The sequence below is a fragment of the Streptomyces sp. NPDC059909 genome (assembly GCF_042730885.1).
Lineage (GTDB): Bacteria > Actinomycetota > Actinomycetes > Streptomycetales > Streptomycetaceae > Streptomyces.
On record NZ_JBHWKX010000022.1, the window covers coordinates 57,672 to 113,774 of the forward strand.

The 56,103-nt window shown below is 71.9% G+C and carries 52 protein-coding genes, 1 pseudogene and 1 riboswitch (2 of these 54 running past the window's edge); of the genes and pseudogenes, 40 read left to right on the forward strand and 13 right to left on the reverse strand.

Annotated features, from left to right (window positions below):
- The 8 genes from ACFV9O_RS17315 to ACFV9O_RS17350 all read left to right on the forward strand — a co-directional run.
- Positions 1 to 823, forward strand: the 3' portion of a protein-coding gene (locus tag ACFV9O_RS17315) for a quinone-dependent dihydroorotate dehydrogenase (RefSeq protein WP_385418341.1). Its footprint begins 287 nt before the window's first position; 823 of the gene's 1,110 nt are visible here — the last part of the coding sequence; its start codon lies off the left edge, out of view; it ends in the stop codon at positions 821 to 823.
- Positions 824 to 849: 26 nt separating this feature from the next.
- Positions 850 to 1,710 (forward strand): orotidine-5'-phosphate decarboxylase, encoded by an 861-nt coding sequence (gene pyrF, locus ACFV9O_RS17320; protein WP_385418344.1) that lies wholly within the window; start codon positions 850 to 852, stop codon positions 1,708 to 1,710.
- Between the two features lie 361 nt (positions 1,711 to 2,071).
- Entirely contained in the window at positions 2,072 to 2,395 is a 324-nt protein-coding gene (locus tag ACFV9O_RS17325; RefSeq protein ID WP_030493613.1) for an integration host factor, read from the forward strand.
- Positions 2,396 to 2,432: 37 nt separating this feature from the next.
- Positions 2,433 to 2,996, forward strand: a complete 564-nt coding sequence (gmk, locus tag ACFV9O_RS17330) for a guanylate kinase (RefSeq protein WP_385418348.1) — start codon at positions 2,433 to 2,435, stop codon at positions 2,994 to 2,996.
- Between the two features lie 29 nt (positions 2,997 to 3,025).
- On the forward strand, positions 3,026 to 3,298 hold the full coding sequence (rpoZ, locus tag ACFV9O_RS17335; protein WP_005319902.1) for a DNA-directed RNA polymerase subunit omega: 273 nt from the start codon (positions 3,026 to 3,028) through the stop codon (positions 3,296 to 3,298).
- A 57-nt stretch (positions 3,299 to 3,355) separates the two neighbouring features.
- Positions 3,356 to 4,591, forward strand: a complete 1,236-nt coding sequence (gene coaBC / locus ACFV9O_RS17340) for a bifunctional phosphopantothenoylcysteine decarboxylase/phosphopantothenate--cysteine ligase CoaBC (RefSeq protein ID WP_385418352.1) — start codon at positions 3,356 to 3,358, stop codon at positions 4,589 to 4,591.
- A gap of 338 nt (positions 4,592 to 4,929) precedes the next feature.
- Entirely contained in the window at positions 4,930 to 6,138 is a 1,209-nt protein-coding gene (gene metK / locus ACFV9O_RS17345) for a methionine adenosyltransferase (protein ID WP_385418355.1), read from the forward strand.
- A gap of 111 nt (positions 6,139 to 6,249) precedes the next feature.
- Positions 6,250 to 8,394, forward strand: a complete 2,145-nt coding sequence (locus tag ACFV9O_RS17350; protein ID WP_385418358.1) for a primosomal protein N' — start codon at positions 6,250 to 6,252, stop codon at positions 8,392 to 8,394.
- A 203-nt stretch (positions 8,395 to 8,597) separates the two neighbouring features.
- Here the strand turns inward: ACFV9O_RS17350 and ACFV9O_RS17355 are convergent, their stop codons facing one another.
- The gene (locus tag ACFV9O_RS17355) at positions 8,598 to 9,110 is read right to left on the reverse strand and encodes a hypothetical protein (protein WP_385418361.1); all 513 of its coding nucleotides are present in this window, start codon (positions 9,108 to 9,110) and stop codon (positions 8,598 to 8,600) included.
- A 222-nt stretch (positions 9,111 to 9,332) separates the two neighbouring features.
- Here ACFV9O_RS17355 and fmt point away from each other — a divergent pair, with 222 nt between their 5' ends.
- The 4 genes from fmt to ACFV9O_RS17375 all read left to right on the forward strand — a co-directional run bounded on the left by fmt (position 9,333) and on the right by ACFV9O_RS17375 (position 13,699).
- Positions 9,333 to 10,277 (forward strand): methionyl-tRNA formyltransferase, encoded by a 945-nt coding sequence (gene fmt, locus ACFV9O_RS17360; RefSeq protein ID WP_385418364.1) that lies wholly within the window; start codon positions 9,333 to 9,335, stop codon positions 10,275 to 10,277.
- Positions 10,278 to 10,311: 34 nt separating this feature from the next.
- Positions 10,312 to 11,748 (forward strand): RsmB/NOP family class I SAM-dependent RNA methyltransferase, encoded by a 1,437-nt coding sequence (locus ACFV9O_RS17365; RefSeq protein WP_385418367.1) that lies wholly within the window; start codon positions 10,312 to 10,314, stop codon positions 11,746 to 11,748.
- A gap of 145 nt (positions 11,749 to 11,893) precedes the next feature.
- Positions 11,894 to 12,577 (forward strand): ribulose-phosphate 3-epimerase, encoded by a 684-nt coding sequence (gene rpe / locus ACFV9O_RS17370; RefSeq protein WP_385418370.1) that lies wholly within the window; start codon positions 11,894 to 11,896, stop codon positions 12,575 to 12,577.
- Positions 12,578 to 12,652: 75 nt separating this feature from the next.
- Positions 12,653 to 13,699, forward strand: a complete 1,047-nt coding sequence (locus ACFV9O_RS17375) for a sugar-binding transcriptional regulator (protein ID WP_385418373.1) — start codon at positions 12,653 to 12,655, stop codon at positions 13,697 to 13,699.
- A gap of 115 nt (positions 13,700 to 13,814) precedes the next feature.
- On the opposite strand, the gene ACFV9O_RS17380 is transcribed toward ACFV9O_RS17375, so the two are convergent.
- Both ACFV9O_RS17380 and ACFV9O_RS17385 read right to left on the reverse strand, forming a co-directional pair.
- Complete coding sequence (locus tag ACFV9O_RS17380; protein WP_385418376.1) at positions 13,815 to 14,936, reverse strand: amidohydrolase family protein; 1,122 nt, start codon at positions 14,934 to 14,936, stop codon at positions 13,815 to 13,817.
- Positions 14,937 to 16,235 (reverse strand): glutamine synthetase, encoded by a 1,299-nt coding sequence (locus ACFV9O_RS17385; protein WP_385418483.1) that lies wholly within the window; start codon positions 16,233 to 16,235, stop codon positions 14,937 to 14,939. It lies immediately after the preceding gene.
- Positions 16,236 to 16,451: 216 nt separating this feature from the next.
- Here ACFV9O_RS17385 and ACFV9O_RS17390 point away from each other — a divergent pair, with 216 nt between their 5' ends.
- From ACFV9O_RS17390 to ACFV9O_RS17400, 3 genes are all read left to right on the forward strand, one after another.
- On the forward strand, positions 16,452 to 16,856 hold the full coding sequence (locus ACFV9O_RS17390; protein WP_385418379.1) for a ribonuclease domain-containing protein: 405 nt from the start codon (positions 16,452 to 16,454) through the stop codon (positions 16,854 to 16,856).
- Positions 16,853 to 17,200 carry a barstar family protein gene (locus ACFV9O_RS17395; protein WP_385418382.1) on the forward strand — a complete coding sequence of 116 codons (348 nt, stop codon included), beginning with the start codon at positions 16,853 to 16,855 and terminating at the stop codon, positions 17,198 to 17,200. Before ACFV9O_RS17390 ends, ACFV9O_RS17395 begins: the two co-directional genes overlap by 4 nt.
- A 117-nt stretch (positions 17,201 to 17,317) precedes the next feature.
- Entirely contained in the window at positions 17,318 to 18,760 is a 1,443-nt protein-coding gene (locus tag ACFV9O_RS17400; RefSeq protein ID WP_385418385.1) for a GuaB1 family IMP dehydrogenase-related protein, read from the forward strand.
- A gap of 218 nt (positions 18,761 to 18,978) precedes the next feature.
- On the opposite strand, the gene ACFV9O_RS17405 is transcribed toward ACFV9O_RS17400, so the two are convergent.
- Entirely contained in the window at positions 18,979 to 20,022 is a 1,044-nt protein-coding gene (locus ACFV9O_RS17405; RefSeq protein WP_385418387.1) for a GDSL-type esterase/lipase family protein, read from the reverse strand.
- Between the two features lie 272 nt (positions 20,023 to 20,294).
- On the opposite strand from ACFV9O_RS17405, the gene ACFV9O_RS17410 reads away from it, so the two are divergent.
- The 7 genes and pseudogenes from ACFV9O_RS17410 to ACFV9O_RS17440 all read left to right on the forward strand — a co-directional run bounded on the left by ACFV9O_RS17410 (position 20,295) and on the right by ACFV9O_RS17440 (position 28,419).
- Positions 20,295 to 22,628 (forward strand): nitrate- and nitrite sensing domain-containing protein, encoded by a 2,334-nt coding sequence (locus tag ACFV9O_RS17410; RefSeq protein ID WP_385418390.1) that lies wholly within the window; start codon positions 20,295 to 20,297, stop codon positions 22,626 to 22,628.
- On the forward strand, positions 22,618 to 23,124 hold the full coding sequence (locus ACFV9O_RS17415; protein ID WP_385418393.1) for a roadblock/LC7 domain-containing protein: 507 nt from the start codon (positions 22,618 to 22,620) through the stop codon (positions 23,122 to 23,124). Before ACFV9O_RS17410 ends, ACFV9O_RS17415 begins: the two co-directional genes overlap by 11 nt.
- Before the next feature lie 4 nt (positions 23,125 to 23,128).
- Entirely contained in the window at positions 23,129 to 23,503 is a 375-nt protein-coding gene (locus tag ACFV9O_RS17420) for a DUF742 domain-containing protein (protein WP_385418396.1), read from the forward strand.
- Between the two features lie 251 nt (positions 23,504 to 23,754).
- Positions 23,755 to 25,226 (forward strand): annotated as a pseudogene (locus tag ACFV9O_RS17425) (amino acid permease).
- 10 nt (positions 25,227 to 25,236) lie between these two features.
- Positions 25,237 to 25,692: an Lrp/AsnC family transcriptional regulator gene (locus tag ACFV9O_RS17430; protein ID WP_385418399.1), complete on the forward strand. Its 456-nt coding sequence runs from the start codon at positions 25,237 to 25,239 to the stop codon at positions 25,690 to 25,692.
- Positions 25,693 to 25,864: 172 nt separating this feature from the next.
- Positions 25,865 to 26,677: a carbon-nitrogen hydrolase family protein gene (locus tag ACFV9O_RS17435; RefSeq protein ID WP_385418402.1), complete on the forward strand. Its 813-nt coding sequence runs from the start codon at positions 25,865 to 25,867 to the stop codon at positions 26,675 to 26,677.
- 35 nt (positions 26,678 to 26,712) lie between these two features.
- Entirely contained in the window at positions 26,713 to 28,419 is a 1,707-nt protein-coding gene (locus ACFV9O_RS17440) for a flavin monoamine oxidase family protein (RefSeq protein ID WP_385418405.1), read from the forward strand.
- Positions 28,420 to 28,601: 182 nt separating this feature from the next.
- Here ACFV9O_RS17440 and ACFV9O_RS17445 read toward each other — a convergent pair whose 3' ends face one another.
- Together ACFV9O_RS17445 and ACFV9O_RS17450 are read right to left on the reverse strand one after the other, a co-directional pair.
- A complete protein-coding gene (locus tag ACFV9O_RS17445) occupies positions 28,602 to 29,531 on the reverse strand; it encodes an LLM class F420-dependent oxidoreductase (RefSeq protein ID WP_385418408.1) in 930 nt (309 codons plus the stop codon).
- A 15-nt stretch (positions 29,532 to 29,546) separates the two neighbouring features.
- Positions 29,547 to 30,263 carry a DUF5995 family protein gene (locus tag ACFV9O_RS17450; RefSeq protein ID WP_385418411.1) on the reverse strand — a complete coding sequence of 239 codons (717 nt, stop codon included), beginning with the start codon at positions 30,261 to 30,263 and terminating at the stop codon, positions 29,547 to 29,549.
- A 146-nt stretch (positions 30,264 to 30,409) separates the two neighbouring features.
- On the opposite strand from ACFV9O_RS17450, the gene ACFV9O_RS17455 reads away from it, so the two are divergent.
- Positions 30,410 to 31,591 carry a glycoside hydrolase family 6 protein gene (locus ACFV9O_RS17455; protein WP_385418414.1) on the forward strand — a complete coding sequence of 394 codons (1,182 nt, stop codon included), beginning with the start codon at positions 30,410 to 30,412 and terminating at the stop codon, positions 31,589 to 31,591.
- On the opposite strand, the gene ACFV9O_RS17460 is transcribed toward ACFV9O_RS17455, so the two are convergent.
- Complete coding sequence (locus ACFV9O_RS17460) at positions 31,570 to 32,976, reverse strand: uracil-xanthine permease family protein (protein ID WP_385418417.1); 1,407 nt, start codon at positions 32,974 to 32,976, stop codon at positions 31,570 to 31,572. The two genes, ACFV9O_RS17455 and ACFV9O_RS17460, sit on opposite strands and share 22 nt — an antisense overlap.
- Before the next feature lie 302 nt (positions 32,977 to 33,278).
- On the opposite strand from ACFV9O_RS17460, the gene ACFV9O_RS17465 reads away from it, so the two are divergent.
- Entirely contained in the window at positions 33,279 to 33,854 is a 576-nt protein-coding gene (locus tag ACFV9O_RS17465; protein WP_385418420.1) for a GNAT family N-acetyltransferase, read from the forward strand.
- A 150-nt stretch (positions 33,855 to 34,004) separates the two neighbouring features.
- Here the strand turns inward: ACFV9O_RS17465 and ACFV9O_RS17470 are convergent, their stop codons facing one another.
- Positions 34,005 to 34,847, reverse strand: a complete 843-nt coding sequence (locus ACFV9O_RS17470; RefSeq protein WP_385418423.1) for a phosphotransferase — start codon at positions 34,845 to 34,847, stop codon at positions 34,005 to 34,007.
- A gap of 347 nt (positions 34,848 to 35,194) precedes the next feature.
- Positions 35,195 to 35,734 (reverse strand): hypothetical protein, encoded by a 540-nt coding sequence (locus tag ACFV9O_RS17475; protein ID WP_385418426.1) that lies wholly within the window; start codon positions 35,732 to 35,734, stop codon positions 35,195 to 35,197.
- 316 nt (positions 35,735 to 36,050) lie between these two features.
- Here ACFV9O_RS17475 and ACFV9O_RS17480 point away from each other — a divergent pair, with 316 nt between their 5' ends.
- Both ACFV9O_RS17480 and ACFV9O_RS17485 read left to right on the forward strand, forming a co-directional pair.
- Positions 36,051 to 36,674, forward strand: coding sequence for a DUF6000 family protein (locus tag ACFV9O_RS17480; RefSeq protein ID WP_385418429.1), 624 nt, complete (start codon positions 36,051 to 36,053; stop codon positions 36,672 to 36,674).
- 918 nt (positions 36,675 to 37,592) lie between these two features.
- Positions 37,593 to 37,739: a hypothetical protein gene (locus ACFV9O_RS17485; protein ID WP_385418432.1), complete on the forward strand. Its 147-nt coding sequence runs from the start codon at positions 37,593 to 37,595 to the stop codon at positions 37,737 to 37,739.
- Positions 37,740 to 37,890: 151 nt separating this feature from the next.
- On the opposite strand, the gene ACFV9O_RS17490 is transcribed toward ACFV9O_RS17485, so the two are convergent.
- Positions 37,891 to 39,114: an MFS transporter gene (locus ACFV9O_RS17490; RefSeq protein ID WP_385418435.1), complete on the reverse strand. Its 1,224-nt coding sequence runs from the start codon at positions 39,112 to 39,114 to the stop codon at positions 37,891 to 37,893.
- 69 nt (positions 39,115 to 39,183) lie between these two features.
- Here ACFV9O_RS17490 and ACFV9O_RS17495 point away from each other — a divergent pair, with 69 nt between their 5' ends.
- Positions 39,184 to 40,374 carry an ROK family transcriptional regulator gene (locus ACFV9O_RS17495; protein ID WP_385418438.1) on the forward strand — a complete coding sequence of 397 codons (1,191 nt, stop codon included), beginning with the start codon at positions 39,184 to 39,186 and terminating at the stop codon, positions 40,372 to 40,374.
- Here the strand turns inward: ACFV9O_RS17495 and ACFV9O_RS17500 are convergent.
- Entirely contained in the window at positions 40,371 to 41,135 is a 765-nt protein-coding gene (locus ACFV9O_RS17500) for an SDR family oxidoreductase (protein WP_385418440.1), read from the reverse strand. The genes ACFV9O_RS17495 and ACFV9O_RS17500 overlap by 4 nt on opposite strands.
- Positions 41,136 to 41,519: 384 nt before the next feature.
- Between ACFV9O_RS17500 and ACFV9O_RS17505 the strand changes: the two genes are divergently transcribed.
- From ACFV9O_RS17505 to ACFV9O_RS17555, 11 genes are all read left to right on the forward strand, one after another.
- Positions 41,520 to 42,110, forward strand: coding sequence for a GNAT family N-acetyltransferase (locus tag ACFV9O_RS17505; protein ID WP_385418443.1), 591 nt, complete (start codon positions 41,520 to 41,522; stop codon positions 42,108 to 42,110).
- Positions 42,111 to 42,221: 111 nt separating this feature from the next.
- Positions 42,222 to 42,352: riboswitch (FMN riboswitch) on the forward strand.
- 165 nt (positions 42,353 to 42,517) lie between these two features.
- Positions 42,518 to 43,603 (forward strand): bifunctional diaminohydroxyphosphoribosylaminopyrimidine deaminase/5-amino-6-(5-phosphoribosylamino)uracil reductase RibD, encoded by a 1,086-nt coding sequence (ribD, locus tag ACFV9O_RS17510; protein WP_385418446.1) that lies wholly within the window; start codon positions 42,518 to 42,520, stop codon positions 43,601 to 43,603.
- The gene (locus ACFV9O_RS17515) at positions 43,604 to 44,212 is read left to right on the forward strand and encodes a riboflavin synthase (protein ID WP_385418449.1); all 609 of its coding nucleotides are present in this window, start codon (positions 43,604 to 43,606) and stop codon (positions 44,210 to 44,212) included.
- A 5-nt stretch (positions 44,213 to 44,217) separates the two neighbouring features.
- Complete coding sequence (locus tag ACFV9O_RS17520; RefSeq protein ID WP_385418486.1) at positions 44,218 to 44,859, forward strand: nicotinamide riboside transporter PnuC; 642 nt, start codon at positions 44,218 to 44,220, stop codon at positions 44,857 to 44,859.
- Positions 44,856 to 46,154: a bifunctional 3,4-dihydroxy-2-butanone-4-phosphate synthase/GTP cyclohydrolase II gene (locus ACFV9O_RS17525; protein ID WP_385418452.1), complete on the forward strand. Its 1,299-nt coding sequence runs from the start codon at positions 44,856 to 44,858 to the stop codon at positions 46,152 to 46,154. The genes ACFV9O_RS17520 and ACFV9O_RS17525 overlap by 4 nt, the downstream gene beginning before the upstream one ends.
- 83 nt (positions 46,155 to 46,237) lie before the next feature.
- The gene (ribH, locus tag ACFV9O_RS17530; protein WP_385418455.1) at positions 46,238 to 46,723 is read left to right on the forward strand and encodes a 6,7-dimethyl-8-ribityllumazine synthase; all 486 of its coding nucleotides are present in this window, start codon (positions 46,238 to 46,240) and stop codon (positions 46,721 to 46,723) included.
- A gap of 33 nt (positions 46,724 to 46,756) precedes the next feature.
- Positions 46,757 to 47,029, forward strand: coding sequence for a phosphoribosyl-ATP diphosphatase (locus ACFV9O_RS17535; RefSeq protein ID WP_093658196.1), 273 nt, complete (start codon positions 46,757 to 46,759; stop codon positions 47,027 to 47,029).
- Between the two features lie 78 nt (positions 47,030 to 47,107).
- Complete coding sequence (gene hisG / locus ACFV9O_RS17540) at positions 47,108 to 47,956, forward strand: ATP phosphoribosyltransferase (RefSeq protein WP_385418458.1); 849 nt, start codon at positions 47,108 to 47,110, stop codon at positions 47,954 to 47,956.
- 14 nt (positions 47,957 to 47,970) lie between these two features.
- On the forward strand, positions 47,971 to 48,435 hold the full coding sequence (locus tag ACFV9O_RS17545) for a PH domain-containing protein (RefSeq protein WP_385418461.1): 465 nt from the start codon (positions 47,971 to 47,973) through the stop codon (positions 48,433 to 48,435).
- Positions 48,436 to 48,619: 184 nt separating this feature from the next.
- Positions 48,620 to 49,960: a hemolysin family protein gene (locus ACFV9O_RS17550; RefSeq protein ID WP_385418464.1), complete on the forward strand. Its 1,341-nt coding sequence runs from the start codon at positions 48,620 to 48,622 to the stop codon at positions 49,958 to 49,960.
- Positions 49,957 to 51,045 (forward strand): hemolysin family protein, encoded by a 1,089-nt coding sequence (locus ACFV9O_RS17555; RefSeq protein ID WP_385418467.1) that lies wholly within the window; start codon positions 49,957 to 49,959, stop codon positions 51,043 to 51,045. The genes ACFV9O_RS17550 and ACFV9O_RS17555 overlap by 4 nt, the downstream gene beginning before the upstream one ends.
- A gap of 303 nt (positions 51,046 to 51,348) precedes the next feature.
- Here ACFV9O_RS17555 and ACFV9O_RS17560 read toward each other — a convergent pair whose 3' ends face one another.
- Both ACFV9O_RS17560 and ACFV9O_RS17565 read right to left on the reverse strand, forming a co-directional pair.
- Complete coding sequence (locus tag ACFV9O_RS17560) at positions 51,349 to 53,241, reverse strand: AAA family ATPase (RefSeq protein ID WP_385418470.1); 1,893 nt, start codon at positions 53,239 to 53,241, stop codon at positions 51,349 to 51,351.
- A gap of 358 nt (positions 53,242 to 53,599) precedes the next feature.
- Positions 53,600 to 54,244 carry a uridine kinase gene (locus ACFV9O_RS17565; protein WP_385418472.1) on the reverse strand — a complete coding sequence of 215 codons (645 nt, stop codon included), beginning with the start codon at positions 54,242 to 54,244 and terminating at the stop codon, positions 53,600 to 53,602.
- Between the two features lie 243 nt (positions 54,245 to 54,487).
- Here ACFV9O_RS17565 and ACFV9O_RS17570 point away from each other — a divergent pair, with 243 nt between their 5' ends.
- Both ACFV9O_RS17570 and ACFV9O_RS17575 read left to right on the forward strand, forming a co-directional pair.
- Positions 54,488 to 55,861 carry a C39 family peptidase gene (locus ACFV9O_RS17570; RefSeq protein ID WP_385418475.1) on the forward strand — a complete coding sequence of 458 codons (1,374 nt, stop codon included), beginning with the start codon at positions 54,488 to 54,490 and terminating at the stop codon, positions 55,859 to 55,861.
- Positions 55,862 to 55,956: 95 nt separating this feature from the next.
- Positions 55,957 to 56,103, forward strand: the 5' portion of a protein-coding gene (locus ACFV9O_RS17575) for an SCO1431 family membrane protein (protein ID WP_385418478.1). 24 nt of this gene lie beyond the right edge of the window; 147 of the gene's 171 nt are visible here — the first part of the coding sequence; its start codon is at positions 55,957 to 55,959; its stop codon lies off the right edge, out of view.

Consider the following 56,103-nt stretch of genomic DNA (forward strand, 5'->3'; position numbering starts at 1 on the left):
ACAGCCCGGCAACCCCAAGAAGCGGCTCTTCCGCCTCGTACCGGACCGTGCGCTGATCAACCGCATGGGGTTCAACAACGAGGGCTCCGCCGCGGTCGCCGCCCGCCTCGCGGCCCGCCGCGAGATCTTCAGGACGGTCGTCGGCGTCAACATCGGCAAGACCAAGGTCGTGCCGGAGGAGGAGGCCGTCGGCGACTACGTGACGTCGACCGAGCGGCTCGCCCACCACGCCGACTACCTCGTCGTCAACGTCTCCTCGCCCAACACGCCCGGGCTGCGGAACCTCCAGGCCACGGAGGCGCTGCGGCCGCTGCTGAGCGCCGTGCGCGAGGCCGCGGACCGCAGCGTGTCCGGCCGCCGCGTCCCGCTCCTCGTCAAGATCGCCCCCGATCTGGCCGACGAGGACGTCGACGCCGTCGCCGACCTGGCCGTCGAGCTCGGCCTGGACGGCATCATCGCCACCAACACCACCATCGCCCGCGACGGCCTCGGCCTGAGGTCGGAGCCCGGCCTGGTGAAGGAGACCGGCGGACTCTCCGGAGCCCCCCTCAAGGAGCGCTCCCTGGAGGTGCTGCGCCGCCTGTACGCACGCGTCGGCGACCGCATCACCCTCGTCGGCGTCGGCGGCATCGAGAACGCCGACGACGCCTGGCGGCGCATCCTCGCCGGCGCCACGCTCGTCCAGGGCTACAGCGCCTTCATCTACGAGGGCCCGTTCTACGCCCGCGCGATCCACAAGGGCCTGGCCGCACGCCTGGCCGCCAGTCCGTACGCCACCCTCGCCGAGGCCGTCGGGGCCGAGGCCGCGAAGTCCCAGGCATGAGCGCGAACACCCACGGAGGAACCCCGATGAGCGACACTCCCGAGCCCTTCGGCGCACGGCTGCGCCACGCCATGAACACGCGCGGGCCGCTCTGCGTCGGCATCGACCCGCACGCGTCGCTGCTCACCGCGTGGGGCCTGGACGACGACGTCGCGGGCCTGGAGCGCTTCACGCGCACGGTCGTCGAGGCGCTCGCCGACCGTGTCGCCGTCCTCAAGCCGCAGTCGGCGTTCTTCGAGCGCTTCGGATCGCGCGGCATCGTGGTCCTGGAGAAGGCCGTCGAGGAGGCGCGGTCCGCCGGTGCCCTGGTGCTGATGGACGCCAAGCGCGGCGACATCGGCTCGACCATGGGCGCGTACGCCGCGGCCTACCTCGACCCGCGCAGCCCGCTGTTCTCCGACGCCGTCACCGTCAGCCCCTACCTGGGCTTCGGCTCGCTGCGGCCCGCCCTGGACGCGGCCGTGCTGGGCGGCTGCGGGGTGTTCGTGCTGGCGCTCACCTCCAACCCCGAGGGCGCCGAGGTCCAGCGGGCGACCGCGGCCGGCGGTGTCTCGCTCGCCCAGCTCATGCTGAACCACATGGCCGACGAGAACGCGGGTGCCTCGCCGCTGGGCTCGGTCGGTGCCGTGGTCGGGGCGACGCTCGGCGACGCGGGCGTCGACCTCGACATCAATGGTCCCCTCCTCGCCCCGGGCATCGGCGCCCAGGGCGCGACCCCGGCGGACCTGCCGGGCGTCTTCGGCTCGGCGGTCGGGAACGTCGTACCGAGTGTGAGCCGTGGCGTGCTGCGGCACGGCCCGGACGTCGCGGCGCTGCGGGAGGCCGCGACGCGCTTCGCCGACGAGGTACGGGTGGCGGTAGCGGGCGTCCAGGGCGTGTCGGGCTGATCGTCCGGAGGGGCCCGGTTCCTCCCGGTCCGACCGATCGGAGGCGGTCCGGGCCCCTGAGACCGATCGTCCGAAGGGGGTCCGGGGCTCTGCTCGGCGGCTCCGGCGGGGCACTGCCTGCGCCTCTCACGGACTTCTTCTTGACAGAAACCCGGTCGGTATGTCTGGAATATCCAGGTCGGCTGATGCTGACCAGGACTTTTCCGCTGTTCTCGCTGACTGGAGCGGTCTCGGCCGCTAGTCTCCGTCGAGAGTCAGCGATGCAACGGCCACTGCGTTGCGTCGTTGCTCGCCTGGTGTGGGGCGACTAGGTTCCTCACCGGTCCGTATCCGACAGTTCGACATCCGAGGTGACGTAGGCGTGGCTCTTCCGCCCCTTACCCCTGAACAGCGCGCAGCCGCGCTCGAAAAGGCCGCCGCGGCTCGCCGGGAGCGGGCCGAGGTCAAGAATCGACTCAAGCACTCCGGCGCCTCCCTCCACGAGGTCATCAAGCAGGGCCAGGAGAACGACGTCATCGGCAAGATGAAGGTCTCCGCCCTGCTCGAGTCCCTCCCCGGCGTCGGCAAGGTCCGCGCCAAGCAAATCATGGAGCGGCTCGGCATCTCCGAGAGCCGCCGCGTGCGAGGGCTCGGCTCCAACCAGATCGCCTCCCTCGAGCGCGAGTTCGGCGGCGCCGGCGCCTGAGTCCGGGGCACTGCCGGGAAACTGGAATAATCGCTGCATGGCAGCAGAGGTACGTCCGCGGCTGACCGTGCTCTCCGGCCCCTCCGGGGTGGGCAAGAGCACGGTCGTCGCCCATATGCGCAAGGTCCACCCCGAGGTCTGGCTCTCGGTGTCGGCCACCACCCGAAAGCCGCGCCCCGGCGAGCGTCACGGCGTCCAGTATTTCTTCGTCACCGACGAAGAATTCGACAAGCTGATCGCCAACGGTGAGCTCCTGGAATGGGCAGAATTCGCGGGCAATCGCTACGGCACGCCACGCCGTGCGGTCCTGGAGCGACTCGAGGCAGGCGAGCCGGTGCTCCTCGAGATCGACCTCCAGGGCGCCCGCCAGGTCAAGGAGTCCATGCCGGACTCCCAGCTGGTCTTCCTGGCGCCTCCCAGCTGGGAGGAACTGGTCCGTCGGCTCACCGGCCGCGGCACCGAGGCGCCCGATGTCATCGAGCGCCGGCTCGAAGCCGCAAAAATCGAACTCGCCGCCGAGTCGGAGTTCGATACGACCCTGGTCAACACCTCCGTCGAGGACGTGGCGCGTGAGCTGCTAGCCTTGATGGCAGTTGTTTGATCTTTTTCCCACCTTTCGGAAGGTAGAGCGTGTCCTCTTCCATCACCGCGCCCGAGGGCATCATCAACCCGCCGATCGACGAGCTGCTCGAGGCCACGGACTCGAAGTACAGCCTCGTGATCTACGCGGCCAAGCGCGCGCGTCAGATCAACGCGTACTACTCGCAGCTCGGCGAGGGTCTGCTCGAGTACGTCGGTCCGCTCGTTGACACCCACGTCCACGAGAAGCCGCTCTCGATCGCCCTGCGCGAGATCAACGCGGGTCTGCTGACCTCCGAGGCCATCGAGGGCCCGGCGCAGTAGGCGCCACAGCACGTTTGCACAGGCCCGGCGGAGCGTCCGCCGGGCCTGTGGTGTGTCATGGATACCGAGTCGAGAGTGCGGGGAGAGGCTGTGGACAAGCCGAAGGTCGTTCTGGGGGTCACCGGCGGCATCGCCGCGTACAAGGCGTGCGAGCTGCTGCGACGGCTGACCGAGTCGGGCCATGACGTGCGTGTCGTGCCCACCGCTTCCGCGCTGCAGTTCGTCGGCGCCCCCACCTGGTCGGCGCTGTCCGGGCACCCGGTCGCCACCGAGGTCTGGTCGGACGTCCACGAGGTCCCGCACGTACGGATCGGGCAGGGCGCCGACCTCGTCGTCGTCGCCCCCGCCACCGCCGACATGCTCGCCAAGGCCGCACACGGCCTCGCCGACGACCTCCTCACCAACACGCTGCTCACCGCCCGCTGCCCCGTGGTCTTCGCGCCCGCGATGCACACCGAGATGTGGGAGCACCCGGCCACCCAGGAGAACGTCGCCACGCTGCGCCGGCGCGGCGCCGTCGTCATCGAGCCCGCCGTCGGCCGGCTCACCGGCGTCGACACCGGCAAGGGGCGGCTGCCCGACCCGGGGGAGATCTTCGAGGTGTGCCGCCGGGTCTTGGCGCGCGGCGCCGCCGTGCCCGACCTGGCCGGCCGCCATGTCGTGATCAGCGCGGGGGGCACCCGTGAGCCGCTCGACCCGGTCCGCTACCTGGGCAACCGCTCCTCCGGCAAGCAGGGGTACGCCCTGGCGCGCACGGCCGCGGCCCGCGGCGCCCGGGTCACGCTCATCGAGGCCAACACCGGCATGGCCGACCCGGCCGGGGTCGACGTGGTCCGCGTCGGCACCGCCGTACAGCTGCGGGAGGCCGTGCTCAAGGCCGCCTCCGACGCCGACGCCGTGGTGATGGCCGCGGCCGTCGCGGACTTCCGGCCGGCGACGTACGCCGAAGGCAAGATCAAGAAGAAGGAGGGCCAGGAGCCCGCGCCGATCACCCTGGTGCGCAACCCGGACATCCTCGCCGAGATCTCCGCCGACCGGGCCCGTCCGGGGCAGGTGATCGTCGGCTTCGCCGCCGAGACCGACGACGTCCTCGCCAACGGCCGCGACAAGCTCCGCCGCAAGGGCTGTGACCTGCTCGTCGTCAACGAGGTGGGGGAGCGCAAGACCTTCGGCTCGGAGGAGAACGAGGCCGTGGTCCTCGGGGCGGACGGCAGCGAGACGCCCGTGCCGTACGGTCCCAAGGAAGCCCTCGCGGACACCGTGTGGGACCTGGTCGCCCCGCGTCTGGCCTGACCGCCGGCGTCGGGCGTGATGTCGGGTGTGCCACTGCGCGTGTGCCGCTGTACGCGCCCGTGGCGCGACGGGTGTTCGGGTGAAACCGGGATGAATTTCTCATCCGCTGCGGCTTTGCAGCCAAAAACCGCGGAATACCGGCCTTCCGGCCGCGTGCGAGCGGCGATGGGCGGTACAGTCGCACGCTGTTTCCGGACCCGCATCACTCCCACGGAGCGAGACGCGTGGTCCGACGGACGAAAGCGCCCGATAAACTGTCCTCGGAACGACGCGGGGCGCAGCCCCCCGGCCGGTCCGCCAATGATCAGCCAGCAGCCGCTGCAACCCCAGGGAGCGTTGTGTCCCGTCGCCTGTTCACCTCGGAGTCCGTGACCGAGGGTCACCCCGACAAGATTGCTGACCAGATCAGCGACACCATTCTCGACGCACTGCTGCGCGAGGACCCCGCGTCCCGCGTCGCCGTGGAGACCCTGATCACCACCGGCCTCGTGCACGTGGCCGGCGAGGTCACCACCAAGGCCTGGGCCGACATCCCCACCCTGGTGCGCAACAAGATCCTCGAGATCGGTTACGACTCCTCGAAGAAGGGCTTCGACGGCGCCTCCTGCGGCGTCTCGGTGTCCATCGGCTCCCAGTCGCCCGACATCGCCCAGGGCGTCGACACGGCGTACGAGTCGCGGGTCGAGGGCGATGACGACGAGCTCGACAAGCAGGGCGCCGGCGACCAGGGCCTGATGTTCGGGTACGCGTGCGACGAGACGCCCGAGCTGATGCCGCTGCCGATCTACCTGGCGCACCGGCTCTCCCGCCGCCTCTCCGAGGTCCGCAAGAACGGGACCATCCCGTACCTGCGCCCGGACGGAAAGACCCAGGTCACCATCGAGTACGACGGCGACAAGGCCGTCCGCCTCGACACGGTCGTGGTCTCCTCGCAGCACGCCTCCGACATCGACCTGGACTCGCTGCTCGCGCCCGACATCCGTGAGTTCGTCGTCGAGCACGTGCTCAAGCAGCTCGTCGAGGACGGCATCAAGCTGGACACCGAGGGCTACCGCCTGCTGGTCAACCCGACCGGACGCTTCGAGATCGGCGGCCCGATGGGCGACGCCGGCCTCACCGGCCGCAAGATCATCATCGACACCTACGGCGGCATGGCCCGCCACGGTGGCGGCGCCTTCTCCGGCAAGGACCCGTCCAAGGTCGACCGCTCCGCCGCCTACGCCATGCGCTGGGTCGCCAAGAACGTCGTGGCCGCCGGCCTCGCCTCGCGCTGCGAGGTCCAGGTCGCGTACGCGATCGGCAAGGCCGAGCCCGTCGGTCTCTTCGTCGAGACCTTCGGCACCGCGGCGGTCGACACCGAGAAGATCGAGAACGCCATCGCCGAGGTCTTCGACCTCCGCCCGGCCGCGATCATCCGCGACCTCGACCTGCTGCGCCCGATCTACGCCCAGACCGCGGCGTACGGCCACTTCGGCCGCGCCCTCCCCGACTTCACCTGGGAGCGCACGGACCGCGTCGACGCGCTGCGCGCGGCGGCGGGCCTGTAGGCCCACGCCGGCCCACATCGCTGTTCCACGGCCCCGGACCGCAACGGTCCGGGGCCGTGTGCTGTCCCGGGCCACCGCCGCTGTCGGTGGCCTCTGGTAGGAATGTTGGCTGTGAGCAGCGACAACGAACGTTCCGACCGGACCGGGGACGGTCCGCCGGAGCAGCTTGCGCTCATCCGCGAGACCGTGCGGAAAGCCAGGGTGCCGCGGGCCAAGCCGCGCACGTGGCGAGGCGCTGCGCTGGCCAAGGAGCTGCCGGTCGCCCGGGTCGTCGTGAACAAGGGGGTCCTGCACCTCGACCAGTTCTTCGACTACGCCGTGCCGGAGGAGCTCGACGCCGCCGCGCAGCCGGGGGTGCGGGTGCGGGTGCGCTTCGGCGCAGGCGCCCACCAGGTCCGCGACGGGCGGCGCGAGGGCGGGCGGCTGATCGATGGGTTCATCGTCGAGCGACGGGCCGAGTCGGACTACTCGGGGCCGCTGGCGGCCCTCGCCGACGTCGTCTCGCCCGAGCCCGTGCTCAGCGCCGAGCTGCTCGCACTGGCGCGGGCGGTCGCCGACCGGTACGCGGGAAGCCTGGCCGACGTGCTGCAGCTGGCGGTGCCGCCGCGCAGCGCACGGGCCGAGGCGAAACCCTCGCCGGAGCCGCTGCCGCCGCCCGCGGCGCCGGACGCGGGAACGTGGGAGCGGTACGGGCGGGGGCCCGGCTTCCTCCAGGCGCTGGCCGACGGGGGCGCGCCGCGGGCCGTCTGGACCGCACTGCCCGGGCCGCACTGGGCGGACGAGCTGGCCAGGGCCGTCGCGGCGACCCTGGCGTCCGGGCGGGGCGCGCTCGTCGTCGTTCCGGACGGAAGAGCCGTGTCGCGGGTCGACGCCGCACTCACCGGGCTCCTCGGCGAGGGGCGCCATGCGGTGCTGACCGCCGAGGCGGGGCCCGAGAAGCGGTACCGGCAGTGGCTGGCCGTTCGGCGCGGGTCCGTGCGGGCAGTGGTCGGCACGAGGGCGGCGATGTTCGCCCCCGTACGGGACCTCGGGCTCGTCGCGATATGGGACGACGGCGACGCCAGCCACAGCGAGCCGCACGCGCCGCTGCCGCACGCGCGCGAGGTGCTGCTGCTGCGCGCCGCCCACGACAGGTGCGGGTTCCTGCTGGGCGCGACGAGCTGCACCGTGGAGGCGGCACAGCTCGTCGCGAGCGGCTGGGCGCTGCCGCTGGCCGCGGACCGGGGACAGGTGCGGAGCGCCGCGCCACTGGTCCGCACCGTCGGTGACGGCGAGCTCGCCCGCGACGAGGCCGCGCGGGCCGCCAGGTTGCCGTCACTGGCCTGGCAGACCGTCCGGGACGGGCTGAAGTCCGGCCCCGTGCTCGTCCAGGTGCCCCGGCGGGGCTACGTACCGAGGCTGGCCTGCGAGCGGTGCCGTACGCCCGCGCGCTGCAGGCACTGCGCCGGGCCGCTGGAGGCTCCGGGCGAGCGCGACCTGCGGTGCGGATGGTGCGGGCAGGACGCCGCGGGGTGGCACTGCGCGGAGTGCGGCAGCGTCCGGCTGCGGGCCCAGGTGGTGGGTGCGCGACGCACCGCGGAGGAGCTGGGGAGGGCGTTCCCGGCGGTGCCGGTGCGCACGTCGGGGCGGGACCATGTGCTGGACACCGTGCCCGGCCGGCCCGCGCTGGTCGTGAGCACACCGGGCGCGGAACCGGTCGCCGAAGGCGGATACGCGGCGGCGCTGCTCCTCGACGGCTGGGCGATGCTCGGCCGGCCCGACCTGCGGGCGGGCGAGGAGGCACTGCGCCGCTGGATCGACGCGGCCTCGCTGGTGCGGGGCCAGGAGGACGGTGGCACGGTCGTGATCGTCGCCGAGCCCACACTGCGCCCGGTGCAGGCGCTCGTCCGTTGGGATCCCGTGGGCCACGCGCAGCGCGAGCTGGCGGAGCGGGCGGAGCTGGGCTTTCCGCCCGTGTCCCGGATGGCCTCGGTGACGGGGCCGGGCGATGCGGTCACCGCGTTCCTTGCGGCGGCGGAGCTGCCGGACGACGCGGAGGTCCTGGGCCCGGTGCCGCTGCCACCGGTCGCTCCGGGCAGCCCCCGGCGCCCCGGCGACCCCCCGGCGGGGGAGCGGTGGGAGCGGGCGCTCCTGCGGGTGCCCCCGGGGAGCGGCGCGGCGCTGGCGGCGGCCCTCAAGGCGGCCCAGGCCGCGCGGCTGGCGCGAGGCGTGACCGTGCCGGTCCGGGTCCGGGTGGACCCGCCGGACATCGGCTGACGTGGGTTTCCGGGGGTGAGTCCCCGGACCTCCGCGGCTGCGCGCGGGGTGGGCTGGGGTGCGGGGGTGCCCGGTGCCTTGGGGGTGGCCGGTGTGTCCGTCCTCAAGCGCCGGGCGGGCTTGGAGCGTGCCCGGCCCACCGCACGGTACCGGGCGCATGCACCCCAAACCCCGCCGGAGCCCCCGCCCCGCCGGAGGCACCGTCAGCCGTTGCGCGGGCCGGGGAAGGCGCTCGGGCGGATCTCCTCGCGGAGGGAGTGGGCGGCGGCCGCCGTCGGCTGGGGCGGCATCGAGCGCGCCGCGGGCACCGCGGGCACCGCAGGCACCGGGGGCGCGGCGACCGCCTCGGTCGCCGCCGGCTGCGGCGTCGCCCGCCGCGACCCGTAACGGCGGTGCACGGCCTGCTTCGTCACGCCCAGCGCCGAGCCCACCGCATCCCACGAGAAGCCCAGCGAACGGTCGAAGTCCACAGCCGCCGTCACCAATGTCTCGACACTGTCGCGCAGTTCCTGCGCGAGGCGGACGGTCGGGGCCGGAGCCCTGCCGTAGACGACGAAGCCCGTGGACGGGCCGGAGCGACGCGGACGGTAGACGTTGCCCAACTGGGCCGTGAGCGTGCGCAGTGCGTCCACCTGCCGGCGGACACGCTCGATGTCCCGCACCAACAGATGCAGGCTCGCCCGGGCTTGGGCGTCGTGGGTTGCGTGGTCGGCCATGAACAAGCCTCTCGAACCGGCGTTGAAAAGGGTCGGGCCGCACCGGGCGGCCCGCTTCGGTCAATCTCTCTTGACCAACGCTCCACCGGGCGTTGTGGTCACGGTGCGCGGGTGCAAGGGCATATGCGCGGGGCGCACGTGCGTCCGTGCGCCCCCTGTCGGTCCGGCCAAATAGACTGGTGCGTCGCGCGACCACCCGGCACACAGAGCGAGGTATCCCCAGTGAAACTTGTCTTCGCAGGCACCCCAGAGGTCGCCGTACCCGCCCTGGACGCGCTGATCGCCTCCGACCGGCACGAGGTCGCGGCCGTCGTCACCCGCCCGGACGCCCCCGCGGGCCGCGGCAGGCGGCTCGTCGCCAGCCCCGTCGCCCAGCGTGCGGAGGAGGCCGGGATCGAGGTCCTCAGGCCCGTCAGGCCGCGCGACGAGGACTTCCTCGCGCGGCTGCGCGAGATCGCCCCGGACTGCTGCCCGGTCGTCGCGTACGGCGCGCTCCTGCCCAAGGCCGCGCTGGACATCCCCGCCCACGGCTGGGTCAACCTGCACTTCTCGCTGCTGCCCGCGTGGCGCGGCGCCGCGCCCGTGCAGCACGCCATCCTCGCCGGGGACGAGATGACCGGCGCGTCGACGTTCCAGATCGAGGAAGGGCTCGACTCCGGCCCGGTCTACGGTGTGATCACCGAGCACGTGCGCACCACCGACACCAGCGGTGACCTGCTCACACGCCTCGCCTTCGCGGGCGCGGGACTGCTCTCCGCGACGATGGACGGCATCGAGGACGGCACGCTCAAGGCCGTACCGCAGCCCGCCGAGGGCGTCACGCTCGCCCCGAAGCTCACCGTCGAGGACGCGCGGGTGGACTGGCACGTGCCCGCGCTCCGGGTCGACCGCGTGGTGCGCGGCTGCACGCCCGCGCCCGGTGCGTGGACCGTCTTCCGCGGCGAGCGGCTGAAGCTGGTCAACGTCCAGCTCCACCCGGACCGCACGGAGCTCGCGCCCGGAGAGCTGATGGTCGGGAAGAACAACGTGTACGCGGGCACCGGTTCGCACGCCGTCGAGCTGCTCTGGGTACAGCCGCAGGGCAAGAAGCCCATGCGCGCCGCGGACTGGGCGCGCGGCGTGCGGATCGCCCCCGGTGAGAGGCTGGGCGCCGCCGACGTAGGCTGAAGGGGATCGACCAGTCCCAGACGCGGAGCACCTTTTGAGTGAGCAGAGCGGCCGTCGCCGTCCCCACAAGCCGTACCGTCGCCCGAAGAAGGACCCCGTGCGGATCCTCGCCTTCGATGCGCTGCGCGCGGTGGACGAGCGGGACGCGTACGCCAATCTCGTGCTGCCGCCGCTGCTGAAGAAGGCCCGTGAGCAGGGTGAGTTCGACAGCCGGGACGCGGCGCTCGCGACCGAGCTGGTGTACGGCACGCTGCGGCGGCAGGGGACGTACGACGCGATCATCGCCGCGTGCGTCGACCGGCCGCTGCGCGAGGTCGACCCGCCGGTGCTGGACGTGCTCTCGCTCGGCGCCCATCAGTTGCTCGGCACGCGCATCCCGACGCACGCGGCCGTCTCGGCGAGCGTGGAGCTGGCCCGGGTGGTGCTCGGTGACGGGCGTGCGAAGTTCGTCAACGCGGTGCTGCGCAAGATCTCGCAGCACGATCTCGACGGGTGGCTGGACCGGGTGGCGCCGCCGTACGACGAGGACGCCGAGGACCACCTGGCCGTGGTCCACTCCCATCCGCGGTGGGTCGTCTCGGCGCTGTGGGACGCGCTGGGCGGCGGCCGCGCCGGGATCGAGGACCTGCTGGAGGCCGACAACGAGCGGCCCGAGGTGACGCTGGTCGCCCGGCCGGGGCGGTCCACGACGGACGAGCTGCTCGACCTGCTCGGCGAGGAGGCCGGGCTGCCGGGGCGCTGGTCGCCCTACGCGGTACGGCTCGCCGAGGGCGGCGAGCCGGGCGCGCTCGACCCCGTGCGCGAAGGACGCGCGGGCGTCCAGGATGAGGGCAGCCAGCTCGTCGCGATAGCCCTCGCCAACGCACCGCTCGACGGCGCCGACGAGCGGTGGCTCGACGGCTGCGCGGGCCCCGGCGGCAAGGCGGCCCTGCTGGGCGCGCTCGCCGCCGGACGCGGCGCCTCGCTGCTGGCCTCCGAGAAGCAGCCGCACCGCGCCCGTCTCGTCGAGCGCGCGCTGGCCGGCAACCCCGGCCCGTACCAGGTCATCGCCGCGGACGGCACCCGCCCGCCATGGCGCCCCGGCTCCTTCGACCGGGTCCTCGTCGACGTGCCCTGCTCGGGCCTCGGCGCCCTGCGCCGCCGCCCCGAGGCCCGCTGGCGCCGCCGCCCCGAGGACCTCGAAAGCTTCGCCCCGCTGCAGCGCACCCTGCTGCGCGAAGCGCTGGCCGCGGTCCGCGTCGGCGGCGTCGTCGGGTACGCGACGTGCTCGCCGCACCTCGCAGAGACCCGCGTGGTCGTCGAGGACGTCCTCAAGGGCCGCGGCGGGGCCCCGGTGTCCGCCGAGTGGATCGACGCCCGCCCCCTGATGCCGGGCGTACCGGCACTGGGCGACGGCCCGGACGTCCAGCTGTGGCCGCACCTGCACGGCACCGACGCGATGTATCTGGCGCTGCTGCGGCGCACGGCGTAACCGTCCTTGCCGGCCGGCCGGAGACGTCGGGGCGGAAGGGTGGAGGGCGGTGCCGGCAACGTGTGGACCCTCGGATCCCGGTCGTCGGTATGCCGTTCCCGGTCCTCCCGCGCAAGCCGGTGCCACAGCATGGCAGTCTTGGCACATGGCCCAGATCAACCCCAGCATCCTGTCCGCCGACTTCGCCCGTCTCGCCGAGGAGGCGAAGGCCGTCGAAAGCGCCGACTGGCTCCACGTAGATGTCATGGACAACCACTTCGTGCCCAATCTGACGCTCGGCGTACCGGTGGTGGAGTCGCTCAGCCGTGCGACCGACATCCCGCTGGACTGCCATCTGATGATCGAGGACCCGGACCGCTGGGCCCCTCAGTACGTCGAGGCCGGTGCCGGTTCCGTCACGTTCCACGTGGAGGCCGCGGCGGCGCCCGTGCGGCTCGCGCGTGAGATCCGGGCCAAGGGGGCGCGTGCCTCGATGGCGCTCAAGCCGGCCACGCCCATCGAGCCGTACGAGGACCTGCTGCCCGAGCTCGACATGCTGCTGATCATGACCGTGGAGCCGGGCTTCGGGGGCCAGGGGTTCCTCGACATCATGCTCCCGAAGATCCGCCGCACCCGGGAGCTGATCACCAAGCACGGACTCGAGCTGTGGCTGCAGGTGGACGGAGGTGTCTCGGAGGCGACGATCGAACAGTGTGCGGAGGCGGGCGCCGATGTCTTCGTCGCCGGCTCCGCGGTGTACGGGGCGGAGGACCCGGCCGAGGCCGTGCGCTCGCTGCGCGACCTGGCGTCCCGGACCATTGCCTCGGCACCCTGGGCATGCGACCACTGAGCCACGCTTACATGAACGGGGCCCGACCGGGCTGATCGACAACCCCGGGATCTGACAGGATGACGGTTCCGGAGTGTGAACAGCAGTGAGGAGAGCGCGGTGTCTGCAATGTCGGCGGGACGACCAGCCCTGCGGATGGGACCCGCGGAGCTGGTGCAGGCGGCGGCCATGGCCCGCCGCTTCTACCTCGAGGGCAAATCCAAGATCCAGATCGCCGAGGAGTTCGGCGTCAGCCGCTTCAAGGTGGCGCGAGTCCTGGAGACCGCGCTCGAACGCGATCTCGTACGGATCGAGATCCGCGTCCCCGCCGAGCTGGACGCGGAGCGCTCCGACGCCCTGCGCGCCCGCTACGGCCTGCGGCACGCGGTGGTCGTCGAGTCCCCGTCGGAGGGCGAGGACGAGTCCCCCGACCCGGAGAACCTCGGTGAGGTCGCCGCGGACCTCCTCGGGGAGCTGGTGGCCGAGGGCGATGTGCTCGGCCTGGCGTGGGGCCGCTCGACGATCCACATGGCGGCCGCGCTGGACCGGCTGCCGCCGTGCACGGTCGTGCAGCTGACGGGTGTGTACGACGCCGGTACCGCCGAGCGCGGCTCGGTCGAGGCGGTGCGGCGCGCCGCGCAGGTCTCGGGCGGAGAGGCGCACCCGATCTACGCGCCGATGCTGCTGCCGGACCCGGCGACCGCAGCGGCGCTGCGGAACCAGACGGGCATCGCGCGTGCCTTCGAGTACTTCGACAAGGTGACCGTCGCGTGCGTGTCGATCGGCTCCTGGGAGCCGGGCATCTCGACGGTCCACGACATGCTCACGGACGAGGAGCGGGCGCACTACGCCTCGCTCGGCGTCGCCGCGGAGATGTCGGCCCACCTCTTCGACGCGGACGGCCGTCGCGTCGGTCGTGATCTCGGCGAGCGCTGCATCACGGTCGAGGCGGACCGGCTGCGCCGGATCCCCGAGGTCGTCGCGATCGCGGGCGGCCAGCGCAAGGCGGCGGCGATCGGCGCGGTGCTGCGGTCGGGGCTCGTCACCAGCCTCGTGACGGACACCGCGGCGGCGGACTACCTCCTGACGGAGTCCCAGCCGGGCCCGCGGCCGGCACTGGAGCGCGCGGACCCCGACGACTGACACCCCCCGGCTCCGGCCCCATCCCCACAGCCCGTCCCGGCTTCCGCCGGGCCGGGCTGCGTGCGTTTCGCGCCCGCCGACGCCCGCCGACTCCTCCGGAGTCGAGCCTCCGGCGTCACGAAGGATCGGGCCCGAGGCCGTACAGGCGCCGCGCGTTTCCCGCTGCCAGCAGGTGGGCCACACGTTCGCCGTCCGGCCCCGACCAGGCGCCGGACGCCGTCCAGGCGTCCAGGAGGCGGGTCAGCGCCTCCTCGAAGACGCGGGCGCCGACGACGTAGAGCTCCGGGAGCCCGAAGGCGTCGCTCGAGTACAGCAGCTTGCCGAACGGGGTCAGTTCCAGTGCCTCGGCGAGCACGGCCTCGGCGCGCGCGCCCGTATGGGACAGGGCCAGGCCGACGTCCGCGTACACATGTGTGAACACGTTGGCGAGATAGGCGGCATGCCGGTGGTACGGGTAGCCGTGCAGGAGGACCAGCGGGCAGCCGTACGGGGCGACGGCCCGGACGAAGTCCGTCAGGAGCAGCGGATCGCAGCGGTCGAGGCGCAGATCGGGATCGCCGAAGCCCGTGTGGAGCTGGAGCGGCAGTCCGGTGCGGACCGCCGACCAGAGGAGATGGCGCAGCAGGACGGGGTCGGTGAGCCGCTCGCCAGGCGTGCGGCCGTCCAGCCAGCGCGCGGCCGCGGCGTGCACCTCGGCCGCGGTCGGCGGCTCGGGGTCCAGTCCGAGGCCGTAGCGGTACGCGGCGATGGACTTGAACCCGGCCGCCGTGCGGGTGGCGGCCGCGACGGCGTGGTCGAGCACCTCGACGAACGCCTCCGGGCCGTGGCTCGCGTCCGCCGTCCGTTCGGCCAGCGACTCCAGCCGTACGATCGCGTGCGCCTCGCCGCCGCCGAGCTCCGCGAGTTCGGCGGGGCCCGTCAGGTCGCCCGGCAGCCCGGTGTCGACGAGATACGTGCCCGTGCCGCTCGCCCGCAGCAGCCTCCGCGTCGCCTCGTCCGCGCCCAGTTCCCGGCGGCGCTCCAGATACCGCTCGGGAGGGCAGTGGGGGTCCAGACCGAGCAGCGGCGGGCACCAGCGGCGCACCGCGAAGCCGAGCTGCGTGTCGAAGAAACTCGTGCCGGGTGCGGCCGGGGCGTCCGACTCGGTCAGGTGCGAGGTGAATGTGTCCGCGTCCGGGCTCCGGCGCAGCACACCGTGGCAGTGATGGTCGACGAGCGGCGGCAGCGCGAGCGTCATTCAGTACCGCCCGCGCGTCGCGTCGGCGATCTCCTGCGGGCTGCTTCCTGCGAACAGCTCGGTCTCGGCCCGGCGTACGGCGACGATCGCCTCGAACAGCGCATCGCCGAGCGCCTCGCGCAGCACGTCCGACCGGCCGAAGTGGTCCAGCGCCTCGGGCAGCGACCGCGGCAGCCGGGCGGGGCCGCCGCCCGGCGCGGGCTCCGGCCCCGCCGCCGGGTCCCCCTGCACCGGAGGCGGAAGGGCCGCCTTCGCGGCGATCCCCGCGAGACCGGCCGCGATCACCGCGCCCGTCACCAGGTACGGATTGGCCGCCGCGTCGAAGCACTTCACCTCGGCGTTCGCGCCCTCCGGGTCGTCCGGCGCGCCCGTGATGAACCGGAGTGCGGCCTCGCGGTTCTCCAGGCCCCAGCACTGGAAGACGCCCGCCCAGCGGGACGGTTCGAGGCGGAGGTAGCTCGCGGGGGAGGGGGCGCCGATCGCGAGGAGGGCCGGGAGGGCGTCCAGGACGCCCGCCAGGAACGCCTCGCTGTCGGGGGTCATCCCGAAGGGGCCCGGACCGCCCCGGCACAGGTTCTGCCCGTCCCGCCAAAGGCTGAGGTGGAGGTGGCCGCCGTTGCCGACGCCGCCCGCCTCCACCACCGGGCCGAACAACGCGGTGAGCCCGTGCCGCAGGGACACCGCCCGCACCGTCTCGCGCACCAGCACCGCGAGGTCCGCCGCTCCCACCGGGTCGGACGGGGCCACCGACACCTCGAACTGTCCCTCGGCGTACTCGGGGTGGATCTGGAGCACCTCGACGCCCTGCGCGACCAGCGCGCGCAGCACCTCCTCGACGTAGTCGGAGAGCTCCACCACCCGGGCCATCCCGTACGCGGGCCCGGTGCAGGCGGGCACGCCGTCCCGCTGCACGACCCACTCGGTCTCGAAGCCCATCCGCAGCTCGATGCCGTGCTCCGCGGCACGCCGGACCATCCGCCGGGCGAAGAGCCGCTGGCACGCGGCGTACGGCCCTCCCTGCTGGTCGTAGCGGTCGACGGGCGCCCAGGCCCAGCCGGGCTGTCCGGCGAGCACCGTGAGCCGATCGAGGTCGGGGACGAGTCTCAGGTCACCGTCCGGGCCCCCGACATGGCGGCTCGTGGTGATGGAGTCGTCCACCAGGTAGACGTCGAAGACGGGCGACATGCCCACGCCGCGCGCCGCTGCCTGGGCCAGACGGCCGACGGGCACGGCCTTCACCCGCGTGAGACCCGCGTTGTCCACCCAGGTCAGGGCCGCCCCGTGGACGCCCTCCGCCAGGAGGCGCGCGGTCTCCGGACGCGCGAGCTGCCGGGCCTCCTGACGCGCCTGCTCACGCTCCTGCCGCGGGGCCCGCTGATGCCGCTCCTGATGCCAGGCCTGATGCCGGTCCTGATGCCGGTCCTGATTCCGGTCGCTGTGCTGCACGGGGCATTCCCTACCCGCCCGGCCCCACCTTCACCGCCTCCACCACGCGACCGTGGCAGCATCGGCGTCATGCCGCACCGGTCGCCCCTCCGCCTCGCCCTGGCGCTGTCGGCCCTCCTGGGGCTGCTGCTGACCGGCTGCTCGTCCGGCGTCCAGGCGCCGGACGCGGCGCCCACCGGAACCGCCACCCGGGCCGCCCTGGCGACCGTCCGCCCGGCCGACCTGCCTCCCGAGGCCCGCGAGACCCTGCGGCTGATCGACGAGGGCGGGCCGTTCCCGTACGAGAAGGACGGCGCCGCCTTCGGTAACTTCGAGGGGATCCTGCCGAAGCAGCACCGCGGCTACTACCGCGAGTACACCGTGCGCACGCCCGGCGAGCGCGACCGCGGGGCCCGCCGCATTGTCACCGGGCGCGGCGGTGAGATCTACTACACCGACGATCACTACGAGACGTTCAGGGAGGTGCTCCGATGAGGAACGGCCCCCTCGCGGCACTGTTCAGTGCCGCCGCCGGCCGGAACATCGTCGTGCTCGACCTCCACGGGGTGACGGACAAGGCCGCGTTCATGGAGCGCTGCGCGAGCGACCTGGAGCTTCCCGCCTGGTTCGGCCGGAACTGGGACGCGCTCGCCGACTGCCTGACCGACCTGCCGGGGGACGAGGGCACGCTCGTCCTCGTCCGCCGCTGGCAGGAGTACGCCGCGGCCCGGCATGGTGAGTGGGAGACCGCCCAGGACGTCTTCGCGCAGGCGGTCGACAGCATGCCGGGGCGGCTCGCCGTGCTCGTCGCCCTTGGAGGTTCCGACCAGAGGGCATAGCCCGTCCTGGATGATCAGCCCGGGCGGTTCATTCCCCGGGTCATGGGACAATGAAGTACGTGCGTTTTCTCCCGGAGGAACTTCCGGGACCCTCCGATCGACTGGGATGTTCAGCACGTGCGTTTCCTCAATGACATCAAGCCGCCGTACGACCTGACGTACGACGATGTGTTCATGGTGCCGAGCCGCTCGGCCGTGGGCTCCCGTCAGGGGGTCGACCTCGCCTCTCACGACGGCACGGGTACCACCATCCCGCTGGTCGTCGCCAACATGACCGCGATCGCCGGCCGCCGGATGGCCGAGACCATGGCCCGCCGCGGCGGACTGGTCGTCATCCCGCAGGACATCCCGATCGAGGTCGTCACCGACGTCATCTCCTGGGTGAAGACGCGCCACCTCGTACTCGACACCCCGATCGTGCTGACCCCGCACCAGACCGTCGCCGACGCGCTGTCCCTGCTGCCCAAGCGGGCGCACGGCGCCGGTGTCGTCGTCGACGAGGAGCAGCGCCCCGTCGGCGTCGTCACCGAGCACGACCTGACCGGCGTGGACCGCTTCACGCAGCTCTCCGAGGTCATGTCCAAGGATCTGCTGCTCATCGACGCGGACATCGACCCGCGCGAGGCGTTCACGACCCTCGACAACGCCAACCGCAAGATCGCGCCCGCGGTCGACCGCGACGGCAGGCTCGTGGGCGTCCTCACCCGCAAGGGCGCGCTGCGCGCGACCCTGTACACCCCGGCCACCGATGCCGGCGGCAAGCTGCGCATCGCGGCCGCCGTCGGCGTCAACGGCGACTTCGTGGCCAAGGCCAAGCAGCTGCTCGACGCGGGCGTGGACACGCTCGTCATCGACACGGCCCACGGCCACCAGGAGTCGATGATCTCCGCGATCAAGGCCGTGCGCGGCCTGGACCCGCAGGTTCCGATCGTCGCGGGCAACATCGTCGCCGCCGAGGGCGTCCGGGACCTCATCGAGGCCGGCGCGGACATCATCAAGGTCGGCGTCGGCCCCGGCGCCATGTGCACCACGCGCATGATGACCGGCGTGGGCCGCCCGCAGTTCTCCGCCGTCATGGAGTGCGCCGCCGAGGCGAAGAAGTACGGCAAGCACGTGTGGGCGGACGGCGGTGTCCGGCACCCGCGCGACGTCGCCATGGCACTCGCCGCCGGCGCGTCCAACGTCATGATCGGTTCCTGGTTCGCGGGTACGTACGAGTCCCCGGGCGACCTCCAGCACACCGCCGACGGGCGTCCCTACAAGGAGTCGTTCGGCATGGCCTCCGCGCGTGCGGTGCAGAACCGTACGAGCGAGGAGTCGGCGTACGACCGTGCCCGCAAGGCGCTCTTCGAGGAGGGCATCTCCACCTCGCGGATGTTCCTCGACCCGGCCCGCCCGGGCGTCGAGGACCTGATCGACTCGATCATCGCGGGCGTCCGGTCCTCCTGCACCTACGCGGGCGCGGGCTCGCTCGAGGAGTTCGCCGAGAAGGCGATCGTCGGCATCCAGAGCGCCGCCGGTTACGCCGAGGGCAAGCCGCTGCACGCCAGCTGGAGCTAGCCACGGCGGGGCACGGCCGCACACGGCCGGCCTCGGCAGTGCGCCGGCAACGGCCCCCGGGATCACTCCGGGGGCCGTTGCCTTTCCCGTGAACGGTCGGAGCGGCGGCGCTGTACGCCCGTCCCGGGTACGAGCCCACCGTGTCGTACACCGACCGCTGGGCGTTCCTCGACGAGGCGGGCCGGCGGCACGTATGCGCCGACCCGTGCACCTCCTCGTCAAGCGCCTCGGCCGACGAACCCGGCGCCGCGCAGGGCGTCCGCGACCGCAGAGGCCATCAGGGCATGCCCCGCGTCGTTCGGATGGAGCCCGTCCGCCAGGTGGTCCGCCGTCAGCAGACCGCGGCCGGGGAGCAGCGCCAGCCGCCCGTCGCCCGCCGAGGCGAGGTCCAGGGCCGCGGACTCCATCGCCGTGCGCAGCTCGGCGAGCGTGGCGCCGCAGGCGTTGGGCGTCGACTCGGCCTCGGGGTGCAGGACCGGGGAGAGAACGAGCAGGGGCGTGTCCGGATGACCCTGGCGTACGAGGGCGACGAAGGCGCGCACCGTCTCGTACAGCAGGGGAGCGGTGTACGGGATCCGGGACCAGCAGTTGGTGCCGAACGCGAGGGTCAGGACCTCGGCGGGGAGCGCCGCGAGCTGCTGCGCGACGGGGAGTTCGCCGCGGGCCGCGCCCGCGTACCCGAGGTTGACGGTGTCCAGGCCGAGGGCCCGGCCCGCGGCCGCGGGCCAGGAGCGGGCGGGGCGGGTCGACCACCAGCCCTCCGTGATCGAGTCGCCGTGCACGACCCAGCGCGGGCGCCCCGGCGCGGGGAGCAGCGTGCCGCCCATGCCGCGCAGACCGAGGATCACGGGCGACTGGGACTCGGGCGGATGGAGGGTGAAGGGCCCCTCGCCGGAGGGGAGTTCGATGGTGACCGTCGCCTCCTCGGTGGGCCCGGCGAACGAGTCGTGCACCCAGTGGTCGCCCCGCCAGAGCGAGAAGCAGTGGGCGAGGTCGCGCAGCGGCTCCGTCGCGCCGGGCACCCGCGCGCGATACCGCACCTGGACCGCGCGCGCCCCGTCCGGCACGGTGAACTCCAGCCGTACGCCGATGGGGAGCGCGGCCCGCTCGCGGGTGTCCCACGGCAGCCGGTCCAGATCGCCGGGATCGGCCCGCACCACCCGCTCACCGTCGCGCCAGGCCACACCGCGCAGGAAAGGGCCGGGATCGAGCCAGGCCGGGTCCTGTGTACCGGGCGTCGTGCCGGCTGTCGTCTCGCGCATCAAGTCGGGCCTCCGGTTGTCGGATACGGGAGCGGACACACGTTCAACGGGCCGGACACCCAAAGGGCACACGACCGCCATCGACCGTGTGCCCGGACCGGGGGGAGTCACCGTGCAGCGGACCTGACGAAGTGTCAATGACAAGGAGTCGTCCCGGCGACCACTGTTACCGCAGGGAGCGTTGCGCCCTGTGTGCCGGATCGCGTAGCTTGACTGCCCCTACCGGTGGGTAACCACTGCTGGTCCGTCGTCCCGAACGTCCTGGGGAGTCCATGCGCCGGCGACTGCGCCGTCCCACGATCCGCGGCCGGATCGTCGCCCTCACCGTGCTGCCGGTCATCGCGTTGATGACGCTGTGGAGCTTCGCCATGGTGTCCGTGACCGGCGATCTGCGCGCCCTGATCCGGCTCCAGGGCGTCTACGAGAGCTTCGGCACTCCCGTCGACACGGCGGTCGGGCAGATGCAGATCGAGCGCAGGCTCGCCGCCGCGTATCTGGGGGCGGGGGAGCGCGGCGACGCCGGTCCGGGCGACGCCACCGCGTATCTGGAGCAGCAGCGCTCGACCGACCGGGCCGTCCAGGCGATGCGCGACGCCCTCGGTGACGAGCACCGGCGCGAGGACCTCTCGGCGCGCCAGCGCCAGTCGCTGGACGCGATGGCCGACGCGGCCGCACGGCTGGAGGCCCTGCGGAAGCAGGTCGTCGACCGGAAGCTCTCCTGGAGCGGGGCAGTCGACGCGTACACCGCGCTCGTCGAGCCGACCTTCGACGTACAGTCCACGCTCACGGCGCTCCAGGCCGGACAGCTGGCGCGCGAGGCGCAGGTCGTGGTGGAGCTCGTACGGGTGCGGGAGTTCGTGTCCCGTGAGGACGCGCTGGTCGCCGGTGCGCGGGCGGCGGGCAGCCTCAGCGACCGCCAGTACGACGCGCTCACGGCCACGATCGAGGACCGGCGGGTCTTCCACCGTACGTACGTCGCCGATCTGCCCGGGGACTCGCGGAAGCTGTTCACGGACTTCGAGCAGGGCACCGAGTACCGGGCGCTGGTCTCGGGCGAGGACGCGCTGCTGCGGGCCGGGGCGTCCGGCGCGGGCGAGGCGATCGCCGCCGACTCCTGGCGGACGACGACGGACCGGGCCGTCAAGCGGTACATGCTGCTGTGCACCGAGTCCGCACTCAACGCGGCGGACCGTGGGCGGGCCTTCGCCTACCGCGAGATGGTCAAGGCCGCGGTGGTCGGCGCCGTCGGCCTCGTCGCCGTCGTGCTCTCCATCTGGCTGTCGGTGTCGGCGGGGCGGCGCATCGCCCGGCGGCTGGAGGAGCTGCGGGACGCGGCGGGCCTGCTGGCGACGCGGCAGCTGCCCGACGTCATGGAGCGGCTCTCGGCGGGCGAGGACGTGGACGCGGCCGCCGTCGCCCCGCCGCTCGACTTCGGCGACGACGAACGCGGGGCCGACGAGATCGCGCAGGTCGGTCGGGCCCTCAACGCGGCGCGGCGGGCGGCCGTCGAGGCGGCCGTCAAGCAGGCGACGCTGCGGCGCGGGATGTTCGCGGTGCTGCTGAACATCGCACGGCGCAACCAGGCGCTGGTGCACCGGCAGTCGAAGCTGGTCGACACCCTGGAACGCCGTACGAGCGACCCGGACACGCTGGAGGACCTCTTCCGCATCGACCACCTGACGACGCGGATGAGGCGCCACGCGGAGGGCCTGATCATCCTCTCCGGGGCGACGCCGGGGCGGAGATGGCGCAAGCCGGTGCCGTTGGTCGACGTCGTCGCCGCGGCGGTCGGGGAGATCGAGGACTACACCCGGGTCGTCGTACCACCGATGCCGGCCGTCGGGATCGGCGCCGACGCGGTGGCGGACGTGGTGCACCTCGTTGCCGAGCTCGTCGAGAACGCGGCGGTCTTCTCCCCGCCGCACACCCAGGTGACGATGCGCACGGGCGCCGCCCGCAACGGCTTCGTCCTGGAGATCGACGACCGCGGCCTCGGCATGGACCGCGACGAACTCGCCCAGGCCCACCGGACCCTGGCCCGCCCCGGCGACTTCGACCCGGTCGAGGACGAGCGCCTCGGCCTCTACATCGTCGGCCGCCTCGCCGGCCGCCACGGCATCACGGTCACCCTCACCCGGTCGCCGTACGGCGGCACGACCGCGGTCGTCCTGCTCCCGAACACCATCACGACGCCGGTGGACCCCGAGCCCGCCCCGGCACCTTCTTCTGCCGCACCCGAGCCGGTGCCCCCGTCCCACGACCGCACCCCGGAGCCCGCCGCGGGCGCCGTCGTCCGAGCCCTGCCCATGCGCGTGCGGCAGACCACACGCGCGGAGCCCGGGCCGGATCCGGCGCCCACCGTTGCCGACGCCGGCGAGCCCGGGCCGGGCCCGCTGCCCAAGCGCGTACGCCAGGCGTCCATCGCCGCGCCCCTGCGGGATGGGCCCGGCGACGCGGAGCCGGAGGAGCCCACCCAGGAAGTCGGCGCGGAGGAGATGCGGGCGATCTTCGGGGCGTTTCAGCGAGGGCTCGACCGGGGGCGCAAGGGCGAACCGGCCGGGCCGGAGAGAACGAGCGACGAAGGGCGGGGCCACGATGGTGGATGACCCGAGCAACCGTGACGATCGCGAGAAGGCCGAACAGGCGGAGCCCACCGCGCGGACCGGGCAGGGGGACCCGACCGGGCAGAGCGAGCAGACCACCGCGGGCGATCTCGGGTGGCTGCTCGACGAGCTGGTGGCCAGGACCGACCACGTCCGGCAGGCCGTGCTGCTGACCGCCGACGGGCTCGTCACCTGCGCGTCCCGCGGTATGCCCGCGGCCGACATCGAGCACCTGTCCGCCGTGTGCGCCGGGTTCCACAGCCTCGCCAAGGAGACCGGGTCCCGATTCGAGGCCGGGAAGGTGCGGCAGACCATGGTCATGCTCGACCGGGCGTACCTCTTCATCACCCCCGCCGGCGACGGCAGCCGCCTCGCCGTGCTGTCCGACATCGAGACCGACGTCGGACAGCTCGCGCACGAGATGACCCTGCTGGTCAGGCGCGTCGGCCGGCACATGGCCGTACCCGCGCGCACGCTCCCCGAGGCCCCCGGCGCCTGAGCCCGTGAGCGAGCACTGGTACGAGGACGAAACCGGGTCCATGGTGCGGCCGTACACCGTGACCCGGGGCCGTACCCGTCCTGCCGCCGAGCACCCCGTCGACCTGATGTCGCGGGTCACGGCCGTGGCAGGGGAGGGGGACAGGACCGGGCCGCGGCTCGACCACGCCCGCAGCTCACTGCTGGAGCTCGTGCGCCGCGGGGCGCGCCCCGTCGCCGAGATCGCCGCCGACGCGGATCTGCCGCTCACGGTCGTCCGCGTCCTGCTGGTCGACCTCGTCGAGGCGGGACTCGTTCGCGTCTCCGCCCCGCCCGCCGACCAGGGGTCGCACGACCCCACGCTGCTCCGGGAAATAGCCGACCGGCTGCGTGAGATCTGAACGCTTTTGCACGGCTGTGCAATGTTCCTGCGTTGCGGCCGCAACCACGCAACGATCTTGCACGGTTGCGCAAGGCTCATGCATTTCGGGTTGGTGGGCCCATCTCGTAAGGTCCTCGCTGTACGTGGAGTGGCGGGGACCGTCTGCTCGGCGATTCCCCCGCTCCGGGCTGACCCGTCACGCCCGCAATGCCCTCTGGGGATCCGCCGCGGTCGCCGCCTCCCGATAGGCAGCGATAAGGAGCCTCCTCAGTGTTGGATCACGGCGCAGCGCCACCCGTCACTCCCCAGCCGGGCCCCGTGGGCCCGCAGAGCGGCCTCGGCAGCCGTCTCATGCGCCGCAAGCCCGTCGAGACCCTCGTCGCCGAGGGGGGCCAGGGTGAGGGCGGCACGCTCCGGCGTTCGCTCTCCATGTGGCAGCTGACCATGATCAGCATCGGTGCGACGCTCGGCACCGGCATCTTCGTCGTGCTCGGCGAGGCCACCCCGCTGGCCGGCCCCGCCGTCGCGTCTCGTTCGTCGTCGCGGGCCTCACCGCCCTGTTCTCGGCGCTGTCGTACGCCGAGCTCGCCGGATCCATCCCGGTGTCCGGCTCCTCGTACTCGTACTCGTACGCGACCATGGGCGAGCTCGTCGCCTGGGTCTGCGGCTGGTGCCTCGTCCTGGAGTACGGCGTCTCGGTCGCGGCCGTCGCGGTCGGCTGGGGCGAGTACCTCAACGAGCTGCTCGACGGCACGATCGGCGTCACCATCCCCGCCTCGGTCTCGGCACCGCTCGGCGAGGGCGGCTACATCAACCTGCCGGCCCTCGTCGTCGTGCTCCTCGCCATGGTCTTCCTGATGGGCGGCGCCAAGGAGAGTGCCCGCGTCAACACGATCATGGTCGCGGTGAAGATCGTCACGCTGGTGCTCTTCATCGGCATCGGCTTCATGGGCATCAAGGCCGGCAACTACGCTCCGCTCGCGCCGCTCGGCGTCACCGGGATCAGCGCCGCCGCGGCCACGCTCTTCTTCTCGTACATCGGCTTCGACGCCGCCTCCACCGCCGGTGAAGAGGCCAAGAACCCGAAGAAGGACCTGCCGCGCGCGATCATGCTGTCGCTGCTCATCGTCACGGTGCTCTACTGCCTGGTCGCGCTGGTCGCCGTCGGCGCCATGCCGTGGCAGGACTTCGAGGGCACCGAGGCCGCGCTCGCCCAGATCATGAAGGACGTCACCGGCCAGAGCTTCTGGGGCGTGGTCCTCGCCGCGGGCGCGGTCGTCGCCATCGCGTCGGTCGTCTTCGCCGTGCTGTACGGCCAGACCCGCATCCTGTTCGCGATGTCCCGCGACGGCCTCGTGCCGAAGGTGTTCGCCAAGGTCGACCCGCGCACCGGCGCCCCGCGCGCCAACACCGTGATCGTCTCGCTCTTCTGCGGCGCCCTCGCTGCCTTCATTCCGCTGGGCGAGCTGGCCAACGCCACCAGCATCGGCACGCTCTTCGCGTTCGCCCTGGTCAACGTGGCCGTGATCATCCTGCGCCACAAGCGCCCCGAGATGAACCGCACCTTCAAGGTGATGCTCTTCCCGGTCACGCCGATCCTGGGCTTCGCCTTCTGCGCGTACATGATGTTCAGCCTGCCGTTCGCCACCTGGATGGTCTTCGGTGGCTGGATGGTCGCCGGGCTCGTGTTCTACTTCCTGTACGGCCTGCGCCGTTCCCGGTTGGCAACTGCAGAGAAGTGATCCACCCCCTGTGCGACTGAACGATCTCGACGAACGCATCGTCCACGCCCTCGCCGAGGACGCCCGTCGTTCCTACGCCGACATCGGCTCGCTCGTCGGCCTGTCCGCGCCCGCCGTGAAGCGGCGCGTGGACAGGCTGCGGGCGGAGGGAGCCATCACCGGCTTCACGGTCCGCGTCGACCCGGCCGCCCTCGGCTGGGAGACCGAGGGCTTCATCGAGATCTACGCACGCAGCAACACCTCGCCCGAGACCATCAAGCGCGGCCTCGAGCGGTACCCGGAAGTCGCGTCCGCCTCCACCGTCACCGGTGAGGCGGACGCGATCGTCCAGGTCTTCGCCTCCGACATGCGTCACTTCGAGCGCGTGCTGGAGCGGATCGCGGGCGAGCCGTTCGTCGAGCGCACCAAGTCCGTGCTGGTGCTGTCCCCGCTGCTCAGGCGCTTCTCGTCGGGATCGCCCGGCTAGCGTGCCGGGGCACCTGGGGCCCGCGCGCAACGAATCGCCGCCCGCCCCGGCAATCGCGCAACGGATCGACACTCGGTCCGCAACGGACGCGCCTTGTCCGGGCAGAGCGCCGGAACGTACCTTTTTGACGTCGCCCTGACGCCCTCGCCCACCCCCTCCCCGAGGTAGGTCCATGCCGCCGCTGCGCACCGCCCTGCTCCAGAGCTCCGGGACCCCCGGCGACATCGTGAAGAACCTCGAGATCCTCGACGCGCACGCCGCCCGCGCCGCGGCCGCCGGCGCCGGGCTGCTGATCTGCCCCGAGATGTTCCTCACCGGGTACGCGATCGGCGACGCCGTCCCCCGGCTCGCCGAGACCGCCGACGGAGCCTCCGCACAGGCCGTCGCCGAGATCGCCGCACGCCACGGCATCGCCGTCCTCTACGGCTACCCCGAGCGCGGCACCGGTGCCGACGCCGAGCGCGTGTACAACGCCGCGCAGCTCGTCGGCGCCGACGGCACGCGCCTCGCGAACTACCGCAAGACCCACCTCTTCGGCTGCTTCGAGCAGGAGCGGTTCACGCCCGGCGACGAGCCCGTCGTGCAGGCCGAGCTCGGCGGCCTCCGCATCGGCCTCCTGATCTGCTACGACGTCGAGTTCCCCGAGAACGTGCGCGCCCACGCCCTCGCCGGGACCGATCTGCTGGTGGTGCCGACCGCACAGATGCACCCCTTCCAGTTCGTCGCGGAGAAGCTCGTCCCCGTGCGCGCCTTCGAGAGCCAGATGTACGTCGCGTACGTCAACAGGACCGGCCCGGAGGGCGAGTTCGACTTCGTCGGCCTGAGCTGCCTGGCGGGCCCCGACGGCATCGCCCGGGCCCGCGCGGGACACGGCGAGGAGCTGGTCATCGGCGACGCCGACCCCGACTTCCTGGCCGCCTCGCGCGCCGCCAACCCGTATCTGCGCGACCGCCGCCCCGGCCTGTACGCGTCGCTCGCCCGCTAAGACCTCTCGCCCCGCCAGACCAGGAGCAACACCCGATGACGTCCACGGTGCCCACCGCCGTCCCGCACACCGACGCGCAGCCGCCCATCACCATGTTCGGGCCGGACTTCCCGTACGCGTACGACGACTTCCTCGCCCACCCGGCGGGCCTCGGCCAGATACCCGCGACCGAGCACGGCACCGAGGTCGCCGTGATCGGCGGCGGACTCTCCGGCATCATCGCCGCGTACGAGCTGATGAAGATGGGCCTCAAGCCCGTCGTCTACGAGGCGGACCAGATCGGCGGCCGACTGCGCACGGTGGGCTTCGACGGCTGCGACCCCTCGCTGACCGCCGAGATGGGCGCCATGCGCTTCCCGCCGTCGTCGACGGCGCTGCAGTACTACATCGACCTGGTGGGCCTGGAGACCCAGCCCTTCCCCAACCCGCTGGCCGAGTCCACCCCGTCGACCGTGGTCGACCTGAAGGGCGAGTCGCACTACGCGGAGACCATCGACGACCTCCCGCAGGTCTACCGCGACGTCATGAACGCGTGGAACGCCTGCCTGGAGGAGGGCGCGGACTTCTCCGACATGAACCGTGCCATGCGTGAGCGCGACGTCCCGCGCATCCGCGAGATCTGGGCGAAGCTCGTCGAGAAGCTCGACAACCAGACCTTCTACGGCTTCCTCTGCGACTCCGAGGCCTTCAAGTCCTTCCGGCACCGGGAGATCTTCGGCCAGGTCGGCTTCGGTACCGGCGGCTGGGACACCGACTTCCCCAACTCCATCCTGGAGATCCTCCGCGTCGTCTACACCGAGGCCGACGACCACCACCGCGGCATCGTCGGCGGCTCGCAGCAGCTGCCGCTGCTGCTGTGGGAGCGCGAGCCCGAGAAGATCGTGCACTGGGCGCAGGGCACGTCCCTGAAGTCGCTGCACGACGGCGAGCCGCGCCCGGCCGTGACCCGGCTGCACCGCACCGCCGGCAACCGGATCACGGTCACGGACGCGTCCGGCGACATCCGCACGTACCAGGCGGCGATCTTCACGGCGCAGTCCTGGATGCTGCTCTCCAAGATCGCCTGTGACGACTCCCTCTTCCCCATCGACCACTGGACGGCGATGGAGCGGACCCACTACATGGAGTCCAGCAAGCTCTTCGTCCCGGTCGACCGGCCCTTCTGGCTGGACAAGGCCGTCGACGACAGGGGAAATCCGACCGGCCGAGACGTCATGTCGATGACGCTGACGGACCGGATGACGCGCGGCACCTACCTCCTGGACGACGGTCCCGACAAGCCGGCCGTCATCTGCCTCTCGTACACGTGGTGCGACGACAGCCTCAAGTGGCTGCCGCTGTCCGCGAACGAGCGGATGGAGGTCATGCTCAAGTCGCTCGGCGAGATCTACCCGAAGGTCGACATCCGCAAGCACATCATCGGCAACCCGGTGACCGTGTCCTGGGAGAACGAGCCCTACTTCATGGGCGCGTTCAAGGCCAACCTGCCGGGTCACTACCGCTACCAGCGGCGCCTGTTCACGCACTTCATGCAGGACCGGCTGCCCGCCGACAAGCGTGGCATCTTCCTCGCGGGCGACGACATCTCGTGGACGGCGGGCTGGGCCGAGGGTGCGGTGCAGACCGCGCTCAACGCGGTGTGGGGCGTGATGCACCACCTCGGCGGCGCCACCGACGCGAGCAACCCCGGCCCGGGCGACGTGTTCGACGAGATCGCCCCGGTGGAGCTCCCCGAAGACTGAGCAGTCTCCTCGAGGAGCCCGAACGGACCCCGTGATCGCGGGTCCCCGTGAACGAACCCCCGCCGCCGACCGCAATCCGGTCGGCCCCGGGTGGTCGCATCAGCCGCCGTCGGCCGGAAACCCCGGCCGGCGGCGGCTCCGTCTCGTCCGTCGGATCCGCGTGCAGCCGGATCCGCGGTCGGTCAGATCCCCGCGGCCCGTACGCCCTCGTACACCGCCGCCGCGACGTCCTTCAGCTCCTCCGCATCACGGGTGGTGGCCTGAAGGTCGATGTGGAACTCGTCGAGGCCGGGGGCGACATGGGCCGCCAGGTCCTCGACGATCTGGTCCACACTGCCGTGGAACGGCTTCCGGTCGCCGTCGTCCAGCGGCTTCGCGCGGTACCTCGCGTTGGCGCGGACCGAGACCTGGAGCGGCCGGTCGCGGCCGCGCTCGGCGGCCAGCTCCTGGAGCCCGCGCCAGTCGTCCGCCAGCTTCTGCGGGCCCATCGCGACCGGCAGCCAGCCGTCCGCCCGGTCCACGACCCGGCGCGCGGCCTTCGGGCTGTTCGCGGGCAGCAGGACGGGGATCGGCCGGGCCGGTTTGGGCCCGACGACGGACGGCGCGACGGTCGTCAGCCCGCCCTCGTACGCGACCGGGTCCGGCCCCCACACCGCCCGGCACACGTCCAGCAGCTCGTCGAGGACCGCGCCGCGCTTCTCGAACGGGGCGACGGCCGCCGCGGCGTACTCGTCGAGGGACCAGCCGGTGCCGAAGCCGGCGACGACCCGCCCGCCGCTCGCCGCGTCGAGCGTGGCGAGCGTGCGCGCCAGCTGGAAGGGGATGTGCAGCGGCGCGATCAGCACACTCGTGCCCAGCCTGGCCCGGCTGGTCACGGCGGCGGCCAGGGCCAGCGACACCGTCGGTTCGGCGACATTGCGGTACTGGTCGGGCCATGGGAGGCCCGGGATCCCGTACAGCCCCTGGGTCGCGGGCTCGGGGAAGATCACCCGCTCGAACACCCACAGACTGTCGTAACCGGTCCGCTCGGCGGCCGCGGCGACCGCGGGGATGTCGCGGCCGATCTCGTACTGCCTCATCTGCGGGAGCCCGAGTCCGAGCCGGATCGTCATGTGTACTCCTTCGCGTCAGGGCCAGGGGGTGAGCAGGCAGCGCCCGACGAGCCCGACACCCGTGTCCAGCCTCTCGGTGAACTCATCGGCCAGTCCGGGGATCTCCTGGATGCGCCAGAGCAGCCGCGCCGCCGACCAGGCGCCGTCCCGGGCCCGCTCCAGGCTCCATGAGCCCAGCAGATGGGTGAGCGGATCGGCGACCTCCAGCAGATCGGGCCCCGGCATCAGATCCTCGCGGATGCGCTCCTCCAGCATCGTGAGGATGTCACCCACGCGGTCGAACTCCCCTTCCAGCTCCGGGGGTTCGCAGCCGAGCGTACGACAGGTGTCCACGACCGCCAGCGCCAGATCGTGCCCGATGTGCGCATTGATCCCGGCCATCGCGAACTGCAGCGGGCGTACGCCGGGATGGCGGCGGTACTGGAACAGCGGCCGCCAGCAGGCGGGCGGCCGGCCACCCGCGGCCACCGTGCCGACGGCGGAGAGATAGCGCTCGGCGAAGAGAACGCCCAGCGTGACGGCCGCCCGCCGGTCGGGGAACTGACCGCGGTCGATGCGCCGGCCGACCTCCTCCGTGACCGCCAGGTAGACCCTGTTGAAGACCGCGACGCCGTCCTTCTCCGGCCAGTCCGAGCGGAGCGCCCGCATGCGCGCCACCACCGAGCCGACCGAAGCACTGCCGGAGTCGGTCCGGGCCACCGAGTCTGCTGTGAAATGGTCGGTCTTCGCCATGGGGGCAGCGTCCCAGTCATAGGCTCGGGCAGGTGCCGCCCGGCCCGGACCTTCCCCAGAACGGGGGAAGCAGCGGACTCCGGGCGGCCACCAGGAGAGGCTCGGGGGGCTCGGGGGGAGCCTCGGTGCGAGGGGGGAACGGAACGGTGCCAGGCGTACGCACACAGCGCCGGACGGAACGGATCGAACGGCGCCGCGCAGCGCGCCACGGCGTCATGGCCGCCGCGGCCTCGGCCGTGGTGGCCGTGGGCACGGTCACCGGGCTGGTGTCCGCGGCGGGCGGCGAGGACGCCAACGACGCGGCACGACCGGAGGCGATCAGTTCACCGCTGACCGTTCCCCTGCCCGCCCGTCCGAGCCCGTCGCCCTCCCCGTCCACGGCTCCGCCGTCCTCGCCCGCCGCATCGCCGAAGGCTTCCGCGAAGTCCGCGCCCCGCAGGTCCGCGCGCGCGGAGACTTCGGCCGTGGGCGCCCGGCTGTACCGCCATCCGCAGTCGCAGGTCCTCGACTGGGTACGGGCCAACCCGGATGATCCGCGCAGACCGCTGATCGAGTCACGGATCGCCGCCCAGCCTGCCGCGGTCTGGTTCGCCGCCCACAACCCGGGCCAGATCGCCGGCGAGGTGCGCGCGGTGACGGCGGGCGCGGCGGCGGCGGGCCGTGTCCCGGTCCTCGTGCCGTACGCGATCCCCGACCGGGACTGCGGCGGCGCGTCCCAGGGCGGGGCGCCCGGCCTCGCCGCCTACGACCGCTGGATACGTGAGTTCGCAGGGGGACTCGGCGGGGCACCGGTCATCGTCATCCTCGAACCCGACTCGATCGCCCTCGCCGACTGCCTCTCCGACAGCGAACGGGCCGCGCGGTACGCCTCGCTCGCCCGCGCCGGACGCACCCTCAAGGCCGCGAACCCGCGGGCGAAGGTCTACTTCGACGCCGGCCACTCCGGCTGGCACTCCGCCCCGAAGCAGGCCGCCCAGCTGCGCGCGGCGGGCGTTGCCGACAGTGGCGACGGCATCTTCACCAACGTCTCCAACTTCCACCGCACCGCCGACGAGGTGCGGTACGCGCGCGCCGTGCTCGCTGCGCTCGGCGGCCCGGCCCGCCTGGGCGCCCTCATCGACACCAGCCGCAACGGCAACGGCACGCCGGGGCCGGGGGCCTGGTGCGACCCGGAGGGCAGGGCGCTCGGGCGGACGCCGACGACCGCGACCGGCGAGCCCCGGATCGACGCCTACCTGTGGATCAAGCTTCCGGGGGAGTCGGACGGCTGCAAGGGCGCGGCGGGCACCTTCACGCCCGACTACGCCTACGACTTGGCGACCGGCTGACCGCCACCGTCCTCGCCCTCGTCGTACGCGGACGTGCCCGCGTCCAGCAGGGGCTCCTGCGGCTTCATGTGCGCGGGCGCGAAGGCGCGGAGGAAGTGGTAGCCGGTGATGACGACGATCGTGCCGAGGGCGATCCCGCCGAGCTCGAAGTTGTCGGTGAACTTCAGGCTGACGCCGCCGACGCCGATGATGATGCCCGCAGCGGCCGGCACCAGATTCAGCGGATTGCGCAGGTCCACCTTGGCGTTGATCCAGATCTGCGCGCCGAGCAGGCCGATCATTCCGTACAGGATCACGGTGATGCCGCCCAGCACCCCGCCGGGGATCGCGGCGACGACGGCGCCGAACTTGGGGCAGAGCCCGAAGAGGAGCGCGAAGCCCGCAGCGGCCCAGTACGCGGCCGTCGAGTACACGCGGGTGGCGGCCATGACGCCGATGTTCTCGGAGTACGTCGTGTTCGGCGGGCCGCCCACGGCGGTCGACAGCATCGACGCGGCGCCGTCGGCGGCGATGGCCGTGCCGAGCTCGTCGTCGAGCGGGTCGCCGGTCATCTCGCCGACGGCCTTGACGTGGCCCGCGTTCTCGGCGATCAGGGCGATGACGACGGGCAGGGCGACCAGGATCGCCGACCACTCGAAGCTCGGGGCGTGGAAGCTCGGCAGACCGAGCCAGTCGGCCTTGGCGACGCCGGAGAGGTCGAGCCGCCAGTGGTCGACGGCCTCGCCGCCGCCCGTCGTCGAGTGGATCTTGCCGAAGATCCGGTCGAAGACCCAGGAGACCGCGTAGCCGAAGATCAGCCCGAGGAAGATCGCGATACGTGACCAGAAGCCGCGCAGACACACCACGGCCAGCCCGGTGAACAGCATCACGAGCAGTGCGGTCCACTGGTCCTGCGGCCAGTACGTCGAGGCCGTGACGGGCGCCAGATTGAAGCCGATCAGCATGACCACGGCCCCGGTCACGATGGGCGGCATCGCCGCGTGGATGATTCGCGCACCGAAACGCTGGACGGCGAGGCCCGCGAGGAAGAGTGCCAGACCGACGACGAGGACCGCGCCCGTGACCGTGGCGCTGTCGCCGCCGGTGGCACGGATCGTCGCGGCCACACCGACGAAGGAGAGCGAGCAGCCGAGGTAGCTCGGGATCCGGCCGCGCGTCGCGAGCAGGAAGATCATGGTCGCGATGCCGGACATCATGATCGCGAGGTTCGGATCCAGGCCCATGAGCACCGGCGCCACGAACGACGCGCCGAACATGGCGACGACGTGCTGGGCGCCGAGACCGGCCGTACGCGGCCAGGAGAGGCGTTCGTCGGGGCGTACGACGGCTCCGGGTGCGGGTGTTCGTCCGTCGCCGTGCAGGCTCCAGCGCACGCCGAGGTTCATACGGGCTCCACTTCCGAGGGTTCCTGGATCCCCGCAATGGTACGGGGAACCCGGTATTCCGGTTGCCTTCGTGAACGGTGCGCGACCGGGCGCCGGGCAGGGTTGTGCGGGTGGGCGTCTCGGTTGCGTACAGGTGCGATTGCACCATGATCACAGCCGGGGCGAGGGGGCCGTTCGCCGATCTTCGGCGTGGGCGCGGGACGTAGGTTTGAGCAGCACACAACTTCTCTGCACCATGTCAAGGCGTCCGCAAGGCCTTCCCTTTCGGATCACTCTCACGGGCCTGCGATAGGTTGCCCGCCATGACCGGACTCGCACCCGTCGCCTGGCCACCTGCCCCGATACGGACCGAACGGCTCGTGCTCCGCGAGTCCGAGGCCCGGGACCGTGCGGCGTTCATCGAGCTGTTCGCATCGCCAGAGGTGGGCACCTACCTCGGTGGCCCTCGACCGTGTGATGAGCTCGAACGCGCGATGCCTGAGGCGCCCGGGCGGCGCCCTGGCCTTTTCGTGATCGATCTCGGCGGAGCGATGATCGGCATGATCACGCTCGATCGGCGCGATGCAGAGCGTCCGGGTCATGTCCGTCCGGATGCCGGGGAGGCCGAGCTCGGTTACATGTTCCTGCCGGAGGCGTGGGGATGCGGGTACGCCGCCGAGGCGTGCGCAGCGGTACTCGACTGGTTCGCCGACGTACTCCCCAGCGAGCCGGTGGTGCTCTGCACCCAGACCGCCAACGACCGCGCGATGCGCCTCGCTGCGAAGCTGGGGTTCACCGAGGTGGAGCGGTTCGAGGAGTACGGCGCCGAGCAGTGGTTCGGCATCTGGTCCTCGGTCACGCGTCCGGTTGAGCTAGGACTTGTCCAGCCGATCATGTGACTAATCCGTGTCCGGGTCGTTGCTGTGGGCACGGGGGCGAGGGGATGAGATGTCCTCTCAAGCCGGCCGAGTTCGACCGCTGCACTGTGTCGGGATGCCGCACACGGCGCAGCGGATCGGGACCGGCCCAGCAGCCCCTCTGTCTCGAGTTCAGCCCAGTCCGCAGCGATCAAGCGCGGCACGAACCTGGTTGAGCCCCTCCACTCTCCAGTGGTCCCGGTCAGGCATACGGTCGTCTCGGCGCCAGCGCCAGGCCGAGAACATCGCCCAGTTCAGGGCGCGGCACCGGTGAATCAGATCGTGGTCAGCTCCCGCATAGTGCTTTCCCACTTCTTCGGGCGCATGGGCGAGGTCAAACTCGATCGGCCCACGGCAGCACGTGGCGAGGTCTACGAAAAGCGGCCCCCTCCTTGTGTTCAGGAGGTTGCCCGGATGCGGCTCGCCGTGCAACAGCTGGTCGCCGGCTTTGTCGATGCTGATCGCGGCGCTCAGACCACTGAGTGTGTCGCTGAGGAGTTCCCGGTCAGAATCGGGCAGCTCAGGGGACTGCTCCCGGTCGTTCACCTCTCTCAGCGCCACGGCGACTCGATCGGTGAAATGCGGTGCGTCCAGATCGATCTGACGCAGGGCGGCATGGTGCCGTATGAACGCGCCTGCGTAGTCGGCCGGCGCGATCTCTGATCCCACAGGTTCGTAGTAGGTCCAGAGCGAGATGGCGAAGGCATCACGCACATAGACTCGGGGGGCGACCCGAGGTTCGAGCTCAGCCACCGGAGCGTCGACGTCGGCGAGACGGCGAGCGACCTCTACTTCGAACTCGGAATCAGCCAGATGCCCCGAAGGTGCGACCCGAGCCAGAACACCGCAAGGGACCAAGCGCAGCGCGACGCGGTCCGAGTTGTGGATAACGACCACGTCCTCGACCTGCAGCCCCAGCTCCGAAGCGGTCGCCCGTCCTGCCTCAACTGCGCGGCGGAGTTCCAATGGCTCCATACCGTCCTCCCTCATTGTTGAGTACACATACAAATCTGGGGGCAACTGAGCGGTTTGGGCACGGTTCTCCTAGTGACGTGGCCGTGGGATTCCCAGGTCGACGGGGACCCGGCGTGTGAGTCCTGCGGCATCCGCCTGCTTCGTCCGGAGGAAAGGTGAGTGTCATGTCGATTCCTTCGATTCCGCCGAGCCACTGCTCCTCCTGGGCCCTCTTGCGCCTCAGCAAGAGATCCTTCTCCAACTCGGCGAGCCTGGGCAGCATCTTTGGGCTGACCTGGAGCATGGGGCATCGAATGCAGGCTTCTCTGAACCTGCTCCTGTTCGGCGGCCTCGGGACTTGATGCGTCTCAGATTCGCTTGTGGATCAGACGGCAGCGTGGGCCAAGGCGATCGCCGAGCTCGAGGATGAAGGTGTCGCTGAGCGGCGGCCAGTTGTGGAAGCGCACTGCGAGGTTGGCGACGTGAATGGCCCATGGGCCGGTCCAGTCGCCCAGGAGCGTGGCGGTGGCGCAGTTCTCGCAGGTCACGAGGGGTTCGGTCCGGTCGAGCCAGGTCTTGATCAGCGTGATGTGAGCGTCCTCGTCGAACGGGGTGGTGCAGTTCGGGCACGTCGGCGGGGTGTAGTTGCCGCCGGGGTCGTGGACTTGACGGTGGTCGAGGATGTCGATGCCGTCGCCGATGAGGCCCGTGTTGTGGCGGAGGTCGCGAACTGCTGCCGCGGCGGCGGGGCCGGGGATGTACTGACTTGGCCACCACAGCGGGTCAGGCTGGTCATTGGGTTGAATGATCCGCTGGTCGAGAAGCCAGTCGGCGACAGCCGCCGCCCGCGCGGGGGCTTCTTCGGCCGAGGTGGTCAGCTCCGCGACGATGATCGCACTGTCGCTCATGGCCGTGATCGTAGCGATGGGATGCCCAGGTCGGTCATCGTGCGGGGCTGTGGCCGCCGGTCGATCTGAGCGAGTTTCTCCGCGGCACCAGCGAGGCTGACCCGCAGTCCCTCGACTTCGCCGAGCCAGCCTTCCCGTTCGGCCTCGGCGATGCGGGCGATCAGGTTGTCGCGGATGTCGGCCAGCCGTGCCCTCTGGGCCGGATCCGGTCGAAGGAGTGAGCATCTGACACAAGCTTCTCTGAACTAGCGATCGCTACTCGGGGCCCTTGGGTAAACCGCTGGCAGCTGGGTCCTCGCCGGGCAAAGATGCAGCCATGCGCTATGCCAACACCGACCCCGAGCTGATGGACCTGGTCCGACGATTCGTCACGCCCGGCCGGCGGTACTTTCGGCTGGGTGGAAGCTCGCTGCGGTTGAGCGGGCCTGAGCGCGAGCTGTTCGTGAGGGAGCTGGTCCAGGCTGCCGGGGAGATCACTCCCGCCGAGCTCGGCATCCTTTTCGAAGGCGGTTGGCGAGAGCGTAAGACTGCCTCCTGGCTGGTTGTTGTAGCCGGCAGGACCGAGTTCCGCAGCCGCATCGGCGAACTCCTGCTGGCCAGCGGAGGCCCCTACGGCGGGGCCTACTGCATCACTCTTGCCACTTTCGGCACCAGCGCGGACGCCGATCTGGTCTGCAGATACCTTGATCGCTACTTGCCTCAACCCGACCTCGTCTACGACCAGACCTTTGCTCTCAGCACACTGCTTCACCTCGATGCCGTCCTTGGGACCGAGCGAGCATCCCCATACCTTGCCGCCGGTGGCCTGTGGCAGCAGTGGATCGATGCCACGCCGAACATGGTGCGGGATCCGCAGGAGTACCGGCAGGTCGTGGACCAGCTCTGTTCCTTCGCCAGCGAGTGCGCTGAACTCTTCGCCAGAATGGAAACCAGGCGCTGATCCTCCCGACCTGACCGCTGGACGCCGACTGCTTCGGACCCCTCGGTAGAGTCTGGGCAGTAACAGGAAACCAGGGCCGCTGGTCAAAGATCGACCAGGATGGTGGCATCGAGGACGTAACGCTCCTCATTCTGGAATGGCTGGGTGAGCAGGGCGTGAACGCCATGATCAGGGTGGACGCCGAGAGGGTGGCCGACAACGCGCCGGCGTGGACGTTCGCCGCCAGTGGGGGTCCCTTGGAGCATGGTCGCGGTTTGACCGTCAGCTGAATCCAGCAGCTGAAGTCCCGAGCGTCCACGCGCGTCGCTCGATCCCACGGCACCTCGACTGCATGCAGGAACCGCCACCACCGCAGCAGGTCCATACCGTAGGAGCGGAGGGTCGCCGCCGCCTTCCCGGCTGCGAGCAGCTCCGGGAAGAACACCGCGACCGTGCCACGGCCACACCGTCGGCGTCGACTAGCCGGTACGGCTCGTACCGGTCGCAGGTCTCCACCAGCCGACCCCACCGAGGAACGGCCAATCTCGACAGATCCCGCTCGGGCACACGATCGTTCATCACGACCGCAGACCGTACTGGGCGACAACCTAACCTGTGCCCTGAACTGCACAATCAACGTGGTTCGTTCAGTCAACGGGGCGTGCTCGTGCTGGCAGGGTGATCCGTAGGGACGAGCGCAGTTGCCGAGCTCGACCTTCCGCTTGTCGAAGTGCTCCTCGAATTCTGCCCACTCCTCAGCCGTGACGTCGACGTTCTCACCCTCGGGACACGGCGGACGCGTTCGCGGCCATCAAGAAGGCGGGAGCGGACTGCGCCGCCGGCTTCGCCCTGGTCGCCGGCACCGAGAAGACGAACTTCACCAAGGTCGAGCACGCCGCCTACACGGCCGGGGACGAGGCCGTCGCCCTCACCATCACCGTGGACCTGGAGGGCGAGACCGGTGTGACGCATCTCGTCGCGGTCCGCAAGGGCGGAACCCTCGCGACCTTCCACGCACAGAGCCTCGCCGGCAAGGCGGAGCAGCCGAAGACCGTCATCGACGCCCAGGTGAAGAAGCTGGGCTGACGAGCACGCTCCACAGTGGCCCGGCGACCGGGCCCGTGCCGCCGCGTGGGCCCGATCGCGCAGTCCTCAGGGAGTGCGCAGCGGACGCACCGAGTCCCCGGCCCTTCGGAGGCCGGGCGACGGCGCGGCCCGGCCCGGCGCGGGTCGGGCGTCAGGCCCGGATCTCGGGCGCCGCCGCCTTCGCTGTCACCCCGGACGTGGCGGGATCCGCCGCCCGCGCGCTGCCCCGCAGCACCCCCGCCCCCAGCACCAGCCCGAACGCCAGCACGGTCACCAGCCCGAACGACACCACCAGCGACGTGAGATCCGCGATCCCGCCGATCGCGGACGGCGCGATCAGACCCGAGGTGTACGTGATCGTCGCGACACCCGCGATCGACTGGCTCGGGTTCGTCCCGCTGCGCCCCGCCGCGGCGAAGGCCAGCGGCACGACGACCGCGATGCCGAGCCCGATGCACCCGAACCCCGCCATCGCCACCACCGGTTGCGGCGCCAGGACGACCAGGACTCCGCCGGCTGTCGCCAGGACGCCGCCGACGCGCACCGTACGGACCGGGCCGAAGCGGTCCACCACCCGGTCGCCGAGCAGCCGGGCCACCGCCATCGTCAGCGCGAACGCGGTGGTGGACGCCGCCGCGAGCCCCGCCGAAGTACCGAGCTCGTCCCGCAGGTACACCGCCGACCAGTCCAGGCTCGCCCCCTCCGCGAACACCCCGCAGAACCCGATCGCGCCGATGACCACCGCGGAGCGCGGCGGCAGCGCGAAGCGCGGCGGCGGCTCCTCGTCCGGGGCGCTGCGCAGGTCCAGGACGCCCTGACAGGCCAGCAGGCCCAGGGCGGTGAGCACGGCGGCAGCGGCGATGTGGTGGAGCCGGGCGTCGCTGCCGAGGTGCGCGGCGAGCGTGCCGGCCGCCGAGCCGATCAGGGCGCCCACGCTCCACATGCCGTGCAGGCTGGACATGATCGAGCGGTCCAGGCGGTTCTCGACCTCGACACCGAGGGCGTTCATGGCGACGTCGGACATGCCGGCGGTCGCGCCGAAGACGAAGAGCGCTGCACAGAGCCCGTACACATTGGGGGCGAGCGCCGGGAGGGCGAGCGCCAGCGTCCACAGCGCGAGCAGCCCGCGCAGCGCGGTGCGCGCACCGAAGCGGTGACTGATCGCCCCGGCGAGCGGCATGGCGACGGACGCGCCGATCGCCGGGAACGCGAGCGCCAGGCCGAGCTGGCCCGCCCCGACCCCGGCGTGGTCCTGGATCCAGGGGATGCGGGTGGCGAAGCTGCCGGTCACGGCGCCGTGCACACAGAAGACGGCGGCCACGGCGTAGCGCGCCCGCCGGAGCCGCTGGGCGCTGTACGCGGGTTCGGTCGACATGGGACGTAAACTATCAGGGACCCTGCCTGATAAATAGAGTGGCAGTGCGGATCTGGAAGGATTCCCGGCATGCCCGCATCCCCGAGCACCGCACGGGCCATCAACGACCGGCTCGCCCTGCGACTGCTGCAGGACAAGGGCCCGTTGACGGCAGGTCAGCTCAAGACCCTGACCGGACTCTCCCGCCCGACCGTCGCCGACCTCGTGGAACGGCTGCAGGGGTCGGGGCTGGTCCACGTCGTGGGAGAGGTCGGCGAGCAGCGCCGCGGCCCGAACGCCAGGCTGTACGGGATCGTCGCCGACCGGGCGCATCTCGCGGCCCTCGATGTGCGCACCCAGGGCGTCTCGGTCGTGGTCGCCGATCTGCTCGGTGCCACGCTCGCCGATGCGACCCTCCCGATCGGCACCGACACCGGCACCGAACCCGCGGTCGAGCGGGCCGTCGCGTTGCTGGAGCGCACGGCGCGCGAGGCGGGCGTGGCCAGGCTGCACAGCGTCGGTGTCGGGGCACCGGGGCTGATCGACCCCGTGACCGGCGAGCTGCGGGACTCCACCGGCCTGCCCGCCTGGCACCGCAGGCTCGTCGCCGCCCTGCAGGAACGGCTTCCCGCCACCGTGCTCGTCGAGAACGAGACCAACCTTGCCGCCGTCGCCGAACAGCGCCTCGGTGCCGCCCGCGACCGCGACACCTTCATCCTCCTCTGGCTCGGCCAGGGCATCGGCGCCGCCCTCTTCCTCGACGGCCGCCTCCGCCGCGGCACCTCGGGCGGCGCGGGCGAGATCGGCTTCCTCCCGGTCCCGGGCACGGGCGGCCTCCCCAGCGCCGACGGGTGCGACGGCGGCTTCCATTCCCTCGCGGGCGGCGCGGCGGTGGCCCGACTCGCCGAGCGGTACGGCATCCAGGGCGACGCCGAGCACGCAGTACGGGCAGCGGCAGCCGCCGTGCCGGACCGCTCGGGTGCGCCGCTTCCCGGGCCCGCTCCCGCGGAGGCCTTCCTCGGCGCGCTGGCGGAGCGCGTCGCGATCGGCGTCGCCGCGACCGTCGCCGTGCTCGACCCGGGCTGTGTCGTCCTCGGCGGCGAGATCGGGCACGCAGGCGGTGCCGCGCTCGCGACCCGGGTCGAGCGGCGGCTCGGCGAGATGTCTCCGCTCAGGACCGAGGTCCGCCCCGGTGCGCTCGGCGGAGCGGGCGTCCTCCGCGGCGCCCTCCTCACCGCCCGCGAGGCTGCGCAGGACGACCTCTACACGTCCGTGCGCTAGCGCACGGACGTGCCTGGGCCCGCCGTGCGGGCCCGCTCGCGCAGGAAGTCCTCGAAGGTGCGCTTGCCCACGGCCTGGTCCGGCGCCAGGTTCAAGCCGCGCTGCAGCGCGCGGAACGTCCGGCCCGGGACCCACAGCGGCACCAGCACGCGGCGGCGTCCGGTCGCCCGCAGATACAGCTGCGCCAGCTCGCGCAGCGTGTGCACCTCGGGCCCGCCCATGTCCGCCACACGGCCCGCCGGGGCACGCGCGGCCAGTGCCGCGAGCCGGGCCGAGACCTCGGCGGTCTCGACGGGCTGGATCCGTACGCCGGACGCCACCGGCATCAGCGGCAGCTTCGCCGCACCGTGCAGGATCGTGAACACAAGATCGTGGAACTGGGTGGTGCGCAGCACCGTCCAGCCGATCCCGGACCCTTCGATGATCTTCTCGACCCTCAGCTTCGTCGCGTAGTAGCCGAGTGGCACGCGATCCACCCCGACGATCGAGATGAGGACGAGATGCCCGACCCCCGCCCGCTTCGCCGCCGCGACGAGATTGCTCGCGGCCTGCTCGTCCCCGCCGGTCCGCGTCGACGCGCAGTGGACGACCACGTCCACACCCGCCACCGCGGCGTCGAGCCCGGACCCGTCGCGCAGATCGACGGGGTACGCGGCCGAATGGCGGCTCAGTACGCGGACGTCGTGGCCCAGCTCGCCGAGCCGGGCGACGACATGCCTGCCGAGCGTTCCCGTACCACCGGTCACCAGCATCGTGGTCATGGAACCAGCCTGACAGACGACGGACGGGCGTGCCGGGGGCGTGCGCGGCCCTTGGTGGCCGGGGACCCGGCGGCGGCAAGGGCCGGGAACCGCCGCCGGGCGTTCTCGCGGGCGCAGGCGTCACCCGCCGAAGGCCAACAGGCGGGGGAATGCGTCGTGTTGGGTCCCGGTGTGTACGTACCGGCCGGTCCTCTCCGGGAGGTGACGGTGAGAGTAAGAGGACTAGACCACTCCGGTCAATAGGTCTGGATCAATCCCGCGGCGTCTGGCCTGAACTGGCCGAAAGCGGTTGCCCATTGACGGGGCGGCACGCGCGAGGCGTGATCGTCGCGAGGGCGCGGCGATAGATTGTCGATCAACGGTCGCAGTGAGTGGGGGAGCGGGATGTCCGTGGTGCTGTCGGTGGAGGGAACTGCTTCCGCTCAGCCGTTGCGGCTGCGTCCGTGGTGCGCCGACGACGCGGAAGCAGTCGCTGCCGCGCATCAGGACCCGGTCCTTCGGCGCTGGTTGAAGACGCGGATCGACGGCGAGCCGGACGCCCGCCGATGGATCGACGAGCAGATGGACCAGTGGTCCGCAGGCACCCGGTTCAGCTTCGCCGTACTGGAACGGACTCCGGGGCGGAGCCCGGAACGGACTGGCGAGGACGAGGACTTCGGCAGGCCGGTCGGGCAGGTCGTGGTGAAGGAAATGGCCCCGGACAAGAACTCGGCCGAGGTCGGCTACTGGGTCGCGGCGCAGGCGCGAGGGCGTGGGGTCGCGCCACGTGCCCTGTCGGCCGTCTCGCGGTGGGCCTTCGGTCTGCGGCGGACAACGCCGCTGGAGCGGCTCGATCTGATCCATGCCGTGGGCAACCCGGCGTCGCACCGCGTCGCCGAGGAATCCCGGTTCGCCCTGCGTTCCGCACTGCCGGCGCTGCCGCCCGCGTTCCCCGCCGAAGGCCACCCCCACTCCCAGTGGGCGGATCCTCGGTGATGTGCCCACGCCCGGAGTGACGGACCCGTCGCCGTCGGTTGTGAGCCAGCCCACACCCCCTCCCCTGCATGGCCCACGACCGGGCGTGGCACACTGGCCCTGTATCAGCAGCAGCGCACTCCGGGGTCGGTGTAATTCCGAACCGGCGGTTACAGTCCGCGACCCGTCCGCATCCAGCGGACGGTTGACCAGGTGAAATTCCTGGACCGACGGTGAAAGTCCGGATGGGAGGCAGTGCGCGGCGGGCGACCCTCGTGGTCTGCCGGCCGTCTGTGGCTGATCGTCCTGGCGGGAATTCCCCGGGACGGTCGGTTCCGTCGGGCTCGGCGTCCCCGTGAGGTGTTGTTCCGCTTCTCTGTCGTCATCGACAGCCCCGGAGTCCGTGCCCGAAAAGGCAGGAGGACCCGGTGGCCACCGCAGCCGACACCGACGCAATGCGCCGAGCGATTGAGCTCGCCGCCCGCGGACTCGGCTCCACCAGCCCCAACCCGGTCGTCGGGTGCGTCATCACGGACGCGTCCGGACAGCCCGTGGGCGAGGGGTTCCACCAGCGCGCCGGCGGCCCGCACGCCGAGATCCACGCCCTCCGCGCCGCGGGCGAGCGCGCCCGCGGCGGCACCGCGTACGTCACCCTCGAGCCGTGCAACCACACCGGCCGCACCGGCCCCTGCGCCCAGGCGCTCGTCGACGCCGGTATCGCCCGGGTCGTCTACGCGGTCGCCGACCCGAACCCGCAGGCCACCGGTGGTGCCGACACCCTCAGGGCCGCGGGGATCACGGTCGGGCAGGGGCTCCTGGCCGATGAGGCCGAAGCGGTCAACATCGCCTGGCTCACCTCCGTACGCCTCGGCCGTCCGTACGTCCTGTGGAAGTACGCCGCCACCCTCGACGGCCGCATCGCCGCCGCCGACGGCACCAGCCGCTGGATCAGCTCGCCCGAGTCCCGTGCCGACGTCCACCGGCTGCGCGCCGAGGCCGACGCGGTCGTCGTCGGCTCCGGCACCGCCCGCGCCGACGACCCGCACCTCGCGGTCCGCGGTGCCGACGGCTCCGTACAGCCCTTGCGCGTCGTCGTCGACACCGACGCCACCGCCGTCCAGCTCGGTGCCCGTGTCCTCGACGACGCCGCGCCGACCCTGATCGCCGTCGCCGAGGACGCCGAGACCGACCTGCCCGACGTCGTACGGATCCCCCGGGACGGCAGCGGTCTCTCCGTACCCGCCCTGCTGGCCGCCCTGCACGAGCGCGGCGTCCGCTCCGTACTCCTCGAAGGCGGCCCGACCCTCGCCGGGTCCTTCGTCTCCGCGGGAGCCGTCGACACGGTCGTCGGCTATCTCGCCCCCGTACTCCTCGGCGCGGGCCGCGCAGCCCTCGCCGACGCCGGAATCTCCACCATCACCGAAGCGTTGCGGCTCGACGTGACCGAGACCGTCCGCATCGGCCCCGATCTGCGCATCACCGCGACCGTTCGGCCCGTCCCCAAGGGAGCTTGAGTGTTCACCGGAATCGTCGAAGAGCTGGGTGAGATCACCGCCGTCGAGAATCTCGGCGACGCCTCCCGCTTCCGCCTCCGTGGTCCCGTCGTCACCGAAGGTGCCAAGCACGGCGACTCCATCGCCGTCAACGGCGTCTGCCTCACCGTCGTCGAGACCGCCGACGGCGAGTTCACGGCCGATGTGATGGCCGAGACGCTGAAGCGCTCCAGCCTGGGCGCGCTCGCCGTCGGTTCCCGGGTCAACCTGGAGCGGCCGATGGTGGCCGACGGCCGCTTCGGCGGACACATCGTGCAGGGGCACGTCGACGGCACCGGCACCATCATCGACCGCAAGCCGTCCGAGAACTGGGAGATCGTCAAGATCTCGCTCCCCGCGGACCTCGCCCGGTACGTGGTCGAGAAGGGCTCCATCACCGTCGACGGGGTCAGCCTCACCGTCGTGGACGCGGGGCCGGACTACTTCACCATCAGCCTCATCCCCACCACGCTCGCCCTGACCACGCTCGGCATCAAGCAGGCGGGCGACCCGGTCAACCTCGAGGTCGACGTCATCGCCAAGTACGTCGAGCGGCTGCTCGGCTCCCGGACCGAGGAGAGCGCCAAGTGAGCGCCCTGGACTGGCTGAACGGGGAGGCGTTCACCGCCTTCGACCAGCACATCAAGTGGTCCGACATGATCGGCAACGTGATCGGTCTGATCGCCCTCGCGCTCGGCTGGCGTCGCTCGATATGGACCTGGCCCACCCAGTTCCTGTCCGGCCTCATCCTCTTCGCCGCGTTCGCCCCCCACCTGACGGGCAGCGCCGGCAAGCAGGTCGTCGTCATGGCCGTCGCGGCCTGGGGCTACTGGCAGTGGACCCGCGGCCAGGGACGGGCCCAGGACGGCTCGATCGCCATCCGCTTCGCCACCTGGGGCGAGCGCGGCGTCATGCTCGCGGGCGCTGCCCTCGGCACCGTCGCGGTGGCCCTGCTCTTCACCGCCTACCCCACCCTGTCGTGGGACCCGTGGCCGGACGCGTACATCTTCGTCGGCACGCTCGTCGCGATGTACGCCCAGGCGCGCGGCATGGTCGAGTTCTGGTTCGCCTGGCTGCTCGTCGACCTCGTCGGCGTACCGCTCAACTTCGCCAACGGCTACGCCTTCTCCGGTTTCGTCTACGTGATCTACGGCGCGCTCGTCCTGTGGGGCATGCGCGACTGGTGGCTGCGCTCCCGCCGCAGCGCCGAGCCCTCCCTGGAAGGAGCACCGGCATGACCGCGCTGCCCACCTGGTACCCCGAGGACAGCGGCGACAACGCCGAGGACTTCGCCCTCGACCCCGTCGAGCAGGCCATCCGTGACATCGCCGCCGGCCGGCCCGTCGTCGTCGTCGACGACGAGGACCGCGAGAACGAGGGCGACCTCGTCATCGCCGCCGAGAAGGCCACCCCCGAGATCGTCGCCTTCATGATGAGCGAGTGCCGCGGACTGATCTGCGCGCCCATGGAGAGCGACGAGCTGGAGCGGCTGCAGCTGCCGCAGATGGTCGAGCACAACACCGAGTCGATGAGCACGGCCTTCACCGTCTCCGTCGACGCGGCCCCCCGGTACGGCGTGACCACCGGCATCTCCGCCGCCGACCGGGCCACCACTCTCCAGCTGCTGGCGAACGGCAGCGCCGAGCCGTCCGACTTCGTGCGCCCCGGCCATGTCTTCCCGCTGCGGGCCAAGCCGGGCGGCGTGCTCGTACGGAACGGTCACACCGAGGCCGCCGTCGACCTCGCCCGGCTCGCGGGTCTGCGACCTGCCGGCGCGATCGTCGAGATCGCCGGCGAGGACGGCGTCATGCTGCGGCTGCCCGAGTTGATCCCGTTCGCGCGCAAGCACGGGCTTACGATCATCTCCATCGAAGACCTGATCGCGTACCGCCGCAGCTCCGAGCCCACCGTCCGCCGCGAGGCCGAGGTCAACCTGCCCACGGCGCACGGCGCGTTCACCGCGTACGGCTACCGCTCCACCGTCGACGGCGTCGAGCACGTCGCGCTCGTCCACGGCGACATCGGCGACGGCGACGACGTCCTGGTCAGGGTCCACTCCGAGTGCCTGACCGGCGACATCTTCCACTCGCTGCGCTGCGACTGCGGACCCCAGTTGCATGCCTCGATGGAGCGCATCACCGAGGCCGGCCGCGGCGTGGTCGTCTATCTCCGCGGCCACGAGGGCCGCGGCATCGGCCTGCTGTCCAAGCTGCGGGCGTACGAGCTCCAGGAGCGCGGCCGCGACACGCTGGACGCCAACCTCGAACTCGGCCTGCCCGCCGACGCCCGGGACTACGCCGCGGGGGCGCAGATCCTCGTCGACCTCGGCGTACGCAGCCTGCGGCTGATGACCAACAACCCCGACAAGATCACCGCTCTGGTGCGGCACGGCCTGAACGTCGAGGGCCGCGAGCCGATGCCGGTGCAGGCGGGCGAACACAATCTTCGGTACCTGCGGACCAAGCGGGACCGGATGGGGCACGACCTGCCCTGGCTGGACGCCGCCACCGCGTCCACGTGCAGCAACCAGTAGGACCGGTAAGGCCCGCAAAAGCGGCCGGACCAGCAAGACAGCACGAACAGTAAGACAGCACGAACAGGAATTCGAGGAGACACGTGAGCGGCAAGGGCGCACCCGAACTGTCCGTACGCAACTGCGGAGACCTCCGCGTGGCCGTCATCGCGGCCCAGTGGCACGAGAAGATCATGGACGGCCTCGTCGACGGCGCCCTGCGCGCGCTGCACGACCTCGGCATCGACGAGCCGACCCTGCTGCGGGTCCCCGGCAGCTTCGAGCTCCCGGTCGTCGCCAAGGTGCTGGCGGGCCGCGGCTACGACGCGATCGTCGCGCTCGGCGTCGTCATCCGTGGCGGCACGCCCCACTTCGAGTACGTGTGCCAGGGCGTCACCCAGGGCCTCACCCAGGTCTCGATCGACACGGGCGTTCCCGTCGGCTTCGGCGTACTCACCTGCGACACGGAGGAGCAAGCCCTCGACCGGGCCGGCCTCGAGGGCTCCAACGAGGACAAGGGACACGAGGCGGTCACTGCCGCCGTCGCCACCGCCGCCATCCTGCGCTCAGTATCTGAACCCTGGCGCTGAGGAGGGCCCACTTCCGCGTAGGGTGGGACCACCATGTCCAAGAAGACGTTCGAGGAGCTCTTCGCCGAGCTCCAGCACAAGGCCGCCAACGGCGATCCCGCCACCTCCCGCACCGCCGAACTGGTGGACAAGGGCGTCCATGCCATCGGCAAGAAGGTCGTCGAGGAGGCCGCAGAGGTCTGGATGGCCGCCGAGTACGAGGGCAAGGAAGCCGCGGCCGAGGAGATCTCCCAGCTGCTGTACCACGTCCAGGTGATGATGGTCGCCCGGGGGATCTCCTTGGACGACGTCTACGCCCATCTCTGAGCACACTGCTCGGACAGGCCCACCCTCACCTTCGCCCTCACCCCCTCACCCGATTCCCGAGCAAAGGAAGCCCACCTCATGCTGCGCATCGCCGTCCCCAACAAGGGTTCACTCTCCGGACCTGCGGGGGAGATGCTCCATGAGGCGGGCTACCTCCAGCGCAAGGACTCCAAGGAGCTCGTGCTGGTCGACCCGGAGAACGAGGTCGAGTTCTTCTACCTGCGCCCCCGCGACATCGCGATCTATGTCAGCTCGGGCCGCCTCGACATCGGCATCACCGGCCGTGACCTGCTCCTCGACTCCGGCGCCAACGCCGAGGAGATCCTCCAGCTCGGCTTCGCCCGCTCCACGTTCCGCTACGCGACGAAGCCCGGCACCGCGTCGGGAGTCGAGGACTTCGGCGGGCTGACGATCGCCACCTCGTACGAGGGCATCGTCGCCAAGCACCTCGCCGACAACGGCATCGACGCGTCCGTCGTCCACCTCGACGGCGCCGTCGAGACCGCGATCGAACTCGGCGTCGCCCAGGTCATCGCCGACGTCGTGGAGACCGGCACCAGCCTGCGCAACGCCGGCCTCGGCGTCATCGGAGAGCCGATCCTCACCTCCGAGGCCGTCGTCATCCGCCGCACCGGCGCGAAGGCCGACGACCCCAAGGTCCAGCAGTTCCTGCGCCGCCTCCAGGGCGTCCTCGTGGCCCGCAGCTACGTGATGATGGACTACGACTGCCGGGTCGAGAACCTGGAGCAGGCCGTCGCCCTCACGCCGGGCCTTGAATCGCCGACCGTCTCCCCGCTGCACAACGAGGGCTGGGTCGCCGTCCGCGCGATGGTCCCGGCCAAGGAGGCGCAGCGGATCATGGACGATCTGTACGAGCTGGGCGCCCGGGCGATCCTGACCACGGCGATCCACGCCTGCCGCCTCTGAAGGCGGCCCGATTCATGTCTGTGGAACAAGTGGAACAGGAACTCCCCGCCCTCCCCGTGACCTTCAGGCCGACCCGCACCCGGGTCGTCCTGCTGTCCGTCGGGACGGTGATGTTCGCCGTGATCACCGCCGTCGCCTTCGCGCTGGAGAAGCTCACCGCGGGCGAGCGCATCAGCTTCGTCCTCACCGCGCTGCTCTTCTTCGGCGTACTGGCCCTGCTCAGCCGCCCCAAGGTCGTCGCCGACGACCAGGGCGTCACCGTGGTCAACCTGACCCGCAGCCGCCGACTCGAGTGGCCGGAGATCCTCCGTGTCAACCTCCGTCCGGGTGACCCCTGGGTCTTCCTCGATCTGAGTGACGGAACCAGCCTCCCCGCCCTCGGTATTCAGCCGGGAATCGCACGTGAGCACGCCGTCCGGGACGCACGGTCCCTGCGCGCACTCGCGGAAACCCGCGGCACCGGCACCGACAACCGCTGAGCCCCTGCCCAGTGGGGCAGGGTCGTGACTACTCTTGAAGCGGAGGCGCCGAGTGCGCCTCCGCCTCACACCCGCGTGGCCAACGGTGGCCCGTGAGGCACCTGCGACCCGAGGAGTGACTCCCTCCAGCAATGGACGGATCGTCCGGTAGTACCTGCGCCGCCCCCTCCCGCGAGGCGGCGGCATGATCATCCCGCTACTGCTGCTCTGCGCGGCCTTCCTTCTCATCCTCGCGAACGGCTTCTTCGTGGCCGCCGAGTTCGGCCTCGTCACCGTGGAGCGCGCGGACGCCGAGCGCGCCGCCGCCGAGGGTGACCGCCGCGCCAGGAGCGTCGTACGAGCCCTGCGCGAGCTGTCGTTCCAGCTGTCCGGCACACAGCTCGGCATCACCATCACCTCCCTCGTCGTCGGCATGCTCGCCCAGCCCGCGCTCGCACAGCTGCTCGACGGACCGCTCACGGCGGTCGGGATACCCGACGGGGTCGTCCCCGGCGTCGCGGTGGTGATCGGCATGCTGCTCGCGTCCGCCGTCCAGATGGTGGTCGGCGAGCTCGTCCCCAAGAACTGGGCGGTGTCACGGCCGCTGCAGGTCGCCCGTTTCGTGGCCGGCCCGCAGCACCGCTTCGCCACCGCCTTCCGGCCCGTGATCGCGCTGCTCAACGCCGTCGCCAACCGCCTGGTGCGGGCCCTCGGCGTGGAGCCCGCCGAGGAGCTGGCGTCCGCCCGTACCCCCGGCGAACTGGTCTCCCTGGCCCGCCACTCGGCCCGCGCCGGTGCGCTGGAGCAGGACACTGCGGATCTGTTCGTACGCACCCTGTCGCTGGGCCATCTCACCGCCCAGCACGTGATGACCCCCCGCGTGAAGATGAGCGCCCTCCAGTCCGACGCGACCGCGGCGGACGTCCTCAACCTCACCCGCGCCACCGGTCTCTCGCGCTTCCCGGTCTACCGGGACCGCATCGACGAGATCGTCGGCATGGTCCATCTGAAGGACGCGCTGGCCGTCCAGGCGCACCAGCGGCAGCGCACCCCGGTCGGCCGCGTCTCGGTCGCCCCGCTGCTGGTGCCCGAGACTCTTCCGGTGCGGCAGCTGCTGGAGCGGCTGCGCAGCGAGCAGCCGATCGCCGTCGTCGTCGACGAGTACGGCGGCACGGCCGGAGTCGTCACCCTGGAGGACATCGTCGAGGAGCTCGTCGGCGAGGTCCGTGACGAGCACGACGCCGAGGGGGACGGGCGGCCCGAGCTGGCCCCGGTCGCGCCCGAGGACGGCAATCCGGCGTGGGAGGCCGACGGCAGCTGCCGGGTCCTCACCCTGCGGCGGATAGGCCTCGACGTGCCCGACGGTCCCTACGAGACCGTCGCCGGGCTGGTCGCCGATCTGCTGGGCAGGATCCCGGCCCCTGGCGACAGGGCGGAGCTGCCCGGCTGGCGGCTGTCCGTGCGCCAGGTGGACCGGTACCGGGCGGAGCGCGTCAAACTGGTGCGCACCTCCGACGTCCCGGCCATGGCGGAGGGCGCCCGATGAGCCTCCTCCAACTGCTGTTCGCGCTGTTGCTCGTGCTCGCGAACGGCTTCTTCGTCGGCGCCGAGTTCGCCCTCGTGTCCGTACGGCGCAGCCAGATCGAGCCCCTCGCCGCAGCAGGGTCCTCGCGGGCCCGTCAGGTGCTGCACGGCCTGGAGAACCTGCCGCAGATGATGGCCGCCGCGCAGTTCGGCATCACCGTCTGTTCGCTGACGCTCGGCGCGGTGGCCGAGCCGACCGTGGCCCATCTCCTGGAACCGGTCTTCCACGCCGTCCACGTCCCCGAGGCGCTGATCCATCCGCTCGGCTACGTCGTCGCCCTCGCCGTCGTCGTCTTCCTCCATCTCGTCATCGGCGAGATGCTGCCGAAGAACCTGGCCATGGCCGCTCCGGAGAAGACCGCGCTCTGGCTCAGCCCGGGGCTGGTCGGTTTCGCCCGGCTGTGCCGCCCGGTGACGGCGGGGCTCGGGGCGTGCGCCCGGCTGGTGCTGAAGCTGTTCCGGGTCGAGCCGAAGGACGAGGTCGAGGCGGCCTTCACCAGTGACCAGCTGGGCCAGCTGGTCGAGGACGCCGGCCAGGCGGGTCTCCTCGACCCGGAGGAGCAGGAGCGGCTCGAGGACGCGCTGGAGCTGGGCAGCCGCCCGGTGACGGACGTCCTCATCGCCCGCTCGGACCTCGTGACCGTGCCGCCGTCGGTGACGCCCCGCCAGATCGAGGAGCTGACGGTACGCACGGGCTACTCCCGGTTCCCGGTGCGCGGCGAGGGCAACGGGCCGTTCATGGGCTACCTCCACGTCAAGGACGTCCTCGACCTGGAGGACGGCGAGCGGGCCGTACCGCAGCACATCTGGCGGCCGATGGCCACGCTGCGGGCCGAGCTGCCGCTGGACGACGCCCTGACGGTGATGCGCCGCGCGGCGACGCATCTGGCGCAGGTCGCCGACGCGTCGGGGCGGGTGCTGGGGCTTGTCGCCCTGGAGGACGTGCTGGAGATGCTGGTCGGCGAGGTCCGTGACCCCGCCCACCGGGCCGTCCTGCCGGTCCCCTCCGCCCCCCCGGCGGACGCGGAACGGGCGCTGGCCGGCTGAGCGCGGGGGCGGGGCGCGGGTTTCCTCTTCCCCACCCCGCCCCTTCCCGAACCGGGACGCTGCCCCAGTCCCCGTTGCAGGGGGCTCCGCCCCCGAACCCCCGCGCCTCGGACTCCCCCTGTGCCCAGCCCCGCCTGGGGGACGGCGCTCGGCCTCGATCCTCCCGGCGGGCCTCCGAAGCAGCCGGCACCGGCCACCCACCCACCCAGCCTGTCCGGCGTTGAGGACGGACACTCCGGCTCACCGCGCGGGGGCGGTACGCCGTGCCCCCCGGGGCCGGGAGGCCAGAGGCCGGGCGGCGCGTCACGTCGGTGGCGGGTCCTGCGGGCCGCGGTCCGCAGGGCCGCGGCCCGAGAGGACCTCGCCGTAGGCCTGCATCAGATCGGGCAGCCGCAGCGTCGCCAGGTCCTCGCGGGTCGGGGTACCGGAATACCCCGAGAGCCGCAGGTCCCGGTATGCGCAGCTCTTCTCGTACAGGGTGCGCAGAAAGCGGCCGTTGCCGAGCTCGTCGATCCACCCCTGGTCCACCACATGGCCGCTGATCGAGCGCAGCTCGTCCAGGGCCTCCTCGTCCCACAGATCGCCGTTGGCCGCGGCGAGCACCTCGCCGATCGCGGTGAGCTCCAAGGGGCGGTACGAGGGGAAGTCGACCCGGGTCGTGAAGCGCGACGACAGGCCGGGGTTGGCCGCGAGGAGCCGGTCCATGCCCTCCGGGTATCCGGCCAGGATGACCACGAGGTGGTCGCGGTTGTCCTCGGCACGCTTCAGCAGCACCTGCAGCGCCTCGTCGCCGTACGCGTCGCCCTTGCTGTACCCCGAGTTGGAGAGGGAGTACGCCTCGTCCACGAAGAGCACCCCGCCGAGCGCGGAGTCGATCAGCTCGTTCGCCTTCACCGCCGTCTGGCCGAGGAACTCACCGACCAGGTCGGACCGCTGCGCCTCCACCAGATGGTCCCCGCCCAGCAGCCCGAGGGCGTAGAAGACCCGGCCGAGGATGCGCGCCACGGTCGTCTTGCCGGTGCCGGAGGGACCGGAGAAGACGAAGTGGCGCTTCGGGGGCTGCACCGGCAGCCCCTGGCCCGCCCGCAGCCGCGCCATGTTCAGCTGCGCGGACAGCGCCTTCACCTGCCGCTTCACCGGCTCCAGGCCCACCATCCGCTCCAGCTCCGCCAGCGCGTCGGCGAGGAGCACCGGGTCGGTGGGGCTCGCGGGGAACTGGGGCGGGGCCGGCTGGGACGGTACGGCCGCCTTCTCCCGTACGCCGTCGGCGGGCACGGCGGAGCCGAACTGCGCCTGCGGGTCGGCGCCGAACCGCGGCTCGGACACGAGCGGCGGCTCGGCCTCGGACTGCGCGTCCACCGCGTCCTGCCCCAGGCCGGCGCCCGCCAGTGACACCGCGGCGAGCCCGGCCGGCTCGTCGACCCCGTCGATCCCGTCGTACTCGGTGATCGCCGCGAGCCGCGCCGAGGTGTCCATGAACGCCGGGTCGACCCGGTGCACCGCCCGGTACAGCGGCAGCGCCGCGGCACTGCGCCCGGTCCCCTCATGGGCGCGCGCCAGCCAGTAGCGCAGCTCCTTGCGCTGCGGCTGCTCGCTGCGGCAGCGCATCAGCGCCGCGGACAGCAACGGCTCGGCCTGCCCGTACATCTCCAGGCGGACCCGCGCCATGCCCCCGAAGAGCCCCGCCTCGATGCCGAGCAGCGGATCGTTCACGAGCGGCTCGGTGTGCCGCACGAGCTGCTCCCAGTCCTTGACCAGGTAGGCCCGGCAGGCGTGCAGGAAGCGCACCTGCGGGTCGGTGTCGACGGGCGGCAGCCCGGCGAGCGCCCGGTCGAGCTCCGGTACATGGCGGCCGTCGAGCCAGTGCGAGGCATGGGCGAGCAGCAGGTCGCGCGGGCTTTCCAGGACCGGCTGCACCCACCAGCCCAGCCAGTACCAGGAGTTCAGCGTGCGTCGGTGCCGGGCCCGCTGCTCGCCGAAGCGCTCCCTGTTGCGGTACATCCGCAGCAGCGCGGTCGTCGTGTCCACGCGCAGCGCATGCAGACCGAGCCAGCCGTCCGCCATTCCGGGGTCGAGCCGCACCGCGGTCCTGAATTCCTCCTCCGCCTGCGGATAGGCGCCCATGGTGTAGGCGTCCACACCGCGCACCCAGGCGAGGTCGGCCGGGGCCAGCGCGCCCTGCGTGCCGATGTCCATCGGGTCCCCCACTACCGTGCCCCCGTGCCATCCCGCCGGGCGGGCGCCCGTCGGAGCGTGCTGAACCACCTTCTCGCGGACGGGAATTGACCGCACCGAAGGGCATCGTACCTGCGCAGGGGCGGGTGATTAAGGGTGGCGCGAGCGTCCCGCAGATCGTGACCCAGGGTGAGCACCGGGTGGGCGGAGGGCGCCGGGGGATGGGAGCGAGGGCAGAACGAAGCCCCCGATCACGGGGGAACAACCGGGGGCCTCGCGTCCGGGCGGCTTCGGAAAGCCGCACATTGAGAACGTAAGACCTGTATGGGCCTTGGGTCAAGCGGAGTTGGGGCACTCGGCGGGGCGGATTTCCGACTGCTCAGTACGGAGGTCGGGGCCGGTCACGTTCCGTGAGGAAGTGACTCGCTCCCGCTGTCGCACGAGGTCCCGGACACCACTCGTACCCCTCGGGCCACTCCCGTACCAGGGTGTCCGCGAAGGGCCGCGAGGGATCCTCGGCGAAGTGGCGTGTCTCCGCCTCGATCCACCCGTCCCAGAACCCGGAGAGCGTGGGACCGTCGCGGTGCCGCCCGCGCACCCAGGACTCCCGCGGGCCCCGGTCCATCCAGAGCAGCCGGGCGAGATGCGGCCGCAGCGCACGGCGGCCCGACCCCACGCCCTCGACGAGGACGACCGGCTCGGCGGGCAGCGGACGGGGCGCGCCGAAGCGGCGCAGGTTCCAGTCGTACGGCTCGTAGAGCGCGCTCTCGCCCCGCGACAGCGGCCCGATCACCTGGTCGAGCAACCGGCCGGTCCACTCGAACAGTTCGCCGTGCGTGGCGATGTCGTCGAGATGGAGTACGGGAGCGCCGCCGAGGGCGTCGGCGAGCAGGGCCGTGAAGGTGCTCTTCCCCGAGCCGGCGTGCCCGTCCACCGCGATCAGCCGGACCTGGCCGCAGGACGGCGACAGGGCGCGGAGTCCGGCGGCGGCGCGGCCGGGATCGAGGAGGGCGGCGGGGCTCATAGGGGTCACCCTAAGGGGCCCTTGGGCCGGACGGCCGAGCGCCGCCGCAGGTCACTCCACTGGTCGAGACCAATATTGGGCGCGCGGCACGACGCGAATCGCTGGCAGAAGCCGTACCGGAACCGCAATAGTTGCCGGGAGTTGTCCCCGTGTCACGACGTGTGCGCGCCGTCCGGCGCGCCCCGAGCGCCCCATCGCGCCTGCGGGCGCCGCGAGACTGCCGCGCCCCGAGACGGAGGTCCCATGACCAGACCCGCTTCGCGCAGAACCGTTCTGACCGCCGCACTCGCCGCCGCGGCCGGAGCGGCCCCGGTGGCCCAGGCCGCACCGACGGCCGCCGCCACCGGACAGGCCCGGGCCTCGGCCACGGCTGCGGCAGGCCCGCTCGTCGACAACCGCTTCTGGACCTCGTACCCCGACTGGCGGCAGGGCGCGCCGGCCGGCACCCGCGCCCTCGCCGGGCTCCGGCCCGCCCTCGTCATCGCGACCCCCGCGGGCCGCATCGACTACGCGGACCCGCACACCGGGAGGACCGCTGCCTGGGAGTACGCCACCTGGACCTCGCCCGTGCACCGCCCAGCGGTGCCCGCGACCGAGGTCATCGCCTCCTGGAACGCCCGCACCCCGGCCGGCACCTGGCTGCAGGTGGAGCTGTCGGGTACGTACTCGGACGGCACCGCGACCCCCTGGTTCGTCATGGGCCGCTGGGCCTCGGGCGACGGCGGCAGCGACATCCGCCGAACCTCCGTCGACGACCAGACCGACGGCAGAAGCACCATCTGGACCGACACCTTCTCCGTGGACGACCCGGCGAGCGGGCTGCGGCTCGTCTCGTACCGGCTGCGCCTCACCCTGTACCGCGCCCCGGGCACGGACCTCACCCCCACGGTGTGGCGCGTCGGGGCCATGGCGTCCGACATTCCGGACCGCTTCACCGTGCCCGCGTCCACGCCCGCGCTCGCGCGCGAGCTGGCGGTGCCCCGGTACTCGCAGAACACGCACGTCGGCCAGTACCCCGAGTACGACAACGGCGGCGAGGCCTGGTGCAGCCCCACCTCCTCGCAGATGATCATCGAATACTGGGGGCGGAAGCCGACCGCCGACGACCTCGCCTGGGTCAACCCCGACTTCGCGGACCCCCAGGTCTGCCACGCGGCCCGGCACACCTACGACCACCAGTACGCGGGCTGCGGAAACTGGCCCTTCAACGCCGCCTACGCGGCCACCTACCGGGACATGAACGCCGTGGTGACCCGGCTCCGGTCGCTCGGCGAGCTCGAGAACGTCGTCCGGGCCGGCATCCCGGCCATAACGTCGCAGTCCTTCCTCAAGGGGGAACTGACCGGCGCCGGGTACGGCACCTCGGGCCATCTGATGACCGTCATCGGCTTCACCGCCGACGGCGACGTGATCGCGAACGACCCGGCCTCACCGAGCAACGCCGCCGTACGCCGGGTCTACCGGCGCCGCGAGTGGGAGAACATCTGGCTGCGTACCAAGCGGTACAACGCCAGCGGGAAAGTGGTGTCCGGCACAGGCGGCGTCTGCTACCTCTACTGGCCCGAGCACCCGACGGCCGCCCAGCGCAAGGCTCTTGCCGCCCTCGGCATCCGCTGACGCGGGCGCTCCCCGCCCGCGGGTGGTGACCGGTGTCACTGCCCGCGGGCCCTGCGCCTGGCATTGTGGACCGGTATGTCAGCGGGGGGACGTCCATGACCACGACGACAACCGAGCGAGCAGCCATGACCGCGACCAGCGCCACCGCCACCCGGGCCCGCACCGGAGGCCCCAAGGACGACGGCCCCAAGATCCTCGAACACATCCTGGGCTGGACCCTCGTGGTCGTCTTCGCGATGCTC

Bases quoted from the DNA above. Each gene is read 5' to 3' on its own strand.
- ACFV9O_RS17570 (WP_385418475.1), top strand. From the start codon at position 54,488: ATGACCAGACCCGCTTCGCGCAGAACCGTTCTGACCGCCGCACTCGCC.
- ACFV9O_RS17545 (WP_385418461.1), top strand. From the start codon at position 47,971: ATGTCTGTGGAACAAGTGGAACAGGAACTCCCCGCCCTCCCCGTGACC.
- ACFV9O_RS17380 (WP_385418376.1), bottom strand. From the start codon at position 14,936: ATGACGCTCGCGCTGCCGCCGCTCGTCGACCATCACTGCCACGGTGTG.
- ACFV9O_RS17355 (WP_385418361.1), bottom strand. From the start codon at position 9,110: ATGGCCGACCACGCAACCCACGACGCCCAAGCCCGGGCGAGCCTGCAT.
- pyrF (WP_385418344.1), top strand. From the start codon at position 850: ATGAGCGACACTCCCGAGCCCTTCGGCGCACGGCTGCGCCACGCCATG.
- ACFV9O_RS17450 (WP_385418411.1), bottom strand. From the start codon at position 30,263: ATGGCGAAGACCGACCATTTCACAGCAGACTCGGTGGCCCGGACCGAC.
- ACFV9O_RS17465 (WP_385418420.1), top strand. From the start codon at position 33,279: ATGACCGGACTCGCACCCGTCGCCTGGCCACCTGCCCCGATACGGACC.
- gmk (WP_385418348.1), top strand. From the start codon at position 2,433: ATGGCAGCAGAGGTACGTCCGCGGCTGACCGTGCTCTCCGGCCCCTCC.
- ACFV9O_RS17415 (WP_385418393.1), top strand. From the start codon at position 22,618: ATGGTGGATGACCCGAGCAACCGTGACGATCGCGAGAAGGCCGAACAG.
- ACFV9O_RS17435 (WP_385418402.1), top strand. From the start codon at position 25,865: ATGCCGCCGCTGCGCACCGCCCTGCTCCAGAGCTCCGGGACCCCCGGC.
- ACFV9O_RS17495 (WP_385418438.1), top strand. From the start codon at position 39,184: ATGCCCGCATCCCCGAGCACCGCACGGGCCATCAACGACCGGCTCGCC.
- ACFV9O_RS17550 (WP_385418464.1), top strand. From the start codon at position 48,620: ATGATCATCCCGCTACTGCTGCTCTGCGCGGCCTTCCTTCTCATCCTC.
- ACFV9O_RS17525 (WP_385418452.1), top strand. From the start codon at position 44,856: ATGACCGCGCTGCCCACCTGGTACCCCGAGGACAGCGGCGACAACGCC.
- rpe (WP_385418370.1), top strand. From the start codon at position 11,894: ATGGCCCAGATCAACCCCAGCATCCTGTCCGCCGACTTCGCCCGTCTC.
- ACFV9O_RS17480 (WP_385418429.1), top strand. From the start codon at position 36,051: ATGCGCTATGCCAACACCGACCCCGAGCTGATGGACCTGGTCCGACGA.
- ACFV9O_RS17555 (WP_385418467.1), top strand. From the start codon at position 49,957: ATGAGCCTCCTCCAACTGCTGTTCGCGCTGTTGCTCGTGCTCGCGAAC.
- ACFV9O_RS17490 (WP_385418435.1), bottom strand. From the start codon at position 39,114: ATGTCGACCGAACCCGCGTACAGCGCCCAGCGGCTCCGGCGGGCGCGC.
- ACFV9O_RS17445 (WP_385418408.1), bottom strand. From the start codon at position 29,531: ATGACGATCCGGCTCGGACTCGGGCTCCCGCAGATGAGGCAGTACGAG.
- ACFV9O_RS17505 (WP_385418443.1), top strand. From the start codon at position 41,520: ATGTCCGTGGTGCTGTCGGTGGAGGGAACTGCTTCCGCTCAGCCGTTG.
- ACFV9O_RS17470 (WP_385418423.1), bottom strand. From the start codon at position 34,847: ATGGAGCCATTGGAACTCCGCCGCGCAGTTGAGGCAGGACGGGCGACC.
- ACFV9O_RS17475 (WP_385418426.1), bottom strand. From the start codon at position 35,734: ATGAGCGACAGTGCGATCATCGTCGCGGAGCTGACCACCTCGGCCGAA.
- ACFV9O_RS17500 (WP_385418440.1), bottom strand. From the start codon at position 41,135: ATGACCACGATGCTGGTGACCGGTGGTACGGGAACGCTCGGCAGGCAT.
- ACFV9O_RS17390 (WP_385418379.1), top strand. From the start codon at position 16,452: ATGCCGCACCGGTCGCCCCTCCGCCTCGCCCTGGCGCTGTCGGCCCTC.
- ACFV9O_RS17395 (WP_385418382.1), top strand. From the start codon at position 16,853: ATGAGGAACGGCCCCCTCGCGGCACTGTTCAGTGCCGCCGCCGGCCGG.
- ACFV9O_RS17405 (WP_385418387.1), bottom strand. From the start codon at position 20,022: ATGCGCGAGACGACAGCCGGCACGACGCCCGGTACACAGGACCCGGCC.
- ACFV9O_RS17410 (WP_385418390.1), top strand. From the start codon at position 20,295: ATGCGCCGGCGACTGCGCCGTCCCACGATCCGCGGCCGGATCGTCGCC.
- ACFV9O_RS17440 (WP_385418405.1), top strand. From the start codon at position 26,713: ATGACGTCCACGGTGCCCACCGCCGTCCCGCACACCGACGCGCAGCCG.
- ACFV9O_RS17535 (WP_093658196.1), top strand. From the start codon at position 46,757: ATGTCCAAGAAGACGTTCGAGGAGCTCTTCGCCGAGCTCCAGCACAAG.
- hisG (WP_385418458.1), top strand. From the start codon at position 47,108: ATGCTGCGCATCGCCGTCCCCAACAAGGGTTCACTCTCCGGACCTGCG.
- ACFV9O_RS17460 (WP_385418417.1), bottom strand. From the start codon at position 32,976: ATGAACCTCGGCGTGCGCTGGAGCCTGCACGGCGACGGACGAACACCC.
- ACFV9O_RS17560 (WP_385418470.1), bottom strand. From the start codon at position 53,241: ATGGACATCGGCACGCAGGGCGCGCTGGCCCCGGCCGACCTCGCCTGG.
- coaBC (WP_385418352.1), top strand. From the start codon at position 3,356: ATGGATACCGAGTCGAGAGTGCGGGGAGAGGCTGTGGACAAGCCGAAG.
- ACFV9O_RS17565 (WP_385418472.1), bottom strand. From the start codon at position 54,244: ATGAGCCCCGCCGCCCTCCTCGATCCCGGCCGCGCCGCCGCCGGACTC.